The organism is Pseudomonas sp. M20 (assembly GCF_045037865.1).
GTDB lineage: Bacteria > Pseudomonadota > Gammaproteobacteria > Pseudomonadales > Pseudomonadaceae > Aquipseudomonas.
Genome location: NZ_CP173611.1, coordinates 5,429,732 through 5,487,402, shown reverse-complemented (window position 1 = coordinate 5,487,402; position 57,671 = coordinate 5,429,732). Strand labels below are relative to the sequence as shown.

The 57,671-nt window shown below is 59.4% G+C and carries 48 protein-coding genes (1 of these 48 cut by a window edge); 23 read left to right on the top strand and 25 right to left on the bottom strand.

Annotated elements, in window-relative coordinates:
* Window positions 1-37: 37 nt before the first annotated feature.
* Entirely contained in the window at window positions 38-958 is a 921-nt protein-coding gene (locus ACI514_RS24310) for a LysR family transcriptional regulator (protein WP_093440454.1), read from the bottom strand.
* 181 nt (window positions 959-1,139) lie between these two features.
* Here ACI514_RS24310 and ACI514_RS24305 point away from each other — a divergent pair, with 181 nt between their 5' ends.
* Complete coding sequence (locus ACI514_RS24305; RefSeq protein WP_095122264.1) at window positions 1,140-2,048, top strand: TauD/TfdA family dioxygenase; 909 nt, start codon at window positions 1,140-1,142, stop codon at window positions 2,046-2,048.
* 198 nt (window positions 2,049-2,246) lie between these two features.
* Here ACI514_RS24305 and ACI514_RS24300 read toward each other — a convergent pair whose 3' ends face one another.
* Together ACI514_RS24300 and ACI514_RS24295 are read right to left on the bottom strand one after the other, a co-directional pair.
* The gene (locus tag ACI514_RS24300) at window positions 2,247-3,863 is read right to left on the bottom strand and encodes an alkaline phosphatase family protein (protein WP_405122531.1); all 1,617 of its coding nucleotides are present in this window, start codon (window positions 3,861-3,863) and stop codon (window positions 2,247-2,249) included.
* Window positions 3,864-4,053: 190 nt separating this feature from the next.
* Window positions 4,054-4,998 (bottom strand): LysR family transcriptional regulator, encoded by a 945-nt coding sequence (locus ACI514_RS24295; RefSeq protein ID WP_405122530.1) that lies wholly within the window; start codon window positions 4,996-4,998, stop codon window positions 4,054-4,056.
* Between the two features lie 165 nt (window positions 4,999-5,163).
* On the opposite strand from ACI514_RS24295, the gene ACI514_RS24290 reads away from it, so the two are divergent.
* From ACI514_RS24290 to ACI514_RS24230, 13 genes are all read left to right on the top strand, one after another.
* Window positions 5,164-7,524: a TonB-dependent receptor gene (locus tag ACI514_RS24290; RefSeq protein ID WP_405122529.1), complete on the top strand. Its 2,361-nt coding sequence runs from the start codon at window positions 5,164-5,166 to the stop codon at window positions 7,522-7,524.
* A gap of 23 nt (window positions 7,525-7,547) precedes the next feature.
* Window positions 7,548-8,891 carry an aryl-sulfate sulfotransferase gene (locus tag ACI514_RS24285; RefSeq protein ID WP_405122528.1) on the top strand — a complete coding sequence of 448 codons (1,344 nt, stop codon included), beginning with the start codon at window positions 7,548-7,550 and terminating at the stop codon, window positions 8,889-8,891.
* A 189-nt stretch (window positions 8,892-9,080) separates the two neighbouring features.
* Window positions 9,081-9,407: a hypothetical protein gene (locus tag ACI514_RS24280; protein WP_160054700.1), complete on the top strand. Its 327-nt coding sequence runs from the start codon at window positions 9,081-9,083 to the stop codon at window positions 9,405-9,407.
* Window positions 9,408-9,786: 379 nt separating this feature from the next.
* On the top strand, window positions 9,787-10,596 hold the full coding sequence (locus tag ACI514_RS24275; RefSeq protein WP_160054702.1) for an energy transducer TonB: 810 nt from the start codon (window positions 9,787-9,789) through the stop codon (window positions 10,594-10,596).
* A gap of 45 nt (window positions 10,597-10,641) precedes the next feature.
* Window positions 10,642-11,367 carry a MotA/TolQ/ExbB proton channel family protein gene (locus tag ACI514_RS24270; RefSeq protein ID WP_371042322.1) on the top strand — a complete coding sequence of 242 codons (726 nt, stop codon included), beginning with the start codon at window positions 10,642-10,644 and terminating at the stop codon, window positions 11,365-11,367.
* Between the two features lies 1 nt (window position 11,368).
* Window positions 11,369-11,770: a biopolymer transporter ExbD gene (locus ACI514_RS24265; RefSeq protein WP_003220570.1), complete on the top strand. Its 402-nt coding sequence runs from the start codon at window positions 11,369-11,371 to the stop codon at window positions 11,768-11,770.
* A gap of 382 nt (window positions 11,771-12,152) precedes the next feature.
* Entirely contained in the window at window positions 12,153-12,734 is a 582-nt protein-coding gene (locus ACI514_RS24260; protein ID WP_077570156.1) for an alpha/beta hydrolase, read from the top strand.
* A gap of 54 nt (window positions 12,735-12,788) precedes the next feature.
* Entirely contained in the window at window positions 12,789-13,721 is a 933-nt protein-coding gene (locus ACI514_RS24255; RefSeq protein WP_405122527.1) for a sigma 54-interacting transcriptional regulator, read from the top strand.
* 166 nt (window positions 13,722-13,887) lie between these two features.
* Window positions 13,888-14,685 (top strand): MetQ/NlpA family ABC transporter substrate-binding protein, encoded by a 798-nt coding sequence (locus tag ACI514_RS24250; protein WP_007918708.1) that lies wholly within the window; start codon window positions 13,888-13,890, stop codon window positions 14,683-14,685.
* 931 nt (window positions 14,686-15,616) lie between these two features.
* Complete coding sequence (locus ACI514_RS24245; RefSeq protein WP_122597731.1) at window positions 15,617-16,282, top strand: amino acid ABC transporter permease; 666 nt, start codon at window positions 15,617-15,619, stop codon at window positions 16,280-16,282.
* Window positions 16,263-16,922: an amino acid ABC transporter permease gene (locus ACI514_RS24240; RefSeq protein WP_405122526.1), complete on the top strand. Its 660-nt coding sequence runs from the start codon at window positions 16,263-16,265 to the stop codon at window positions 16,920-16,922. The genes ACI514_RS24245 and ACI514_RS24240 overlap by 20 nt, the downstream gene beginning before the upstream one ends.
* Window positions 16,919-17,701 carry an amino acid ABC transporter ATP-binding protein gene (locus ACI514_RS24235; RefSeq protein WP_077570160.1) on the top strand — a complete coding sequence of 261 codons (783 nt, stop codon included), beginning with the start codon at window positions 16,919-16,921 and terminating at the stop codon, window positions 17,699-17,701. The genes ACI514_RS24240 and ACI514_RS24235 overlap by 4 nt, the downstream gene beginning before the upstream one ends.
* The gene (locus ACI514_RS24230) at window positions 17,698-18,570 is read left to right on the top strand and encodes a transporter substrate-binding domain-containing protein (protein WP_095122253.1); all 873 of its coding nucleotides are present in this window, start codon (window positions 17,698-17,700) and stop codon (window positions 18,568-18,570) included. The genes ACI514_RS24235 and ACI514_RS24230 overlap by 4 nt, the downstream gene beginning before the upstream one ends.
* Window positions 18,571-18,832: 262 nt before the next feature.
* Here the strand turns inward: ACI514_RS24230 and ACI514_RS24225 are convergent, their stop codons facing one another.
* The gene (locus ACI514_RS24225; RefSeq protein ID WP_160054712.1) at window positions 18,833-20,029 is read right to left on the bottom strand and encodes an AAA family ATPase; all 1,197 of its coding nucleotides are present in this window, start codon (window positions 20,027-20,029) and stop codon (window positions 18,833-18,835) included.
* Window positions 20,030-20,230: 201 nt separating this feature from the next.
* Here ACI514_RS24225 and ACI514_RS24220 point away from each other — a divergent pair, with 201 nt between their 5' ends.
* The 4 genes from ACI514_RS24220 to ACI514_RS24205 all read left to right on the top strand — a co-directional run bounded on the left by ACI514_RS24220 (window position 20,231) and on the right by ACI514_RS24205 (window position 27,800).
* Window positions 20,231-21,334 carry an efflux RND transporter periplasmic adaptor subunit gene (locus tag ACI514_RS24220; protein ID WP_405122525.1) on the top strand — a complete coding sequence of 368 codons (1,104 nt, stop codon included), beginning with the start codon at window positions 20,231-20,233 and terminating at the stop codon, window positions 21,332-21,334.
* Entirely contained in the window at window positions 21,331-22,395 is a 1,065-nt protein-coding gene (locus ACI514_RS24215) for an efflux RND transporter periplasmic adaptor subunit (protein ID WP_405122524.1), read from the top strand. Before ACI514_RS24220 ends, ACI514_RS24215 begins: the two co-directional genes overlap by 4 nt.
* Complete coding sequence (locus ACI514_RS24210; RefSeq protein WP_405122523.1) at window positions 22,392-25,457, top strand: efflux RND transporter permease subunit; 3,066 nt, start codon at window positions 22,392-22,394, stop codon at window positions 25,455-25,457. The genes ACI514_RS24215 and ACI514_RS24210 overlap by 4 nt, the downstream gene beginning before the upstream one ends.
* Before the next feature lie 90 nt (window positions 25,458-25,547).
* A complete protein-coding gene (locus tag ACI514_RS24205; RefSeq protein WP_405122522.1) occupies window positions 25,548-27,800 on the top strand; it encodes a glycoside hydrolase in 2,253 nt (750 codons plus the stop codon).
* Between the two features lies 1 nt (window position 27,801).
* Here ACI514_RS24205 and ACI514_RS24200 read toward each other — a convergent pair whose 3' ends face one another.
* The 12 genes from ACI514_RS24200 to ACI514_RS24145 form a co-directional block, all read right to left on the bottom strand.
* The gene (locus ACI514_RS24200) at window positions 27,802-28,428 is read right to left on the bottom strand and encodes a bifunctional 2-polyprenyl-6-hydroxyphenol methylase/3-demethylubiquinol 3-O-methyltransferase UbiG (protein WP_160054722.1); all 627 of its coding nucleotides are present in this window, start codon (window positions 28,426-28,428) and stop codon (window positions 27,802-27,804) included.
* A 168-nt stretch (window positions 28,429-28,596) separates the two neighbouring features.
* Window positions 28,597-29,241: a methionine ABC transporter permease gene (locus ACI514_RS24195; protein WP_034151854.1), complete on the bottom strand. Its 645-nt coding sequence runs from the start codon at window positions 29,239-29,241 to the stop codon at window positions 28,597-28,599.
* A complete protein-coding gene (locus ACI514_RS24190; protein ID WP_405122521.1) occupies window positions 29,231-30,352 on the bottom strand; it encodes a methionine ABC transporter ATP-binding protein in 1,122 nt (373 codons plus the stop codon). The genes ACI514_RS24195 and ACI514_RS24190 overlap by 11 nt, the downstream gene beginning before the upstream one ends.
* A 2-nt stretch (window positions 30,353-30,354) precedes the next feature.
* Window positions 30,355-31,164 (bottom strand): MetQ/NlpA family ABC transporter substrate-binding protein, encoded by an 810-nt coding sequence (locus ACI514_RS24185; protein ID WP_160054728.1) that lies wholly within the window; start codon window positions 31,162-31,164, stop codon window positions 30,355-30,357.
* Window positions 31,165-31,282: 118 nt separating this feature from the next.
* Entirely contained in the window at window positions 31,283-32,641 is a 1,359-nt protein-coding gene (locus ACI514_RS24180) for an LLM class flavin-dependent oxidoreductase (protein ID WP_405122520.1), read from the bottom strand.
* Entirely contained in the window at window positions 32,641-33,834 is a 1,194-nt protein-coding gene (locus ACI514_RS24175; protein ID WP_405122519.1) for an SfnB family sulfur acquisition oxidoreductase, read from the bottom strand. Before ACI514_RS24175 ends, ACI514_RS24180 begins: the two co-directional genes overlap by 1 nt.
* Before the next feature lie 25 nt (window positions 33,835-33,859).
* Window positions 33,860-35,101 (bottom strand): SfnB family sulfur acquisition oxidoreductase, encoded by a 1,242-nt coding sequence (locus ACI514_RS24170; protein ID WP_160054733.1) that lies wholly within the window; start codon window positions 35,099-35,101, stop codon window positions 33,860-33,862.
* Between the two features lie 268 nt (window positions 35,102-35,369).
* Window positions 35,370-36,134 carry a hypothetical protein gene (locus ACI514_RS24165; RefSeq protein ID WP_160054735.1) on the bottom strand — a complete coding sequence of 255 codons (765 nt, stop codon included), beginning with the start codon at window positions 36,132-36,134 and terminating at the stop codon, window positions 35,370-35,372.
* Window positions 36,135-36,607: 473 nt separating this feature from the next.
* On the bottom strand, window positions 36,608-37,357 hold the full coding sequence (gene tcyN, locus ACI514_RS24160; protein ID WP_077570187.1) for an L-cystine ABC transporter ATP-binding protein TcyN: 750 nt from the start codon (window positions 37,355-37,357) through the stop codon (window positions 36,608-36,610).
* 2 nt (window positions 37,358-37,359) lie between these two features.
* Window positions 37,360-38,076 carry a cystine ABC transporter permease gene (tcyL, locus tag ACI514_RS24155; RefSeq protein ID WP_008083614.1) on the bottom strand — a complete coding sequence of 239 codons (717 nt, stop codon included), beginning with the start codon at window positions 38,074-38,076 and terminating at the stop codon, window positions 37,360-37,362.
* Entirely contained in the window at window positions 38,076-38,876 is an 801-nt protein-coding gene (gene tcyJ, locus ACI514_RS24150) for a cystine ABC transporter substrate-binding protein (RefSeq protein WP_405122518.1), read from the bottom strand. The genes tcyL and tcyJ overlap by 1 nt, the downstream gene beginning before the upstream one ends.
* 282 nt (window positions 38,877-39,158) lie before the next feature.
* Window positions 39,159-40,151 carry a D-cysteine desulfhydrase gene (locus ACI514_RS24145; RefSeq protein WP_160054737.1) on the bottom strand — a complete coding sequence of 331 codons (993 nt, stop codon included), beginning with the start codon at window positions 40,149-40,151 and terminating at the stop codon, window positions 39,159-39,161.
* Between the two features lie 190 nt (window positions 40,152-40,341).
* Here ACI514_RS24145 and epsC point away from each other — a divergent pair, with 190 nt between their 5' ends.
* Entirely contained in the window at window positions 40,342-41,268 is a 927-nt protein-coding gene (epsC, locus tag ACI514_RS24140; RefSeq protein ID WP_160054739.1) for a serine O-acetyltransferase EpsC, read from the top strand.
* Window positions 41,269-41,635: 367 nt separating this feature from the next.
* Complete coding sequence (gene betT / locus ACI514_RS24135) at window positions 41,636-43,597, top strand: choline transporter BetT (RefSeq protein ID WP_171057266.1); 1,962 nt, start codon at window positions 41,636-41,638, stop codon at window positions 43,595-43,597.
* Between the two features lie 23 nt (window positions 43,598-43,620).
* Here the strand turns inward: betT and ACI514_RS24130 are convergent, their stop codons facing one another.
* Window positions 43,621-43,881: a hypothetical protein gene (locus tag ACI514_RS24130; protein WP_405122517.1), complete on the bottom strand. Its 261-nt coding sequence runs from the start codon at window positions 43,879-43,881 to the stop codon at window positions 43,621-43,623.
* 189 nt (window positions 43,882-44,070) lie between these two features.
* Window positions 44,071-45,108, bottom strand: coding sequence for a LacI family DNA-binding transcriptional regulator (locus ACI514_RS24125; RefSeq protein ID WP_405122516.1), 1,038 nt, complete (start codon window positions 45,106-45,108; stop codon window positions 44,071-44,073).
* 206 nt (window positions 45,109-45,314) lie between these two features.
* On the opposite strand from ACI514_RS24125, the gene ACI514_RS24120 reads away from it, so the two are divergent.
* From ACI514_RS24120 to mgrA, 3 genes are all read left to right on the top strand, one after another.
* Window positions 45,315-47,540, top strand: coding sequence for a TonB-dependent receptor (locus tag ACI514_RS24120; RefSeq protein ID WP_405122515.1), 2,226 nt, complete (start codon window positions 45,315-45,317; stop codon window positions 47,538-47,540).
* Between the two features lies 1 nt (window position 47,541).
* Complete coding sequence (locus ACI514_RS24115; RefSeq protein WP_160054745.1) at window positions 47,542-48,861, top strand: LLM class flavin-dependent oxidoreductase; 1,320 nt, start codon at window positions 47,542-47,544, stop codon at window positions 48,859-48,861.
* A 110-nt stretch (window positions 48,862-48,971) separates the two neighbouring features.
* A complete protein-coding gene (gene mgrA / locus ACI514_RS24110) occupies window positions 48,972-50,009 on the top strand; it encodes an L-glyceraldehyde 3-phosphate reductase (protein ID WP_034148469.1) in 1,038 nt (345 codons plus the stop codon).
* A gap of 224 nt (window positions 50,010-50,233) precedes the next feature.
* On the opposite strand, the gene tauD is transcribed toward mgrA, so the two are convergent.
* The 7 genes from tauD to ACI514_RS24075 all read right to left on the bottom strand — a co-directional run.
* The gene (gene tauD, locus ACI514_RS24105; RefSeq protein ID WP_160054746.1) at window positions 50,234-51,076 is read right to left on the bottom strand and encodes a taurine dioxygenase; all 843 of its coding nucleotides are present in this window, start codon (window positions 51,074-51,076) and stop codon (window positions 50,234-50,236) included.
* A gap of 142 nt (window positions 51,077-51,218) precedes the next feature.
* Window positions 51,219-52,058, bottom strand: a complete 840-nt coding sequence (gene tauC, locus ACI514_RS24100; RefSeq protein ID WP_102899603.1) for a taurine ABC transporter permease TauC — start codon at window positions 52,056-52,058, stop codon at window positions 51,219-51,221.
* Window positions 52,055-52,849: a taurine ABC transporter ATP-binding subunit gene (gene tauB, locus ACI514_RS24095; RefSeq protein ID WP_160054747.1), complete on the bottom strand. Its 795-nt coding sequence runs from the start codon at window positions 52,847-52,849 to the stop codon at window positions 52,055-52,057. The genes tauC and tauB overlap by 4 nt, the downstream gene beginning before the upstream one ends.
* A 16-nt stretch (window positions 52,850-52,865) precedes the next feature.
* Window positions 52,866-53,843, bottom strand: coding sequence for a taurine ABC transporter substrate-binding protein (gene tauA / locus ACI514_RS24090; protein ID WP_405122514.1), 978 nt, complete (start codon window positions 53,841-53,843; stop codon window positions 52,866-52,868).
* A gap of 327 nt (window positions 53,844-54,170) precedes the next feature.
* Window positions 54,171-55,754: a glutamate--cysteine ligase gene (gshA, locus tag ACI514_RS24085; protein ID WP_405122513.1), complete on the bottom strand. Its 1,584-nt coding sequence runs from the start codon at window positions 55,752-55,754 to the stop codon at window positions 54,171-54,173.
* Between the two features lie 269 nt (window positions 55,755-56,023).
* Window positions 56,024-56,407 carry a PaaI family thioesterase gene (locus tag ACI514_RS24080; protein WP_160054749.1) on the bottom strand — a complete coding sequence of 128 codons (384 nt, stop codon included), beginning with the start codon at window positions 56,405-56,407 and terminating at the stop codon, window positions 56,024-56,026.
* On the bottom strand, window positions 56,407-57,671 hold the 3' portion of the coding sequence (locus ACI514_RS24075; protein ID WP_160054750.1) for a Tex family protein. 1,060 nt of this gene lie beyond the right edge of the window; the window shows 1,265 of its 2,325 coding nt (coding positions 1,061-2,325); its start codon lies beyond the right edge, outside the window — the gene reads right to left on this strand; it ends in the stop codon at window positions 56,407-56,409. The genes ACI514_RS24080 and ACI514_RS24075 overlap by 1 nt, the downstream gene beginning before the upstream one ends.

Here is a 57,671-nt window from a genome sequence, read left to right as displayed (position 1 = left end):
GTTCCCCTGTAGGAGTGAGCCTGCTCGCGATAGCGTCCTAAACGGCGACGCTGATCTCCTGCCGATCCACCGCCACCAACGTCTCAATCATCGCCCGCGCCGCCGGCGACAAACGAAACCCAGTGCGACTGACAATCCCGCAACGCGCATTCATGCTCTCCAGGTTCTGCGGCAGATTGCGCCAGTGCAGCAACACCAGCGACCCCTTGGCAATGTCCTCGACAAACGCCTCTTCCGTGCCCACGCCAATCGCATTCGATTGCAGCACCACTTTCACCAGCGCCGGAAAGTGCTCGGTCTCGATGGTCGGGGAAAAATCGATGCGGCCGCTGAGGTTCGCCAACAATTTGCGAATGCCCGGCGGGATCAGCGTGGTCGCCAACGGGTAGTCGAACATGTCGTTGGTCGACAGGCTTTCCTTGGCCAGCAACGGATGCCCCGGCCGGCAGAAAAACACCCCGCGTTTGGGTGTCAGTGCCTGGGTCTGGAAGTTCGGATCGGACTCGAAATGACGGATGTCGGCGATGAAGAATTCGATCTCTTCACGGCTCAGCGCGCGGCTGAGCTTTTCCCAGTTATCCACCTGAAAACAGGTGCGCACTTTCGGGTGCGCATTGATGAATTGCGCCACCGCGTCCGGGACCAGTTTCACCGCCGGCGCCGGGCCGCAACCGAAGTGCACTTCGCCGGCATCGAGCTTGGTCATCTGCGTCACTTCGGCGCTGAGCAGCGCGGCGCCTTGCACCAGGCTCAGGGCGTGTTGCAGCACCACCTGGCCTTCGGGCGTGGGGCGCAAATCCTTGTTGCCGCGATCCACCAGCACGCAGCCGAACTCTTGCTCAAGCCCCTGAATGCTGCGGCTGAACGCCGGTTGAGTGATGCCCATCGCGTCCGCCGCACGGACAAAACTGCGGTGTTCGTTGAGGGCGATGAAGTAACGCAACTGGCGAAGATCCATATGCTTTTCCGGCATCCTAAAAATAGCTCGAAGGCATTTGCGACGAGGGTTATTAGAGGTTTTAAATGCAAGCTCTTATTCCGTCAACGAAGCATGTGAATATCTATTAGATGTAAATGGAATATAGATAGAGCGTTGTTTCGCTGCCGTTCAACCGTAAGCAGTCGATGAGGGTCTACCCATGAGCAATGCCGCACTCGCCGTAAAACCCGCTGTCCATGCGCTGGAAATTCATCCGGTGGCCGGTCGTATCGGCGCCGAGATTCGTGGTGTGCATTTGTCCGGTGAGCTGGACACCGCCACGATTGAAGCGATTCAACAGGCACTGGTTCAGTACAAAGTCGTATTCTTCCGTGAGCAGACTCAGCTCGACGATCAGCGTCAGGAAGCCTTTGCTCATTTGCTCGGCGAGCCTGTCGCTCACCCGACCGTGCCGTCGCGTGAAGGCACGCGTTATCTGCTCGAACTGGACGGCGCTGAAGGCCAGCGCGCCAACTCCTGGCACACCGACGTGACCTTCGTTGACGCCTACCCGAAAGCGTCGATCCTGCGTTCGGTGGTAGCTCCGGCATTCGGTGGCGATACCCTGTGGGCCAACACCGCCACCGCGTACAACGGCTTGCCGACCGAGCTGCGTGAGCTGGCCGATAAACTGGTCGCCGTGCACAGCAACGAATACGACTATGCCAGCGCCAAGCCGGACGTCTCCGCGGAGAAGCTGGAGCGCTATCGCAAGGTCTTCACCTCCACCGTTTACGAGACCGAGCACCCGGTGGTGCGCGTACACCCCATCAGCGGCGAGAAGAGCTTGCTGCTGGGGCATTTCGTCAAACGCATCAAGGGTTATTCGCAGGCGGATTCGGCGCATTTGTTCGGGCTGTTGCAGAGCCATGTGATTCGTCAGGAAAACACCGTGCGCTGGCGCTGGCAGGCCGGTGATGTGGCGATCTGGGATAACCGCTCGACGCAGCACTATGCGATTGATGATTACGGGACTCAGGATCGGGTGGTGCGTCGGGTGACGCTCAAGGGGGAAGTGCCTGTGGGCGCGAATGGGCAGCGTAGTCAGACCATCAAAGGTCGTGACTGAAGATCAACATCCCCTCACCCCAGCCCTCTCCCAGAGGGAGAGGGAGCCGACCGAGTTGTCTCCCGTTATGCATAGGCCTGAAAGATCTTTATCGATTATGGATTCGGTGAAGCACGATCAGGTTGGTGTACCTCTGAAATATCCCCCATTCAGTCCCCTCTCCCTCTGGGAGAGGGTTAGGGTGAGGGGCTCTTAAAGCTACCAAACCCCAATCTGAACAACCTTCTCGGCTTCCGGCTCACCATAACGAAACCGCTGCCCGCGCCAATCAATCTCCTGATGACTGATCGTCGTGCGCCGCTTCAAGCCCCGCATCCATTCAAACAAATACCCCGCATGCTCCTCGCGCACCGCCGCATACGCCGGGTCATCCCCCAGGTCGCGCAACTCCTGCGGATCATTGAGCAGATCAAACAACTGCGGTCGAAAACCGTCGTACGCCAGGTATTTCCAGCGCTCGCTACGCACCATGGTCATGCGGCAACGATCAATCGGCTGGCCCAAACGCTCCCGCGCCGGCGCCTGGAAGGCGTAGTCGTATTCACTGATCGCATAGCGGCGCCAGTCCGGGTTTTCACCGTGCAGTAGCGGGATCAACGAATGCCCTTCAAGCCGATGCTCTGCCCCCGGCAATCCCAGCGCTTGAAGAAACGTCGGTAGCGCGTCGATGGTTTCCGCCAGTCGATCATCCACCGTTCCGCGCGTGACATCCGCCGCCGCCCGAGGATCGCGCACGATCAACGGCACCCCCACCGCCTGCTCCAGCAAAAACTCCTTCTCACCGAGCCAGTGATCGCCCAGAAAGTCGCCGTGATCGCTGGTGAACACGATCAATGTGTCATCCCAGCGACCGTTGCTTTGTAAAAAATCGAACAGCCGTCCGAGTTGATCATCCACCTGCTTGATCAGACCCATGTACGTAGGGATTACAGTCAGTCGTACTGAATCGCGGGAGAAGTTGAGGCTTTCCTCATGCTGGCGAAAGGCAGTGTATACGGGGTGTTTGCTGGCTTCGGAGGGCGTCGCGCGGACCGCTTCGAGAATCGATTTCGTACTGTACAAGGCGTGGTACGGCGCTGGTACGATGTAGGGCCAGTGCGGTTTGATATAGGAAAGGTGTAAACACCACGATTTCTCGCCTTGCTCGGTGATGAAGTCGATGGCTCGATTTGTAGTGTAGACAGTCTCTGAGTGTTGCTCGGGAATTCGTGCTGGCAAATTCGCATGACGCATTTGCCAGCCGCTGAGGATTTCACCGTTCTCGCCTTCGGCGGCGTTGGCCCAGTCGTGCCAGGGGTTTTTGCCGTCGAAGCCGTGTTCACGCAGGTAATGGTTATAGGGTGCGGATTCGCGCTTGTCGTCGAACAGCGGATCGTCGGGATAGATGCCGTCGTGGCGCATGTAGGGTTCAAAGCCGACTTCGTTGAGGATTTCGGCTTGTTCGCTATCGGGATTGATCGCCAGGCGTTGCAAGGCATCGATATTCGCCGTCGCGTGGGTCTTGCCGACCAAGGCGGTACGGATGCCGTGGGGGCGCAGGTAGTCGCCGATAGTCAGTTCTTCCAGCGGCAACGGCACGGCGTTCCACGCCACTTGATGGCTGCTGACATAGCGTCCGGTGTAGGCCGACATCCGCGACGGCCCGCAGATCGTGCCTTGGGTGTAGGCGCGGCTGAAACGCACACCGGCCGCAGCGAGTCGATCGATGTTGGGTGTGTGCAGGTGCGGGTGGCCGTAGCAGGACAGGTAATCGCGGCGCAGTTGATCGCACATGATGTACAGCACGTTGCGCACGGGGTTTGGCGGGGTGGGCATGGGGTTCACCGGTCAATGGGACAGGCGAGGTATTTCGCTAGGCGTGAGGGTGTTCGGCAAGTGCATTTGGGGAATGGGTTTTATGCAGGCAGTGCATCGGTGCCTGCACTGACGCCATCGCGAGCAGGCTCACTCCTACAGGTGAGCGCATTTCAAATGTAGGAGTGAGCCTGCTCGCGATAACGGTAGATCAGACAGCGAGTCCGTCCAGCGAACAGACTTCCTCATCCACCGCATCAATCGCCTTGATCTGCTCAATCATCGCCTCGGCCAACGGCGATAACCGATACCCCGCCCGGCTGACAATCCCATAACGCGTATACAGCTCCTCAAGATCATCGGCCAACCCTTCAATCCGCAAACACACCAATTCACCCTTGGCCTGGTGCAGCGCATCCGAATACGCCCCGACAATCCCGATCGCATCCGAGCGCAGCACCACACTGAGCAGACTCGAGCTGTTTTCACATTCGACATTCGGGGTGAAATCCGGCCGCCCACTAAGATCAACGATGACCTTGCGCAAGTTTGGCGGCCGAATACTCACCGCCAGCGGATAGCTCATCAATTGCTCTGCGCTGACCTTATCGAAAGCCGCCAGCGGATGCCCTGCGCGGCAACAGAAATGCCATTTACGCGGCCGTAACCGGTGCGTCAGATAATCCGGATCCGCCTCGAAGTAGCGTGTGTCAGCGACAAAGAATTCGAATTCCTCGCTCATCAGTCGCTTGCTCAGGCGCTGCCAGTCATCGACCTGAAACTGCACCCGCGCTTTCGGGTAGCGTCCGATGAAGCTGCCAATCGCCCGAGGAATCAAACCCGCTGCCGGCGCTGGCCCACAACCGAAGCGCAATTCCCCCGCCTCCAGCCCGTTGAACTGGCTGATCTCGTTGGCCATCTGCTGCGCGCCACTGACCAGTCGCCGCGCATGTTCGAGCAGCACCTGGCCCTGTTTGGTCGGCGGTAATTCCTTGCGTCCGCGATCAACCAACTGACAGCCAACGCTGTGTTCCAGCGCCTGAATGCTGCGGCTGAACGCCGACTGCGACAGGTTCACCGCCTGCGCGCCGGCGACGAAGCTGCGTTGTTCAGCCAGGGCGATGAAGTGACGAAGTTGGCGCAAGTCGATATGCATTTTTCACATAAAAAATATCCGGGAAATGCATTGGATATGCATTAGGTCGACTCCTTATAAAGGCAATCTCTTATGCAGTAAATATCTGTAAATACATAAATAAATAACTTAAAAGAATATGCAGTGCTAAAGATGTCTGTGTGTTTTTTGACCAGGAGCCGTGCCATGAGTCCGTTGAACCTTGCGTCACCCCTAACGCCACGACGGCTCAAACGCCTGCCTCTGGCCCTGTTGCTGGCAGGGAGCGCGAGCTGGACTCACGGCTACGCCGCTGAAGCAGACACCCCGGCGCCAGTGCCGGCCGGCAAGCCTGCCGCCAACAGTTCGCAACTGGAAACCGTGACTGTCACCACCCGCCGCCGCGAAGAAAGTTCGCAAAATGTACCAACGCCGATGAGCGTGGTCAGCGGGCAGAATCTGGAGACGCAGCGGGTCTACCGGATTCAGGATTTGCAGCAATTGGTGCCCAGCGTCAACGTCGCCTACATGCACGCACGCCAGTCCAGCGTGTCGATCCGCGGCCTTGGCAACAACCCTGCGAGCGATGGTCTTGAAGGCAGCGTTGGTCTGTACATCGACAACGTCTACCTGGGTCGTCCGGGGATGGCGGTGTTTGATTTGATGGACATCGAACAGCTCGAAGTCTTGCGTGGGCCGCAGGGCACGCTGTTCGGCAAAAACACCACCGCCGGGGTGATCAACATCAGCACCCGCGCGCCAACCTTCACCCCTGAGCGCAGTATCGAAACCTCGGTCGGCGAGGACGGTTATTTCCAGACCAAGGGCACTATTTCCGGCCCGCTCAACGATCAACTGGCCGGACGATTTTCGGCGTACCGCACTCGCAGCGACGGTGACATCAAAAACGAATACGACGGCCATGATCTCAACGGCGGCTCGCGCGAGGGCTTCCGCGCGCAACTGCTGTTCAAGCCCAACGAAGATTTCAACCTGCGCTGGATCGGCGACTACAACGAAGAGGACTCCAGCGCCGGCACCCGTGTGCTGTACAACACCGGGCCGACCATCAACGGCGTCAACCTGTACCAATCGCGCGCCAACGCGGCCGGCGCAACCCTGGTTAACGGTTCGCACCGCAAGGTCAATCTGGACAACGACCAACATGTCACCGTGCATCAGGGCGGCACCTCGGTGGAGGCCAACTGGACGCTGCCGAGCGATTTCACGCTGACCTCGATCAGTTCCTATCGCTTCTGGAATTTCACCCCGCGCAACGACGACGGCCTCAACGTGCCGGCGAGTTACAACGCCGGGGTGTCGGTGGAAGACAAACAGTATTCGCAGGAATTTCGCCTGGCCTCGCCCAAGGGTGAGTTCTTCGATTACGTGGTCGGCGCCTACTACTTCGGTTCGGATCTGGACAATAAATCCTTCGCTTATTACGGCCCACAAGCCGATATCTGGAACGGCACCGCGCGCGGTGCGCTGGCCAACGTCACCAGTGTTGGTAACGGCCATATCAAGACCGACAGCTTTGCGCTGTTCGCCCAAGGCACCTGGCACCTCAGCGAGCGACTGGATTTCACCGCCGGGGTGCGTGGCACTTATGAAGAAAAATCCGCTTGGGTCACGAGGGATGCGCCGATTGGTGGCGCTGCTGTAACAGGCGCGGCGGCCACCGCACGGCGTGGTCGTACCGGCGCTTACGATTCCGGCGACTTGAATCAGTACAGCTCCAGTCCCTCCGGGCTGCTCAATCTCAGCTATCGCATCACCGATGATGTTCTGGGCTACGCCACGTTGTCCCACGGCGAGAAATCCGGCGGGGTTAACCTCGCGGTCGGTTCCGCTCCGGTGGCCGGCGCCGATTCGCTACTGATCGGCACCGAACGCGCGAACAACGCCGAACTCGGCTTTAAGAGCACGCTGTGGGATCACCGTCTGCAACTCAATGCCAACGTGTTCTGGACCCAGGTCAACGCTTACCAGACCAACGCCTACGACGCGGAAAATCGCGTGCAGTACCTGACCAACGCCGGTTCCGTGCGTTCGCGCGGCGTCGAGTTCGAAAGTACGGTGATCCCGTTGCGCGGTCTGACCCTGAACATCAACGGCTCCTACAACGACGTCAGCTATCTCTCGTACAAAGATGCCCCGTGCCCGCCGGAAGTCAGCCAGGCGCCGGGCGCTCCAGCGTCTTGCGACCTCAGCGGCCATCAAGTGGTCGGCGCCTCGAAATGGATCGGCAACGCCAACGGTGAATACAAATGGAATCTGGATAACGGCTTCGAACCTTACGTCACCGCGAGCTACGCATTCCGTTCGAAAGCCGTCGGTACGGTCGAGGATTCCGACTACGGCCAGATCCCGAGTTATGCGGTGGTCAACTTCTCCACCGGCCTGCGTGGCGACTTCAATCAGGGCCAGTGGGACGTGTCGCTGTGGCTGAAAAACGCTTTCGACAAAACCTACTACACGACCCTGTGGACGGGCGGCAACGGCGGCTATGAAGGCCTGCTCGGTACACCGCGCACGCTGGGCGTCACCGGTCGCTACGACTTCTGATTCGTCACTCAAGGAGCTGCATCATGTTGCGTATCAAAACGGCTTTGCCGGTGTTGCTGTCCGGCGCAGTGCTCAGCGCCGGTGCCTTCGCCGCACCGAGTGTTTACCCGACGGGCGTCACTCGTTACGACCCGAACAAGGCGTTCAACCAGTACGTGATTTTCAGCGGCGCCGACAAGCAGACGCACCTGATCGACATGAACGGCAACGAGGTGAAAACCTGGCCACAGGCAGGTTTCCCGTCAGCGATCATCGACCCGAAACTGGTCGGCGGAGAGCGTGGGCATGTGTTGCTGCAACTGAGTGACAAGGATCCCGGCAAGCTCGGTTCGGCCGGCAATGGTCTGGGCAATCAGAGCGTCGGTGAGCTGGATTGGCACGGCAAAGTCGTCTGGCAGTGGGGTGACAAGGCCCCCGGTGGAGCGGCGCAACAGCACCATGATCAGCGCCGTTTGAGCAATGGCAACACTGTGGTGCTGGCGAACAAGGTGCACAAGGTCAAAGGCTTCAAAGTGCCCGAGGTGATCGACGATGCGATCTATGAAGTCAGTCCCGAAGGCGCGGTGAAATGGCAGTGGCTGGCCTCGGAGCATCTCAATGAATTCGGCTTCACGGCCGAACAGTTGAAGCTGGTGCGCGCCAGTGAAAATCCGGACTACCTGCACATCAACAACCTCAGCCTGGTCGGGCCGAACAAGTGGTTTGATGCCGGTGACAAACGCTTCAATCCGGACAACCTGCTGATCGATTCACGCAACGCAAACTTCATCGCGATCATCGACAAGAACAGCGGCAAAGTGGTCTGGCGTCTGGGTCCGAATCTGCCGCTGATCAACCCGAAAACCGCGCAGAAACTGCCGCGCCCGGTGGATCAGTTTGTCGGTCAGCATGATGCGCACATCATTCCGGCCGGATTGCCCGGTGCCGGCAATCTGCTTGTGTTCGACAACCAGGGTTCGGCGGGTTATCCAAACGTCACCCTCGGCTTGATTTCCGGCTCGCGCGTGTTGGAAATCGATCCGCAGAAAAACGAGATCGTTTGGCAGTACAGCGCGGTAAATTCGAAGCAACCAGGGTGGGCGTTCTACAGCTCGTTTATCAGCAGTGCGCGGCGCTTGCCCAATGGCAACACGTTGATCGACGAGGGCATGAACGGACGGTTTTTCCAGGTGACGGCCAGCGGCGAAAACGTCTGGGAATACGTCAGCCCGTATCTCGGCAAGGCACCGGGCAGCGACGCGATCAGCAACTGGGTGTATCGGGCACTGCCTGTGAGTTATGACTGGGTGCCAACGGGGACGCCACGCTCCGAGACGGCGGTTATTGCACCCGTTATCGGCGTGGAGCAAACCAATGCCAGTCGTTAGTTGAAATGGAATTAGTGCTCGAACGAACGGCGATAAGTTATGACCGGGTTGAACAGTGCATATTGCAATTTAGTTAGTAGCTCGCGTGGACAATAATTGAATGTCCAACCATCCTGACTGTCGTGAGTTTCCAGGAGGAAACTTGCTCTCATCGGAAGACACTTATCCAACGATAAAGGAAATCTCGTTATGTCGAGCATTAATGGCAATTATGTAAACGATAACGCTGGCGCCAAACTGACGATTACCGATGGCAACGATTCCAACGGCACCTTCAGCGGAAAATTCAGCCAGAATGGCGTGAATTACGACATCGCTTACGGTCACTACCATTTTCAAAACAGCACCGGGCAGCCTACGATCATCACGTTCGCGGCGTTGAATGAAGGCACAGGCTATCAGTCCTGGACACTGTTCTCGCCGGATCACAATTACTCGAAAGTTCGTGCGGTTGGTTCGCGCACCAACTTTGACGGTGATGTTGTTGGCCTGGCAGGGGAGTTCCTCAAGCAATAACAGTTGATTAAACAAAAAGGCCGGTGCGCGAAAGTGCCCGGCCTTTTTGCTGTTTCTGGAAAATAATAATCAACTATCTACTTCGTATTAGTCGTCCTGCAAAACCGGGTCAGGCGAATTTGATGCGTTGCATGAATACTTTCAATGCCTGAAAAGCATGCGCTTTTTCACGCATCGCTGCAGCCCGCGTGGCGCGTGGTGTTGGCAGAATTGATCAATCTGTATATTCCATAATGACCTATGCATAACGTTAAAGATTACTTTCGGAGATAAGCGTCAAGCCCAATGATTCACCCATCGATTCGCCGTGGGGGATTCAACAAAACGGTTGATCGGCAGTTTTTGTAGAGAACGCAAAAAGACCGCAGGGAGTGAATCAATGGGCAATGTCCAGACCGCCGCCAGCGCAGAGGAATTGCTGTGGCGTCAGACGCCGGGTGGCGAATTGGTCGATCTCGGCCGGCCGCATCGTGTGCCGTTGGGGCAGTTGCGTTTGCAGCGTGCGCCCAAAGGCATTCTGAGTCGGCGCGAAACAATTCTGCTTGGCGTGCTCGCGCTGGTGGTGCATGGCGCGGTGATCTACTGGATCAGCCAGAAACCGACGCCAGTGCTGCCAATCGTGCCGCCGGAAATTCCGCCGATGACCATCGAGTTCTCGCGCCCGGCACCGCCAGCGCCACCGGTTGTCGAGCCGCCGCCACCTGCGCCTGTGGTTGAGCCACCGCCGCCGGTGGAGGACGAACTGGCGGTAAAACCGCCGCCGCCAAAACCCGTTCCGAAACCCAAACCGGTGGTTAAACAGGCACCCAAACCAGCACCGAAAGCGGTCGAGCAACCACCGACGCCGCCACAACCGGCAGCCCCGGTTGCAGCCCCTGCGCCACCTGCTCCACCCGCGCCGGCACCGGTAACCCCGGCCTCAGCGAATGCTGCATACCTGAAAAACCCGGCACCGGAATACCCGTCGCTGGCCCAGCGTCGCGGTTGGGAAGGCACGGTGTTGCTGCGCGTACATGTGCTTGCCAGCGGTAAACCGGGCGAGATCCAGATAGCCAAAAGCAGTGGCCGGCAACAGCTCGACGACGCGGCGCTGAACGCCGTGAAACGTTGGAGTTTCGTCCCGGCCAAGCAGGGTGATGTCGCCCAGGACGGCTGGGTCAGCGTGCCCATCGATTTCAAGATTCATTAAACCGAAACCAAATTCGCGCGAAACGTTTACACGAGGGAATACATCATGACGTTACTGGCATCTCCACTGGAATCCATCGAAAGCGCGGTGATCTGGCTGCTGGTGGTTTTTTCCGTCGCCACCTGGGGTCTGGCATTGCTCAAGGCTTGGCAGTTCGGGCGTCTGAAGGCGCAGGATCGGCGTTTTCATAAACGTTTCTGGGCGGCGTCGAGTCTGGATTCCGCCGCTGAATTGAGCGAGACCCAACCCGGCGCCGCAGCGCGGGTGGCACAAGCCGGTTACGCGGCGATTCAGGTGGGCGAGGCGCCTCAGGCCAATGATTTGAGCCAGGCGATCAACCATCAGGATCGACTGGAGCGCGCACTGCGTCAGCAAATTGTCCGCGAACGCCGTTCGCTGGAAACCGGTCTGGCAGTGGTCGCCAGTATCGGCAGTACGTCGCCATTCATTGGTTTGTTCGGCACGGTGTGGGGAATCATGGAAGCGTTGAAAGGCATCAGCGCGGCCGGTTCGGCGAGCCTGGAAACGGTGGCCGGTCCGATCGGTGCGGCACTGGTCGCCACGGGTGTGGGGATCGCCGTCGCGGTGCCAGCAGTGCTGGTTTACAACTACTTTTTGCGTCGGTTGAAACTGACGGCGGCGGATCTGGATGACTTCGCCCACGACTTCTACAGCCTGGCGCAGAAGAGTGCGTTCCGCGTGTTGATTCATCCGACCGCGCACAAGGTCGCGGCAACCGGCAACGCGGCAAAAGTGAAGGAGGCGTCCTGATATGGCCTTCTCCACGCAAGACAGTGACGAGGTACTCAGCGAGATCAACGTAACGCCGCTGGTGGATGTGATGCTGGTGCTGCTGGTGGTGTTTATCGTCACCGCACCGCTGCTGACCAACGCTATCCCGATCAACCTGCCGAAGACCGAAGCGGTGGCGCCGGTCGAGCAGAAGGATCCGCTGGTGGTGAGCATCGATGGTGCCGGCAAACTGTTTATCAACAAGGATGAGATTCAGCCGGACTTGCTGGAATTCAACCTCAAGTCGGCCAAGGCCAAGGACCCGGAAGTGCGCGTGCAATTGCAGGCCGATGACGGGGTGAATTACGGCGAAGTGGCGCGGGCGATGGCTTCGATTGAGCGGGCGGGGATTACCAAGTTGTCGGTGATTACTGCGCGGTAACAGATTCAACGTTTTTCCGGGGCCGTCTCCTTGGCAGGGTGCGGCCCTTTTTTTATTTCTGGCATTAGAAGCAAAGCCCTCACCCTAGCCCTCCCGAAACGTCGGACCGCCCAGAGGGAGAGGGGACTGACCGCGTTGTTTGGCCGCTATACGCCGATCTGAAATATCCAGTCGAACTCCAAATCTGAAAACCGCATAGATCGGCTCCCTTTCCCCCTCGCCCCCTTGGGGGAGAGGGCTGGGGTGAGGGGGAAAGGATCTAAAGTCATACACAATACTCATATTCAATTCAGATCTTAATAAATAGCTTCTTATTCCTTAACGAATATAAATCCCCTCCCTATACTCGTTCAGGAACAGACACGACGCAGGAGAGCTCCCCATGCGCAACGAATCAATCCGCTACCTGATTGTGCCGGGCTGGCAAGGATCGCCAGAAGATCATTGGCAAAGCCACTGGCAGAACAGCCTGCCGAACAGCGCGCGAGTCGAACAGGCCGATTGGCTGACGCCGCGTCGTGAAGATTGGGTCGCGGCACTGGCCGAGGCGATTGCTGCCGACAGTACGCCGGTGATCCTTATCGCCCACAGCCTTGGCTGCGTCACGGTTGCCCACTGGGCGGCCACGGCGCCGTTGCAATACCTGCGTCAGGTACGCGGCGCATTGCTGGTTGCGCCGGCCGATGTCGAGCGCCCGGCGTGCGCGCCGGCGCTGCGCAATTTCGCACCGATTCCGACCGATCTGCTGCCATTTCCAAGCCAGGTGGTCAGCTCCGATAACGATGCTGCCGTCAGTGCACCGCGAGCGCTGGAGCTGGCGCGCAACTGGGGCGCCGAGGCGGGGATTCTCGCCGGTGCCGGACACATCAACGTCAAATCCGGGCATCAGCGCTGGGAGCAGGGTTTTGCTTATCTCTATCGCCTGCAAAACCGCATGGAACACCACGCTCGCCGCCGCGCCTGATTTTTATTTCTTTCAACGCCCCCGTCTCCCGGCGGTTTTGGGCGGGAGTCTGCCATGAGTTTCGAAACCTTCGGTCAGCCATTGCTGACCTTTCCTGACGCGGAAAAAAGCCCCCTGAGCATTCGCGCCAAGGCATTGGTGTTTGTCGACCCACGCTCACGCCAGTTACGTGAAGAGCTGGAGCAATTGGCGCCGCGCTCGACCTCGGTATTGATCCGTGGCGAGACCGGTACGGGTAAAGAATTGCTCGCTCGGCACATCCATCGCGCCAGTGACCGCAGCGGTCTGTTCGTTTCGGTCAATTGCGGTGCGATCAGCCCGACCTACGCCGATGCCGAACTGTTCGGCTATGCCGCCGGCAGTTACAGCGGCTCGGCCAGCAGCCGTGCAGGCTGGTTCGGTTCAGCCAATGGCGGCACCTTGTATCTGGATGAAATCGGCGACTTGCCGTTGCCAATCCAGATCAAATTGCTTGCCGCGTTGGAGAACCACGAAGTCACCCGTGTCGGTGCGCATCAACCGAGTCCTGTGGATGTGCGCCTGGTCGCGGCGACCAGTATCGATCTGGCGCAAGCAGTGGACGCCGGGAAATTCCACGAGCGGCTTTATCACTACCTCAGCGAAGGGCAACTGGAACTGCCCGCCTTGCGCGCACGCATCGGCGACATTCTTTCGCTGGCCGAGTACTTCCTTGGCATCTATAGCCAGCGCCTCGACCTGCCCGTGCCGCTGATCAGCGAAGCCGCGCAGCACGTGCTCGAACAACACAGCTGGCCGGGTAACACTCGAGAGCTGGAAAACGTCATTCATTTTGCCTTGCTGGTGAGTGCTGGCGACGAGATTCTGCCGGAGCACCTGAATCTGCCCGAGGTGTCTGGCCCGCAGCTTCAGATCGAGCGGCTGGTTGCACAAATCAACATCGGCGGCAGCGTCGATGAGCGTAAGGCATTGAAAGATTTGCTGATTCGGTTAAGCGATGGTTTGTAAACGGTTTGTTCAACATGAACAAAATGGAATATGAAGCTGAATAAACGTTATTGTCCGGGAATAAAAAATCACGGTATTGTCCGACCCACGCCAGCGATATCACTTCACTGGCACACGTATTAATGCCGTCGTCGATGACGACCGTGATTTTCGATAAGGACACTGCATGAAAAAGGTTCTGTTGTTTACCGCATTGGCGGCTGCTCTGACTGCTTCCCTGGCCAATGCCGGCGAGAAACTGGTGGTTGCTGCGACCCCGGTGCCGCACGCTGAAATCCTTGAGCTGATCAAACCGACCCTGGCCAAAGAAGGCGTGGATCTGGAAATCAAGGTGTTCACCGACTACGTTCAGCCGAACGTACAAGTGGGCGAGAAGCGTCTGGACGCCAACTACTTCCAGACCCTGCCGTACCTGAATAGCTTCAACCAGGGCAAATACAAGGACGACAAGTCCAAGTACCTGGTGACTGTGCAGGGCGTTCACGTTGAACCGTTCGGTGGTTACTCGAGCAAGTACAAGACCCTGGCTGAACTGCCGGACGGCGCCACCATCGCCATCCCGAACGAAGGCAGCAACAGCGGCCGCGCCCTGATCCTGCTGCAGAAGGCTGGCCTGATCGAACTGAAAGACCCGAAAAACGCTCTGGCAACGCCAAAAGACATCGCCAAGAACCCGCACAACTTCAAGTTCAAGGAACTGGAATCGGCCCTGCTACCACGCGTTCTGAAAGAAGTTGATCTGGACATGATCAACACCAACTACGCGCTGGAAGCCAAACTGAATCCGCAGAAAGATGCGCTGGTGATTGAAGGCGCTGACTCGCCGTACGTGAACTTCCTGGTGGCCCGTGAGGACAACAAGAACAGCGACGCGATCCAGAAACTGGCCAAAGCCCTGACCAGCCCGGAAGTCAAAGCGTTCATCGAGAAGAAGTACAACGGCGCGGTACTGCCGGCGTTCTGATCTGACGCTTGAGTGAACCCCTTCAAGGTGTGAAAACGCCGATGGCCAGTGATGGTCATCGGCGTTTTTTGTGTGTGCGTTGAAAAGCCCCTCACCCTAGCCCTCTCCCAGAGGGAGAGGGGACTGATTGGGGGATGCTGTAGAAGTACGCCGACGTGAAAGATCTCTGCCGAATCCATAATCGACTCGATCTTTCAGGTCGATGTAAAACGCCAGACACCACGGTCGGCTCCCTCTCCCTCCGGGAGAGGGCTGGGGTGAGGGGACTGATTGGGGGATGCTGTAGAGGTACGCCGATGTGAAAGATCTCTGCCGAATCCTTAATCGACTCGATTTTTCAGGTCGATGTAAAACGCCAGATACCGCGGTCGGCCCCCTCGCCCTCCGGGAGAGGGCTGGGGTGAGGGGACTGATCGGGGGATGCTGTAGAAGTACGCCGACGTGAAAGATCTCTGCCGAATCCATAATCGACTCGGTCTTTCAGGTCGATGTATGACGCAAGACACCTCGGTTAGCTCCCTCTCCCTCCGGGAGAGGGCTGGGGTGAGGGTTTTTTGACTTACGCTGCAGCCTTCAACGCCCGCCTCAACGCCACCAACAATTTCACAATCTCTTGCGGATCCAGTCGCTGCGGCACTTTTACGTCCATGTTCTCTTCCTTGTTATGAGTTTGGCCGGGGGAGTCTGGCCAAAAGCTGTTCGTCCTTGGAGGGCTTTCGTGAAAAAAAGATCCGTCCTACAGCGCAAAGGAAAATAGCCTTCTTATTCCTTCCCGGCAAACCCACAAGATAGTTTTTTGGGTGATATCAATATGCTTTAACGGTATTTAAATTCTTGTTTTTATACCTATAAAGTCGGTGCTTGCCGGACAGCCATCCGCTGTCCTTGGACTGCACCACCGTCGCTTACCGAGCGGCGTCCAGGACGTTTCATGACCTTCGATTACGCATTTATCCTCAGCACCCTGCCGGCGTTTCTCAAAGCCGTGGGCGTGACGCTGCAGGTCGGATTTATCGCTATCGGTACTTCGTTGCTGGTGGCGCTGCTCAACGCGACCATTCTGGTGTTCCGCACGCCGTACCTGCAAAAACTGGTGGGCCTGTATGTGGAACTGGCGCGCAACACGCCGCTGCTGATCCAGCTGTTTTTCGTCTACTTCGCCTTGCCGGCCGTGGGGATCCAGGTGTCCGGTTTCACCGCCGCGATCATCACCATGACCTTCCTCGGCGGCGCCTACCTCACCGAAGTGCTGCGTGCCGGCGTCGATGCGGTGCCGCTGGCGCAACTGGAATCAGGGCGCTCTATCGGTCTGTCCCACGGCCAATTGCTGCGCTATGTGATCCTGCCGCAAGCGGGGATCCTCAGCCTGCCGTCGTTGTTCGCCAATTTCATTTTCCTGCTCAAGGAAACCACTGTGGTCTCGGCGGTGGCGGTGCCGGAAATTCTCTACACGACCAAGAGCTACATCGCGCTCTATTACAAAACCTACGAAATGCTCGCCGTGCTGACGCTGATCTGCGTGCTGCTGTTCTTGCCGCTGTCGCTGTTGCTCAGCCGTTTGGAAAGGAGGCTCCAGCATGGCCAGTTCGGGTCTTGAATTGCTCTGGGTGTCGTTGCCACAACTGGCCAAAGGCGCGGGACAAACCTTGTCGATCTCGTTTCTGAGCATCGCCATCAGCACTGTCGGCGGTGTGCTCTACGGTGTTTTGCGCACGTTGAACGTGACATGGCTGAACGCGATTTTGCGGGTGTATCTCGAGCTGTTCCGGGCGATTCCGGTGCTGGTCTGGCTGTACCTGTTGTTCTTCGGCTTGCCGATTTTCTTCGGCCTGAGCATTCCCAGCTTCTGGTGCGCGGTGCTGGTGCTATCGCTGTGGGGCGCCAGCGAGGTCGGCGAAGTGGCGCGCGGAGCCCTGCATTCGTTACCACGCGGCCAGCGTGAAGCGGGGCTGTCGATTGGTTTGAACGCCGCGCAACTCTACGGTTACGTGTTGCTGCCACAAGCGCTGAAACGCATGACGCCGCCGACCATCAACGTCTACACGCGGATCATCAAGACCAGCTCGCTGGCGGTGCTCATCGGTGTGGTCGATGTGATCAAGGTCGGCCAACAGATCATCGAGCGCACTTACGAATCGGTGCTGATCTACGGCGCACTGTTTCTGTTTTTCTTTTTGATCTGCTACCCGCTGTCGGCCGCCTCGCGCGTGCTGGAGCGGCGCTGGACGCAAGCATGAGCGCATTGATCGAGTTTCACGGTTTCAACAAATTCTACGGCGAGCAGCAGGTGCTCAACGGCATCGACCTGCAGGTGCAGAGCGGCGAAGTGATCGTCATCCTCGGCCCCAGCGGTTGCGGCAAAAGCACCTTGTTGCGTTGCCTCAATGGCCTGGAAGAGGCCCACAGCGGCAGCCTGAAGTTTCTCGGCCGTGAGCTGCTGGACAAGGCCACCGACTGGCGCGAGATCCGTCAGCAGATCGGTATGGTGTTCCAGAGTTATCACCTGTTCCCGCACATGAGTGTGCTCGACAACCTGCTGCTCGGCCCGCTCAAGGTGCAGAAGCGCCAGCGCCGTGAAGCCCAGCAACAAGCCGAAGCGCTGCTTGAGCGCGTGGGACTTTTGGACAAGCGCGATGCTTTCCCGCGTCAGCTCTCCGGCGGCCAGCAGCAACGCATCGCCATCGTCCGCTCGTTGTGCATGAACCCGCGCGTGATGCTCTTCGACGAGGTCACCGCCGCCCTCGACCCGGAGATGGTCAAAGAAGTTTTGCAGGTCATTCAGGGCCTCGCTCGCGAAGGCATGACCCTGTTGATCGTCACGCATGAAATGGCCTTCGCCCGCGCGGTGGCCGACCGCATCGTGTTCATGGATGCCGGGCGCATCCTTGAACAGAACCCGCCCGAGATTTTCTTTACGAACCCGCAAACCGCACGCGCGCAGCAGTTTCTGGAGAAGTTCTCCTTCGTGGCAACACTGCCGAAAACGAATCCGACAAAGGAACTGGAACTGTTATGAAAACTGCCGCTTTTTTACTGCCCCTGCTCAGCCTCGCCTTGCTTGCCGGTTGCAGCAAGACCGAAGAACCGCCGAAGCCGAAAGTCGCCAGCGAAAGCACCGCGCCGGCCGGTTATCTGGACAAGATCAAGGCCCGCGACAAGTTGATTGTCGGCGTGTTCACCGACAAGCCACCATTCGGTTTTGTCGATGAAGCTGGGCGCTACGTCGGCTTTGATACTGATATCGGCCGGCGTTTCGCCAAGGATCTGCTCGGTGATGAAAACAAGGTCGAGTTCGTTGCCGTTGAGCCGGCGAGCCGTATTCCGTTCCTGCAAAGCGACAAGGTCGACCTGATCCTCGCCAACATGACTGTGACGCCGGAGCGCAAGGAAGCGGTGGAATTCACCAACCCGAACCTCAAGGTTGCGGTGCAGGCGTTGGTGCCGCAAAGCAGCTCGGTGAAAAACCTTGATGACCTGGCGACCCGCACCACCATCGTTACTACCGGCACGACTGCTGATATCTGGCTGACCAAGAATCATCCGGACTGGAAACTGCTGAAGTTCGAGAAAAACTCCGAATCGCTGCAAGCTTTGGCCAACGGTCGTGGTGATGCTTATGCACAGGACAACCTGGTGCTGTTCAGCTGGGCCAAGCAGAACCCGGGCTATCGCGTGCTCGATGAAAAGCTCGGTGCTGAAGCGCCGATTGCGCCGGCGGTGAAGAAGGGCAATATCGAGTTGCGTGACTGGGTGAATACTGAGCTGGCCAAGCTGGGTGAGGAGAAGTATCTGCTCAAGCTGTATGACCAATATGTGCGTAAAGAGCTGAGTGATGACACCAAGCCTGAGAGTGTGATTGTTGAAGGCGGCAAGTGGCAGGGGTGATTGTCTGTCAGGTCGGTGGTGAGGCCTGCCCCTCACCCCAGCCCTCTCCCGAAGGAGAGGGAGCCGACCGAGGTGTCTTGCATCAGACATCGACCTGCGGAACCGAGTCGATTATGGATTCACAGATGCATTTCGCGTCGGCGTCACTTCGACTTTGGATTCACAGATGCATTTTCACGTCGGCGTCACTCTTGAGCATCCCCCAATCAGTCCCCTCTCCCTCTGGGAGAGGGTTAGGGTGAGGGGCTTTTGCCTGAATCACTCAATCCGGCCAGTTCCACGCCGGCTCATCCAGCACCCGCTGGCCGACAATCCCGGTCTGCCCCAGGGTTTTCTCCAGCACAATGCAATTGCACTCGGGATCTTCCTGCAACGCCGAAATCAACCGCCGTGCATGGGACACCACCCACACCTGACACTGCTCCGACGCACGAATGATCAACCGCGCCAACGCCGGCAGCAGATCCGGGTGCAGGCTGGTTTCCGGTTCGTTCAGCACCATCAGCGACGGCGGCCTCGGCGTCAGCAGCGCCGCGACCAACAATAGATAGCGCAACGTCCCGTCCGACAGCTCCGCCGCCGACAATGGCCGCAGCAAACCTTCCTGATAAAACTCGATGGCAAAACGTCCACCGGCCTGCGCTTCGATATGCACCCGCGCGCCAGGAAATGCATCGATAATCGCCGCCCGCATCGCGTCGCCATCACCAATCTCGATGATGGTCTGCAACGCCGCCGCCAGATCCCGCCCATCGTGATGCAGCACTGGCGTGCGCGTACCCAGTTGCGGTTGGCGCACCGGCGCATCGGCATCGCTGCGAAAGTGATCATAAAAGCGCCAGCGACGAATGAACTCGCGCATCTGAAACACTTCCGGCGAGCTGCGCAGGCTGCCAACCTGATCGAACAGGCTGTCAAAGTTCGGCGTGTGTTGTGCCAGCACATCCCATTTGCGCTCGGCGCGTGCGCGGATCATCGGGCCGTCACGATCCACCAGCAGGCTGGCGGGGCGGTAAAGCGCGCCGGCCCAGATGCATTCGCGCTTGATCTGCGGGTCGAGGCTGAAGCGCGAGGGAATTGGCCGGGAATGTTCGGGTAGCATGAAATGCCCGTTGGAATCGGGCAGCCCGAGGCTGATCGAATAACTGAAGTCTTCTCCGGCAAACCCCAGGCGCAGCCGCTTCACACCCTGACGCACCGTCGACTGAATGGGCACTTCGCCGTTGCGCATGCGCCGGCTGATGGTTTCCGGCCCGGCCCAGAAGGTCGACTCCAGCCCACCCTCACGGGCCAGCGCATTGACTACGCCACCCTGAGCGGTTTCCGCCAGCAGACGCAAGGCCCGGTAGAGGTTGGACTTGCCGCTACCGTTGGGGCCGGTGATCAGGTTGAGCCGGCCGAGCGGGATCACCAGTTTGTTGATCGAACGGTAATTGGCCACTGCCAGAGTGTTGAGCATGGAATTCCTTCTCTTGAGACGCTTATTGTAGGAGCTGCCGCAGGCTGCGATCTTTTGATGTTGTTTTTAAAAGATCAAAAGATCGCAGCCTGCGGCAGCTCCTACAGGAAAACATGGGGGACGAACGGGCGAACGTTGAACCCTGTTCTAAGCTCACAGTCGTATCGTCACTTGCACGTTCGTACACAGGAAGGAGTCTGCATGGCGAGTCCCGGTTTGAAAACAGCGGTCATGCTGAGTCTGTTCACTTTGCTGACCGCATGCGGCGAGAAAAAAGCTCCTGAGGAATACCTGCCCAGGGTCTTCGTACAGGAAGTGAACCCCACGGATTACGCGGCTGCGGTGACATTGACCGGTGACGTGCAGGCGCGCGTGCAGACTGAACTGTCGTTCCGCGTCGGCGGTAAGATCATTCAGCGCATGGTCGATGTCGGTGACCGGGTTACGGCCAAACAGGTGCTGGCCAAACTCGACCCCAAGGATTTGCAGACTAACGTCGATTCCGCCCAGGCCCAGGTCGTCGCCGAACAAGCGCGGGTCAAACAGAGCGCCGCGGCGTTCGTGCGCCAGCAAAAACTCCTGCCCAAGGGCTACACCAGCCAGAGCGAGTACGATTCCGCCCAAGCCGCGTTGCGCAGCAGCCAAAGCGCCTTGAGCGCGGCGCAGGCGCAATTGGCCAACGCCAAGGACCAGCTTAGCTACACCGCGCTGATTGCCGATGCCCCGGGCGTGATCACCGAGCGTCAGGCCGAAGTCGGCCAAGTGGTGCAGGCCACCGCGCCGATTTTCAGTCTGGCCCGCGACGGCGACCGTGACGCGGTGTTCAACGTCTACGAATCGCTGCTGGCCGAGCGTCCTGCGGATCCCTCGATCGTCGTCAGTCTGCTCGATAACCCTGCCATCAAAACCACCGGCACGGTGCGTGAAATCACCCCGGCGGTGTCGGCGCAGTCCGGCACGGTGCAAGTCAAAGTCAGCCTCGACAGCCTGCCCCAAGGGATGCAGTTGGGCTCGGTGGTCAGCGCTACCGCCAAGGGCAGCGGCAAGTCAGCAGTCGAATTGCCATGGTCGGCGCTGACGAAAAACATCAGTGATCCGGCGGTGTGGATGGTCGACGATAAAGGTGAAGCGCAGTTGCACAACGTGACCGTCGGCCGCTACCTGATCGGCAAGGTCATCATCAGCGAAGGCCTCAAGGGCGGGGAGAAAGTCATTGTCGCCGGTGGGCAGTTGCTGCATCCCGGCATGAAAGTCGAAATCGCTGAAAACACCTACAAGGATCTGCAACCGGGAGCACAGCCATGAAGCGTCTGGGGCTGTTGTCCGTGGGTGTGTTGCTGGCGGCCTGCTCAAAAAGCGAGCCACCTCCGGAGCCGGTACGTCCGGTGTTATCGGTCAAGGTTCAGGCATTGAGCGAGGAAAGCCTGGGGCGTTTCGCCGGCAGCATCCAGGCGCGTTATGAAAGCAACACCGGTTTCCGCGTCGGTGGCCGCATCGCCAGCCGCAACGTCGATGTCGGAACCGAAGTGCAAAAGGGCACGCTGCTCGCCACCGTCGATCCGTCTGATCAGCAGAACCAATTGCGTTCGGCCCAGGGCGACCTGGCCAGGGTTCAGGCGCAACTGATCAATGCCCAGGCCAATGCCCGCCGTCAGCAGGCGCTGTTCGATCGTGGCGTAGGGGCGCAGGCCCAACTGGACATCGCCACCACGGACTTGAAAACCACCCAGGCCTCGCTGGACCAGGCACGGGCGGCGGTCAATCAAAGCAAGGACCAGCTCGGCTATACCGAACTGCGTTCCGACCATAAAGCCGTGGTCACCGCGTGGAACGCCGAAGCTGGGCAAGTGGTGACGGCGGGCCAGCAGGTCGTGACTCTGGCGCAACCGGACATCAAGGAAGCGGTGATCGATCTGCCGGACACCCTGGTCGATCAGATTCCCTCCGACGTGGTGTTTCTGGTGGCCGGGCAACTCGATCCGAGCATCAACACCAGGGCAACCCTTCGCGAGATCGAACCGCAGGCGCAAAGCGCCACGCGTACTCGTCGGGCACGCCTGACGCTGGCCGAGACACCGGACGGGTTCCGCCTCGGCACGGCGATCAGCGTGACCCTCAGTTCGGCGATCAAACCGCGCATCGAATTGCCGGCTACCGCTTTGCAGGAGGTCGACGGCAAACCACGGATCTGGGTCATCGACACTCAGAGCAAAACCGTCAACCCTCGCGACGTCAGCGTGATCAGCCGCACCGACAGCAGCGTAGTGCTCGCGGGCGGCGTGAAGAACGGCGAGCGCGTGGTCAGCGCCGGCGTCAACAGCCTCAAACCCGGACAATCGGTAAAACTTGACGAGGACAGTCAATGAAAGGCTCTTTCAACCTCTCCGAATGGGCCCTCAAGCATCAGTCATTCGTCTGGTACCTGATGTTCGTCGCGTTGCTGATGGGCGTGTTCTCGTACTTCAATCTGGGCCGCGAAGAAGATCCGTCGTTCACCATCAAGACCATGGTGATCCAGACCAAATGGCCGGGCGCGACCCAGGAAGAAACCCTCGCGCAGGTCACCGACCGCATCGAGAAAAAACTCGAAGAGCTCGACTCCCTCGACTACGTGAAAAGTTACACGCGCCCTGGCGAATCGACGGTGTACGTGTACTTGCGCGACACCACCAGTGCCAAGGACATCCCGGAAATCTGGTACCAGGTGCGCAAGAAGATCGACGACATTCGCGGGCAGTTCCCCCAAGGTATTCAAGGGCCCGGGTTCAACGACGAGTTCGGTGATGTGTTCGGCTCGGTCTACGCCTTCACCGCCGACGGCCTGACCATGCGCCAGTTGCGCGATTACGTAGAACAGGCGCGGGCCGAGATCCGCAATGTGCCGGGGCTGGGCAAGATCGAAATGATCGGCCAGCAGGACGAAGTGATTTATCTGAACTTCTCTACCCGCAAACTGGCGGCGTTGGGTATCGATCAGCGTCAGGTTGTGCAGAGCCTGCAATCGCAGAACGCCGTGACCCCGGCCGGTGTGATCGAGGCCGGCCCCGAGCGGATTTCCGTGCGCACTTCCGGGCAGTTCGCCTCGGAGAAAGATCTGGCCGAGGTCAATCTCAAGCTCAACGACCGTTTCTATCGCTTGGCTGACATCGCCGACATCACTCGCGGTTACACCGATCCGGCTACTCCGGAGTTCCGCTTTGACGGCAAACCGGCCATCGGTCTGGCGATTGCCATGCAGAAGGGCGGCAACGTTCAGGCGTTCGGCAAGGCGTTGCACCAGCGCATCGATGAACTGACCGCAGACTTGCCGGTTGGCGTGGGTGTGCACACCGTGTCCGATCAGGCGGTGGTGGTGGAAGAAGCGGTCGGTGGCTTTACCAGTGCCCTGTTCGAGGCGGTGATCATCGTGCTGGTGGTCAGCTTCATCAGCCTCGGCGTGCGCGCCGGCCTGGTGGTGGCGTGCTCGATTCCGCTGGTGCTGGCGATGGTGTTTGTGTTCATGGAATACAGTGGCATCACCATGCAGCGGATTTCTCTCGGCGCACTGATCATCGCCCTCGGCCTGTTGGTGGACGACGCGATGATCACCGTGGAGATGATGGTCACGCGCCTGGAAATGGGCGAGACCCGCGAGCAGGCCGCGACGTTCGCCTACACCTCGACGGCGTTCCCGATGCTCACCGGTACGCTGGTGACCGTCGCGGGTTTTGTGCCCATCGGCCTCAATGCCAGCTCCGCCGGTGAGTACACCTTCACACTGTTCGCGGTGATTGCAGTGGCGATGCTGGTTTCGTGGGTGGTGGCGGTGTTCTTCGCTCCGGTGATCGGCGTGCACATTCTCAGCGCCAACGTGAAACCCCATGAGGCCGAGCCGGGCCGCGTCGGGCGTGCGTTCAATGGCGGTCTGTTGTGGGCGATGCGCAATCGCTGGTGGGCGATCGGTATCACCGTGCTGCTGTTTGCCCTGTCGATTTTTTGCATGCGCTTTGTGCAGAACCAGTTCTTCCCGGCATCGGACCGCCCGGAAATTCTCGTCGATCTCAACCTGCCACAAAACGCCTCCATCGACGAAACACGCAAGGCCGTCGACAAGCTGGAAGAAACCCTCAAAGGCGACCCGGACATCGTGCGCTGGAGTACCTACATCGGTCAGGGCGCGATCCGTTTCTACCTGCCGCTCGACCAGCAATTGCAAAACCCGTACTACGCACAACTGGTGATCGTCAGCAAAGACTTCGAGGCCCGTGAGGCATTGAGTCAGCGTCTGCGCGAGCGCTTGCACAAGGACTTCGTCGGCATCGGCAGTTACGTCCAGGCGCTGGAAATGGGCCCGCCGGTGGGGCGGCCGATCCAGTACCGGGTCAGTGGCAAGGACATCGATCAAGTGCGCAAGCACGCCATCGATCTGGCCACCGAACTGGACAAGAACCCGCACATCGGCGAGATCATTTACGACTGGAACGAGCCGGGCAAAGTCCTGCGCATCGACATCGCCCAGGACAAGGCACGCCAACTCGGGCTGTCGTCCGAAGACGTGGCGAACCTGATGAACAGCATCGTCAGCGGCGCGCCTCTGACCCAGGTCAACGACGACATCTACCTGATCAATGTGGTCGGCCGGGCGGTGAATTCGGAGCGTGGTACGCCGGAAACCCTGCAGAATCTGCAGATTGTGACGCCCAACGGCACATCGATTCCGTTACTGGCGTTCGCCACTGTGCGCTATGAGCTGGAACAGCCGCTGGTGTGGCGTCGCGACCGCTTGCCGACCATCACCATCAAGGCCTCGGTGCGCGACGAGATCCAGCCGACCGATCTGGTGAAACTGCTCAAGCCGTCGATTGATGCCTTCGCTGACAAACTGCCAGTGGGCTACAAGGTCGCCACCGGCGGTACGGTCGAGGAAAGCGGCAAGGCCCAGGGACCGATCGCCAAGGTCTTGCCGTTGATGCTGTTTTTGATGGCGACCTTCCTGATGATCCAGTTGCACAGCGTGCAGAAGATGTTCCTCGTCGCCAGTGTCGCGCCGCTGGGACTGATCGGCGTGGTGCTGGCGCTGGTGCCGACCGGCACACCGATGGGCTTCGTGGCGATTCTGGGGATTCTGGCGCTGATCGGCATCATCATTCGTAACTCGGTGATTCTGGTGACGCAGATCGATGAGTTCGAGAAGAAGGGCTATGCGCCGTGGGATGCGGTAGTCGAGGCGACTGAGCATCGGCGCCGACCGATCCTGCTGACCGCAGCGGCGGCAAGCATGGGCATGATCCCGATTGCCCGCGAAGTGTTCTGGGGGCCGATGGCGTACGCGATGATTGGCGGGATTGTGGTCGCGACGTTGCTGACGCTGCTGTTCCTGCCGGCGCTGTATGTGGCCTGGTACAAGATTCGCGAACCGAAGAAGGACGCTTCGTCATCGACCCACTGAGGGAGCTTGTTACACCTTTGGGAACGGTCTGACTTACAACCGTGATGCATTGCGTTACCGTCCTTCCTCCATGTGGAGGAGGGACGCCTGATGTCGACGGTCACTTGCTGGCTGCGCCAACTGCTGTTAGTGGCCGGCCTGTGCCTGTCGCCCTCATCGCTGGCCGACATCCTTTTGGTGAACCCGCTGTGGCGCGTACAGCTCGACCCCGCAACCCTCGCCGTGCGAGTCACCCCGGCCAACGGCGCGACTGTGCAGGCCTCGACGGGCGTCGCTGCGCACAGGATCAGCAACCTGGTGCAACGTGACAATCGTGTCGACTGGCAATGGGACGATGGCGCCTGGTCAATCAGCGTTGATCTCGATCAACGTGACCTGAACTTCTCGATCACCGCACGCGCCCCGGCTGAACTTGAGTTCTTGCGCCAGCCCGGCAATGCCATGGGCAAGGGCCTGATCTGGCCCTTGGCCGAGGGGCATTATGTGCCGCGCGGCGATCCGGTGTGGCAGACGTTTCTGGTGAGTCAAGGGGTGCTCAATGCCACTCAGGATATGAGTCTGCCGATCTGGGGTGTCGAGCATGAGGGATTCAGTCTCAACTGGTTGCTGACCAACCCCTACAACAAGCAACTGCTGTTCAGCGCTGAGGGCGATACGCTCGCGTTGTCGGTGCGGCATCAATTCACCTCACTCAAGCCGTCGACAGCGCTGACGTTCAGCCTGTTTCTGGGTGACGCCGAGCCGCTGGCCGGTGCCAAGCGCTATCGACAATGGTTGATCGACACCGGTCGTCACGAAAGCCTGAGCCGCAAGCTTGAGAAAACACCGGCGTCGCGAAAGCTGTTGGGCGCCAGTCATGTCTACCTGTGGGGTAACGATCTGCTGGGGCAAAAGGATGTGCGGAACTGGCCGGCGTTGCTTGGCAAGTTGCGCGGCCAGAGCCAGCTTGCCGGTGCTTTGCGAGGCGCGATGGAGCGTGAGGCCTTGCAGCTGCTCGCCCACCAAACGGTGCTCAATCGTTATCAGCAAGGTGTGCTGCTGCGCAGCCTCAATCGGGCGCTGAACACTCAGGCGCGCAAAACCTGGCAAGCCCGCGCGGTGCCGGACATGCAGGCACTGGTCAACGGCTACGCCGCTCTGCGCGGGCAATTGTCCCGCGAATTCGCCGGTGCCGTCACAGCCAATCCCGAGCAATGGGGCAACACCTTGTCGCTGGATACCATTGAGCAATTGCAAAACGCCGGGCTGTCGCGCTTGTGGCTGGGTCTTGGCGAGGGATGGGAGGGCGGGCTCTGGCATCCCGAGGCGGTTCGAGCAGGCGTGCAGGCCGGTTATCTGCTTGCGCCGTATGATTCTTACGAGACGGCGCTGAGTCGGGATGAGAATCCGGACTGGACCACCGCGCATCTGGGTGACACGGCTTACCGCGAGTGCGCCATCGTGCTGGAAAATCGCACGATGAAAAGCGGCTTTCAGCAATCGGGTCATTACACCGACCCGCGTTGCGTGCGCCCTCTACTGGAGAAACGAGTCAAAGCGGTCAGCGCCGCCGCCGGTTTCAACAGCTGGTTTCTCGATGCCTACGCCACAGGCATGTTGTTCGACAGCTACCGCGCGGACGCCCCCATGACGCAGGCGCAGAATGCCGAGGGCAACGTCGCGGCGTCGCGCTGGATCAACGAAACGCTGCAATTGCCCAGCGGCTCCGAGGATGGCAATGCGACAACGGCTCAAGGCGTGCTGTTCGCCCATGGCATGCAGACACCGGTGATCGGTTGGGGCGATGCCGACATGAGTAAAAAACCGGATTCCGAATACTTTGTCGGCAAGTGGTTTCCGCCGGAGCAACCGGCCCTGTTCTTCAAATCCGTGCCAATAAAGGAACCGTTGCGGCGCATTCACTTTGATCCGGCCAGCCGTGTGCCGCTTTATCAAGCGGTGTTCCACGGTTCGCTCATCACCACTCATCACTGGTTGTTCGACAGCCTTAAACCGAGCAACACAAGGGTGGAGAACGAACTGACGCAATTGCTCTACAACGTGCCGCCGCTGTACCACCTGAGTGCGGCAACGCTGGCGCAGCGACTGCCGCTGATGGCCCGTCAGGACGCATTCTTCCGTCCGCTGCATGAGCGCCTGGCGACGCAGGCGCTGACTGGTTTCCAATGGCTGAGCGAAGATCGGCAGGTGCAGCAGACTTCATTTGAAGACGGCACTCGGCTGCTGGCCAACTTCGATCCAGCCCAGCGTGAAGTGGACGGCCAGACCTTGCCCGGCGAGAGCATCACTGTGCTGCTGCCGGAAGGTACCGTCAGCCACTACCGGGGGCAGGCAACTCTCTGACTCAGCCTTTGCGCCAGACGCTGGCCAACCACGGCTGCTGCTCGCGCGGCAGGCCGGCGGGACGGAAGTAGTGTTCCAGTTCGACGAATCCGGCGCGGGCAAGCAGCCCGCGCCAAGCCTCAAGATCGTGATACGAACCATACCGCGGCCCGTTCCAGCCCTCACGATTATCCCCACGTGGATTGGAGCTGAACAACACGCCACCTGGTTTCAACGCACCGTGCAATTGCTTCAATACCCGTGGCAATTCCTGCAACGGCACATGAAACAGCACCGCATTGGCAAAGATCCCGTCGAAGCGTTCAGCCGGCAGATCGAGCTTCAGAAAGTCCTGTTGCAGCACCTCGCAACCACTGTCCTCACGGGCCATTCGCGCGAACTCTTGGGAACCGTCCAGCCCGACGGCGATGTGACCCATACGCGTAAACGTCTGCAAGTCCCGCCCCGGCCCGCAGCCGAAATCCAGAACCGTGAACGGCGCCACACCTTGAATATGCCGCAGCAACGCATCGATGTTCTGGCTGACATCGTGGTCGCGGGTGCCTTCACGAAAGTCTTCGGCCACCGAGTTGTAGTGGCCGAGGGTGGTGGCGGTGATCTGTTCGAGATCGGTGGGGGTCTGCTTCATGGTGGGGATACGCGGGCAATTGGGGTTTGCCGAATATACGCCATGAAGCGGGGCTGCTGCGCAACCCATCGCGAGCAGGCTCACTCCTACATTTGAAATGCGTTCCCCTGTAGGAGTGAGCCTGCTCGCGATAGCGGTTGTGAAGTTGCTACATGAGCCCGGCCCGGCTCAGCGCTTGTTCAATCCCCGCGCCAAGCGGTCCCCACCCAACTGAATCACCGCCACCAACGCCACCAGCAACACAATCACCGTCAGCATGATCTGGCTGTCAAAGCGTTGATACCCATAGCGGTAGGCGATATCCCCCAACCCGCCAGCGCCAATCGCCCCGGCCATCGCGGAAGAGTTGATCATCGTCACCAATGTGATAGTGAACCCGCCGACAATCCCCGGCAGCGCCTCCGGCAACAGCACATGCCAGACAATGTGCCAACGCCGGCAACCCATCGCCTGCGCGGCTTCGATCAAGCCATGATCAACCTCGCGCAGACTCACTTCGGCAATCCGCGCAAAGAACGGAGTTGCCGCAATCGTCAGTGGCACAACGGCGGCCCACACGCCGTAGGTGGTGCCGACAATCAACCGGGTAAACGGAATCAGCGCGACCATCAGAATCAGAAACGGGATCGAGCGGAACAGGTTAACGAACGCGCCCAGAGCACGGTTGAGTACCGGCGCTTCATAGATCCCGCCCTTGTCGCTGGTGACCAGAATCACCGCCATGGGAATCCCCACCAGCAACGCGATCAGCGAGGACACACCGACCATCAGGAACGTGTCGATAAAGCCCTGCAACAAGCGATCAAACCACATAACCCACTACCTCCACTCGCTGCGCCCACGGTGCGGCGCGCTCGCGCAATTGTTCGGCGCTGAGCGCTGAGCCGCTGACGGCCAATAACAGTTGCCCCAATGCATGACCCTGAATCCGTTCTACGCCGCCCTGCAGCAACTTAACCCGGCCACCTAGTGCCGCGAACAGTGCCGCCAGATCCGGCTCATCACTGGCGCTGCCGGTGAACTGCAAGCGCAGCACCACAGCGGCGTCGGAGGATGGCGGCTGCGCGTGCAAGCGGCTCTGCAATTCCTCCGGCAACGCGTGTTGCAGCGGTGCAAGCAAGGTTTGGCTGACCTCGTGCTGCGGATTGCCGAACACTTCCCAGACCGGGCCTTGTTCGACCACCCGACCGTGCTCAAGCACGACAACGCGGTCGCAGATTTCGCGGATTACCGCCATCTCGTGAGTGATCAGAACGATGGTCAGGCCCAGGCGTTTATTGATTTCGCGCAGCAGGCCGAGGATCGACTGGGTGGTCTCCGGGTCGAGCGCCGAGGTCGCTTCGTCGCAAAGCAAAATATCCGGGTCATGCACCAACGCGCGGGCGATGCCGACACGCTGTTTCTGCCCACCGGAGAGTTGCGCCGGATAGGCCTTGTGCTTTTCCTGCAGGCCAACCAGTTCGAGCAGTTCGCGCACCTTTTTCTCGCGCTGTTCTTTCGGAACACCCGCTACTTTCAGCGGCAGTTCGACGTTCTGCCAAACAGTCTTGGCCGACATCAGATTGAAGTGCTGGAAGATCATGCCGATGCGTCGGCGCAAAGCGACGAGACGGTCTTCATCGAACTCGCCGATGTCGACCTGATCGATCAGCACTCGCCCCGAGGTCGGTTGTTCCAGGCGATTGATCGTACGGATCAGCGACGACTTGCCGGCGCCGCTGCGGCCGATGATGCCGAACACTTCGCCGCGCTGAATCGCCAGATCGATGCCTTGCAGCGCCGCGACCGGGCCTTGACGGCCGTTGTAGGTTTTACCCAAGCCGATGAAACGTACGTGGGCGCGATTCAACTCGGGGTGCAGCTCGGTTTTTTCAGCATTGTGTGGCTCTGGAATCTCCAGTCGCCGTTGGATCGCGGCCGTCATGCTCAGCTTTCCCAACCGGCTTGATACAGCTTGCCGTGGGCTTTATCCAGCGCCGCACGAACGACCGGCGAATGCTGGTAAATGTCGACGAATTTGATCAGGCGCGGATCGGTTTTGCTCTTCGGCTGGATGACGAACTGAATCACGTATTCCTTGTGGTCGAGACCGTCGAACAGCAGTGCCGAACCGGCATCGAAGGTCTTCGCCAGACGAATGTAGGCCGGGTAACCCTGGACCAGATCAGCGTCGTCGTAGGCGCGCACCAGTTGCACTGCTTCGACCTGGAGGATTTTGATTTTCTTCGGATTTGCGACGATATCGTCTTCTGTAGCCTTGTAGCCGACGCCCGGTTTCAGCGTGATCAAACCGGCCTTGGCCAGCAGTTGCAGACCGCGACCGCTGTTGATCGGATCATTGGCGATGGCGACGCTGGCGCCTTCTGGCAGCTGATCGAAGCTTTTGTATTTTTTCGAGTAGAGGCCGACGTTGTTGATGATCCCCGGGGCGAATGGCACCAGATCAAAACCCGACGCGGCTTTGGCGTTCTCCAGGAACGGGATGTGCTGGAAGTAGTTCACGTCGATGTCGCCGGCGGCGAGGCTGACGTTCGGTGCGATCCAGTCAGTGAATTCCACCAGTTCGACTTTCAGACCCTGTTTGGAGGCCTCTTCGACGGCGGCTTCCAGCGGGATGGCGAAGGCGGCGGTGGTGCCGATTTTCAGGGGGGCGTCGGCGGCGAAAACGGCCGAGCTGAACAGGCCGAGGGCCAGGGCCAGTGCTTTGACTGGGTGGGACAGGCGTTTTTTGGTCATGTGAGTTTTCCAGTCAGTGCATAAATTTGTGGTGTATTGGATGGCCTCATCGCGAGCAGGCTCGCTCCCACAGGGGAAATGCATTCCAAATGTGGGAGCGAGCCTGCTCGCGAAGCTTTTAGCGGCGAAATGCGGAACCCGTATGTTGCTCAGGTAGCTGCGCTTCACCTTGAAACAGCTTCTCGCGCAAGCTGCCACTGTCGTACGCAGTCTTGTACGACCCGCGCCGCTGCAGCTCCGGAATCACCAGCTCAATAAAATCGACATAGCTCTCCGGCGTAACAATCCGCGTCAGGTTGAAGCCATCAAGGCCGGTCTCGGCGATCCATGACTCCAGCTCATCCGCTACTTGTTCAGGCGAACCGACCACGGTGATGTAACGTCCACCGAGGGCGTGCTGTTCAAGCAGCTTGCGCCGGGTCCAGTCGTTGTTCTGCAGGTTCTTGGTAGCCGACTGAATGGCGTTGCTCTTCACGTACTGGATCGGTTCGTCGATTTCGTACAGGGAAAAGTCGATGCCGGTGGAGGCGGAAAAATGCGCCACGCCGGCCTCGGCGCTGGCGTAGCTCAGGTATTCGGCGTGCTTGGCCCATGCGGCCTCTTCGGTCGCGCCGACTATGACGTTGAGGCCCATGAACACCTTGATGTCCTCGGGGTTGCGTCCCGCTTCGACGGCACTGGCGCGCACCTTGTCGACCTGAACTCTGGTCGACGGTTTATTCTGGCCGCTGATGAATACACACTCGGCGTGACGCCCGGCGAAGAGCAAGCCGCGATCGGAACTGCCGGCCTGAAACAGCACCGGCGTGCGTTGTGGCGAAGGTTCACAAAGGTGATAACCCTCGACCTGATAAAACTCGCCCTTGTGCTCGACCTTGTGCACTTTTTCCGGGTTAGCGTAGATCCGCTGCTCGCGGTCGTTGAGTACGGCGCCGTTTTCCCAACTGCCTTCCCAAAGTTTGTAGAGCACTTCCAGGTACTCGTCGGCCTGGTCATAGCGGCGGTCATGTTCCACCTGTTCGCTGAGGCCCATGGCTTTGGCGGCGCTATCGAGATAACCGGTGACGATGTTCCAGCCCACGCGACCACGGCTCAGATGATCGAGCGTGGACATGCGCCGGGCGAACAGATACGGCGGTTCGTAGGTGAGGTTGGCGGTCAGGCCGAACCCCAGATTTTTGGTCACGGCAGCCATGGCTGAAACCAGCAACAACGGGTCGTTGACCGGCAACTGGATCGACTCTTTCAGCGGGACGTCGACCGAGTTCTGATAGACGTCATACACACCGACGATGTCGGCAATGAACAAGCCGTCGAACAGCCCGCGCTCAAGCAATTGCGCCAGTTCGGTCCAGTATTCGAGGGTGTTGTAGCGCGTTGAGGTGTCGCGCGGATGCGTCCACAAGCCGTGGTTGATGTGGCCGATGCAGTTCATGTTGAACGCATTGAGCAGGATCTTCTTTTTCGCCGCGCTCATCAGATCGTCCCTCGCAACGGAGGGTTTTCGTCATTGAGGTAGTAGTTGCCCACCGCGTGATATTTCCAGCGCACCGGGTCGTGCAAGGTGTGCACGCGGGCGTTGCGCCAATGACGGTCGAGGCCGTGCTCGATCAGCGTGGCCTGGCTGCCGGCCAGTTCGAACAATGTGCTGCCAGCGGTGAGGGAAATTTCAGTGCTGATCGCGCGGGCTTCGGCGACGGCAATCGATGCGGCGGCGACAGTTTCTGCATTGGTCTCGGCTTGTGCGGCGTCGAGGAATTCGCCGGCACGTTCGAGCAAGGCTTCGGTGGCGTGCAAGCGAATGCTCAAGTGGCCGAAGCTCTTCAACGTCAGCGGGTCTTCGGTGGCTTTGTCGTTGCCGGAATCGATCCACGGGCGCGTCTTGCTGCGTACGAAGTGCAGGGCGTCTTCGTAAGCGGCGCGGGCGATGCCGGTGTCGATGGCGGCGTGAAGGATCTGCGCCAGCGGGCCGACGGTGGTTGGACGTTCAAAGGCGCTTTGAAACGGCAGCACGTCTTCAGCCGCGACGTACACGTCTTCGAACACCACCGAACCGCTGCCGGTGGTGCGTTGACCGAAGCCGCTCCAGTCGTCGATCACGGTCAGGCCTTTGCTGTCGCGGGGGACGAAGGCCAGTTGCTGCACGCCGTTTTCATCAACTACTGAGGCCGGAATGCGCTGCGCGTAAATCGCGCCGGTCGCATAGAACTTGCGACCGTTGATGCGATAGCCGTCACCGTCGCGTTTGAGACTGGTGACGCGGTCGTGAGCGGTTTTTGTGCCCAGTTCAGCCAGGGCATTACCGAAGCGCTGGCCGGCGAGCACTTCACCATACAGCCGTTGTTTTTGCGCATGGCTGCCGTTTACGCGCAGCACTTCCAATGCATAAAAATGGTTCTGCGGAATCTGTCCGAGCGAGCCGTCGGCCTGGGCGATCAGGGCAATGACTTTGGCCAACGTCACGTTGGAAACGCCAGCGCCGCCGTACTCCTTGGGCACGCTGATGCCCCACAGACCGGAGCGGGAAAATACCTCGAGCTCCGGCAGTGGCAAGCGTCGCTCACGGTCGCGCAGGGCGCTGTCGCGTTTGAAGTCTTCGGCCAGATCGCTGGCGACGATCAGGGCTTGCTCATCGCTGGTGATGACCGCGACGTGATGGGAAAGCGTCATGTTTTTCTCCAGATGTCTGGTCGTCTCAGATCCAGGAATGGCGAGCCGGTAAAGTGCCGTTGAGGCGATAGGCGCCGACCGCGTGATATTTCCAGCGCACCGGGTCATGCAACGTGTGCACGCGGGCGTTGCGCCAGTGCCGGTCGAGATTGAATTCGGCGAGGGTCGCGCGGCTACCGGCCAGTTCGAACAGCTTTTCGCTGGCGAGCAAAGAAATTTCGGTGGTCAGTACTTTCGCTTCGGCCACGGCGATCGAAGCGCGGGCGGCGGATTCGGCAGTGAGCGGTGCAGCGTGCACTTGATCGAGAACTTGCCCGGCCTTGCGCAGCAGCGCTTCGGCGGCGTGCAGTTCGATTTTCAGTTTGCCGATGTCGGCGATCACATAGAGGTCATCGCTGGCGCGATCAACCTTGGCGTCGATCCAAGGCCGCGCGCGGGTTTTGACGAACTCAATGGCGTCATCAATGGCGCCACGGGCGATGCCGGCGTCGATCGCGGCTTGAATCAGTTGCGATACCGCGCCTTGGGTGTTCGGGGTTTCGTTGATCTTCCAGTTGTCGACCACCAGGCTCGACTCTACGCGCACGTTGTTCAGCAGAATCGTACCGCTGGCGGTGGTGCGCTGACCGAACCCTGACCAGTCGTCAACGATGCGCAGCCCCGGCGTGCCGCGGCGGACGAAGGCCAGCACTTGCTTGCCGTCATCGTTGAGCGCTTTGACCGCAACCCAGTGCGCAAACAGCGCGCCGGTGGAGTAAAACTTCTGGCCATTGATCACGTAATCGTCGCCGTCGGCTGTGATCCGCGCTTTCAATTCCAGGGTGTTTTTTGTGCCGCGTTCCGGGCCGGCATTGCCGATCCGCCAGCCTTCCAGAACGCTCTGGAACAGCTGTTTTTTTTGCGCTTCGGTGGCGCTGCCGAGCACCAGATTGATGATGCCGAACTGGTTTTGTGGAATCTGTCCCAGCGCCGGATCAGCGGCGGAAATGATCGCGAACACCTCGGCCAGGGTGACGAATGAAACCTGCGGGCCACCGTATTCGCGCGGGATGGCGATGCTGCCTAAACCACTGCGGGTGAACTGTTCGATTTCCGACCATGGCAGCTTGCGCTGACGATCGCGTTTGGCGGCCTGCACGCGGGCGACTAGCGCCAGCTCATGGGCGGCCTTGATGGCTTGGGCGTCGTTGCGCAAAACCTGCGCGGGCAACAACAACGGGGCGATGTCCAGATCCGACTGGACGTTTGCGTCTGCCAGACTGGACATCAGTGCCGCTCCTTGGCTGCACGCAATGCCCTGGCGATCTGCACTGGGGTGATTGTGTTCCGGACCATACTACCTACCTCACATCTCATGAAAAACGCCGCAAAATTGCGGCGAACGAAAGAATGTCCGGTGGTCCGGTTCATATACCCTAAGCGTGTATAAATATTAAATAAACTAACTTTTAGGAATATGCATAGAAGGGGTGATGATCGGGTTGGTTAAGAATTTTCGGGTAAGGGTGTAGGGGCCCCTTACCCGCTGAAGAGGATCAATCTTTACGTGATTCGGCAGCCATGAGTTCTGGCTTGAAGGGGACTTTCAGATAAGGGTTTGCACAGCCGATCTTCAATGTACGCGGTGGTGCCCAGCGTGAGTTATTGCCCACCCGATCGAGAATGCAATACGTCACATCCAACCGCAGATCCTCACCCGCTTCGACAATCACCGATGGCGGTACCCAGACCTGAATCGGTAACCCGATATCCGCTGGCGTGATCGGCGCCAGATCCATGCGCACATCACCCCAGCGCAAGGTAATGGCGTCGTCCTCGGCCATGTTCAGATACGGTTCGATGGTCAGTGGCACGCCGCGTTTGATCTGGTTCGGGTTCACGCCCTGACGGCGAATGGCGTCGGGGATAGCCACGGGGGCCAACTGCTGGTTTTCGTCGCCGCTGAGCACTGAAGGTTGCCCGCCGGGACAGTCCAGTTTGACCTGCACACGCGTTGTCGCCGATAACGCCGGGCCCTGACCGACCTGCATCACCCGATAGTGAATGCGTGCGGTGCCGTTGGCGATGAAACTCTCGGGCACCCGCAGGCTGACGGCCATGCCGACGTCGTCCCCCGTCAGCACCCTGGAGGCGACATAGCATTTGTTCCAAAACAGCTCGATGAGGTCTCCGCTATCCATATCGGGATAGGGCGACACCTCGACCAACAGATGGGCGGCGGCGGTCAGATTAATGCCGGTTTTTTGCGCTGGCGCCAGGGTCGGCGCTGCCAGTTCGGGGGTGTGCGAAGTGCGGGTCATCGATTTCTCTCCTTGAAGCCTTGCAGCGAAGTCCGTTTCTGAAAGAACAAAAGGCGTGAATAAACCGGCAATAAAACTTTGAACTTTTATTCAAGTTGAATACGGAGTTATTAAACTAAGTGATACCGGTTGCTGACTAGATAAGAGTGTGCGGCGTGGGGTGTCAATAGAGGAGGTTAGTTAATCCGTGAATTACGAATTAATCAGAAGTTTCCTACGTTGATGCAGCCAAATGCCTAAGTGCTTAGGAGAAAAGGGCCACGGAACTCAGGGCTTTTTGGCATTTTTCACGTAGATTTATTTGAACGCTGTCGTGCCGGATGGCGCGGGTTTCGGGCGGGCATTATCTGTTGCAGAACTTATATATGCACTGCTTCGGATATATTTTGTCTAGGTCGGACGACGGGTTGGGGTGGAAGTTTTATAAAGGTAACTTCCATCCGTGGAAGTTGCCGGTGACGCCATGAAAGTTCTCAGGCGTGATTCAGAAACTTACTGAGGAACTGCTGCGTGCGTTGTTCTTTCGGATTGGCAAACAATGCTTTGGCTTCGCCTTGCTCGACGATCACGCCCTTGTCGAAGAACACCACACGGTTGGCCACGTCGCGGGCAAACCCCATTTCGTGGGTGACGATCACCATGGTGCGTTTCTCTTCGGCGAGGCCACGAATGGTCGCCAGCACCTCGCCGACCAGTTCCGGGTCGAGGGCCGAAGTCGGTTCGTCGAAGAGAATCACTTCCGGCTCCATCGCCAGCGCTCTGGCTATCGCCACGCGCTGTTGCTGACCACCGGAGAGACGACGCGGATAAGCGTCTTCCTTACCGGCGAGTCCGACCTTGGCCAGCAGCTTCTTGCCCAGAGCAACCGCCTCTTCGCGCGGTATCTTCTTGACCACGATCGGGCCTTCGATGACGTTCTCAAGCGCCGTGCGATGGGGGAACAGGTTGAAGTTCTGGAAGACGAAGCCAACGTGCTGGCGCAGGTTGCGCACCAGACTCTGCTGCTGATTCAGCGGGCGGCTGGTATCGATTTCGATATCGCCGACCTTGATCCGGCCGCTGGTGGGTTGTTCAAGGAAATTCAGGCAGCGCAGGAACGTCGTTTTCCCCGAACCGCTTGGGCCGATGATCGCGACGACTTCGCCTTCCTTGACCTCCAGGTCGATGCCGTTGAGCACGACCTGACCCTTGAATTGCTTGGTCAGTTTTTCCACGACAATCATCGTCAGGACTCCTGGTCGTGCCGATTGACCCGCTCTTCCAACTTGTTCTGGAAGTGCGAAAGCACCGTGGCCAGAATCCAGTAGATCAGCGCGGCGGCAAGATACATGGTGAAGACTTCGAAAGTCCGGGCGGTAATCAGTTGCGCCTGACGGAACAGCTCCGGCACCTGAATGGTGGCGGCCAGTGCCGTGTCCTTGACCAGCGAAATGAAGCTGTTGCCCAGCGGCGGCAACGCCGTGCGCATTGCTTGCGGCAGGATGGCCCGGCGCAGGGTTTGCGCGCGGGTCATGCCGATACTCGCAGCAGCTTCCCACTGACCACGCTCGATCGAACCGATCGCGGCGCGGAGGATTTCACAGGCGTAAGCGGCCATGTTCAGCGAGAAGCCGATCAGCGCCGCTGGCAGCGGATCCAGTTCGATTCCCAGTTGCGGGAAGCCGTAATAGATCACGAACAGTTGCACCAGCAACGGCGTCCCGCGAAAGAACGACACGTAGACGCGCGCCAGCCAGCTCACTGATTTGAAGCGCGACAAGCGCATCAACGCCAGGCCGAAGCCGAGCAGCAAGCCGAAGAACATCCCGCCGAGGCTGAGGACTACCGTGTAGTACGCGCCCTTGAGCAGAAAGGGCGCGGAGTCCAGCAACAGCGCCGATGTTTCGGCGAGTTGCTGGCTCAACTGCGGGAAGTGCGCTTCGAATTGAAATCCAACTTCCATTATTTAGTGACGTCTGCGTTGAAGTATTTCTCGGACAGCTTCTTCAGAGTGCCGTCTGCACGCAGTTCGTCGATGGCCTTGTTTACGGCAGTCAGCAGTTCCGGCTCACCTTTACGCAGGGCAACACCGGCTTCCTGACGGGAGAAAGCTTCGCCGGCGGCCACGGTTTTCGGGGCTTTCTTGGCGTATTCCAGTGCAGCCAGACGGTCGATCAGAATGGCGTCGGTGCGGCCGTTGTTCAGGTCAGCGAACTTGGTCGGATCATCGTCGTAGGTACGCACGTCGGCACCCGGCACGTTGGCGCGGACCCATTGTTCGTAGTTGGTGCCCAGGCCAACACCGACTTTTTTGCCGGACAGGTCATTGGCGGTCTTGATGTTCAGCGCCGCTTCTTTGCTCTTCAGCACCAGCGCCTGAATCCCGGAAACGGTGTACGGCTCGGAGAAGTCATACTTCTTCTTGCGCTCGTCGGAGATGGTGACCTGGTTGACTACAACGTCCAGACGCTTGGATTCCAGCGCAGCGAGAATGCCGTCCCACTTGGTCGGTTGAATCTTGGCTTTGACGCCGAGTTTTTGCGCCAGCGCTTCAGAGAGTTCAACTTCGAAACCGGACAGTTTGCCGTCGGCATCAACGAAGCTGAACGGTGGGTAAGTGCCTTCCAGGCCGACGTTGATAACGCCTTTGTCCTTGATCTGTTGCAGCTGCTCACCGGCCACTGCCTGGCCGATCAGACCGGCGCTCAGCGCCAGGCCCAGCGAACCCACCAGCAGATTGCGACGTAGTGCGGAAAAATTCATGACAAGCCCCTGTGTTTTCTTATGGAAGACGCTTAAGGAAAGTTGGCAAATTGGTGATTCGTGCGCCTGCGTTATCGTGCCCTAAAGCAGCTTATGCGTCTTGCGCGAAATTCGCCTGCGGCGAGACTATAAGATGTCTGCGTTAGACTTGAAAATACTTAATATTTGAAATGTTATTCTTTATTGGAATATGCATTATCTGTGGAAAAAGATCGCCTTCGGCAGCTCCTACATGTGATCACTTGTAGGAGCTGCCGAAGGCTGCGATCTTTTGATCTTCTGTTACAGGAAATCCTTGTAGGCGAACAACGCTGGCGCCCCACCGGTGTGCAGGAAGATGATCGGGCCTTCATCAAAACGCTGACGACCAATCCCATCAAGCAAACCCGCCATGGCCTTGCCGGTGTACACCGGATCGAGCAACACCGCTTCCTGACTCGCCAGCAACTTCACCGCCGCCAACGTCCCGGCATTCGGCTCGCCATAACGCGGGCCGAAATATTCATCCCACAACTCGACCTTGAAACTGGCCGGCAGCTCAATGTCGAGCAGCTCTGCCGTGCGTTCCGCCAGGCCTTGAACCTTCGGCCGTTGATCCTCTTCACTGCGCGAAACCGTCACGCCGATCACCGGCAATTGTGGCAACACTTCGCTCAACGCCAAGGCCAGACCGCTGTGCGTCCCGGCGCTGCCCGAGGCCAATACCACCGCAGCGAAATCGCGGCCGGTGTCCTTGATTTGCTCAGCCAGTTCCAGGCCGGCGCGTACGTAACCCAGAGCACCGAGCGCATTGGAGCCGCCAATCGGCACGAGATACGGTTTCTTGCCATTGCTGCGCAACCGAACGGCAAGGGCCGCGAGTTGTTCGTCGGCGTTGTCGAGGTTGTCGACCAGTTCGACCTTGGCATCGAACAGATCCAGCAGCAGGCGATTGCCGTTGCCGGTGTAGTTGCTATCGTCGGTGCCGAGCGGATTTTCCAGCAGCGCCACACAACCCAATCCCAGTTTGGCGGCCAGTGCGGCGGTCTGGCGAACGTGGTTCGATTGCAGCGCGCCGGCGGTGATCAGCGTGTCGGCGCCCTGCGCCAAGGCATCGGCGGCGAGGTATTCGAGCTTGCGCAATTTGTTGCCGCCCATGGCCAGCGGCGTCAGGTCATCGCGTTTGATGTACACCTCGCGGCCGAGCCAGGTGGACAGGCGTTCGAGTTTTTCCAGCGGCGTCGGGTGGCCGAGCAGGTCGAGACGGGTAAAGCGGTCCAGCTGTTGTTTGATCATGAGTCCGTACTGGCGGAGGAAGATGAAAGGACTATAGGCACGCGCTTTTACAGGGGCAACCGCCAATCGCTTATAGCCAAATCGAATGAGCCCAGCACTATCGGTTCTTAATTCGCTCTCCTGACCTTGCCGTAAAGTAGTCGCCGTTGACGCGGCCAGACAGTCCGGCCGCCCCTGAGGAGTCTTTACCGTGAGCGAGCGTTCCAGCCATTGGCAATTGCAGACCATCGTCACTCAACTGCGCAGCGCGCGGGATCAGTGGCGGGCACAGAACGGCCGGGCTTCCGGCGAGCAGGGTGGTCGCGAGCTACCGTCGCGGGCGGCGATGGCGGAGATTCTTGAAGCGTTGTGCGGCGCGTTGTTCCCGATGCGTCTGGGGCCGGTGGATCTGCGTGAAGAGAGTGAAGACTTCTACGTCGGCCACACCCTTGATGTTGCACTGAATGCCTTGCTGGCACAGACCCGTCTGGAACTGCGTTACGTCGCCCGTCATAGCGCGCAGGCCGACACAGAAGTCGAGGCCCGCGCGATCCAGATCGTGCAGGATTTCGCCCTCGCATTGCCGGGCCTGCGCACGCTGCTCGATACCGATGTGCTGGCGGCCTATCACGGTGATCCGGCGGCGCGCAGTGTTGATGAAGTGCTGCTGTGCTACCCGGGGATTCTGGCGGTGATTCACCATCGCCTGGCGCATCATTTGTATCGCGCCGGGTTGCCGTTGCTGGCGCGGATCAGTGCGGAAATCGCCCATTCGGCGACCGGTATCGATATCCATCCGGGTGCGCAGATCGGCCGCAGCTTCTTTATCGATCACGGCACGGGTGTGGTGATCGGCGAGACGGCGATCATTGGTGAGCGCGTGCGGATTTATCAGGCGGTGACGTTGGGCGCCAAACGTTTCCCGGCGGATGAGGACGGGCAGTTGCAGAAGGGCCATCCGCGTCATCCGATCGTTGAAGACGATGTGGTGATTTATGCCGGGGCGACGATTCTTGGGCGGATCACCATTGGCAAGGGTTCGACCATTGGCGGCAACGTGTGGCTGACGCGCAGCGTGCCGGCCGGATGCAATCTGACCCAGGCCAATTTGCAGCACGATGACGGCACGCAAAAGTAAGATCCCATGTAGGAGCTGCCGAAGGCTGCGATCTTTTGATCTACAAAAACCACAGCAAAAGATCGCAGCCTTCGGCAGCTACAGGTATGGGCATAAGGCCATGTTGCTGTTGAACGAATTCCTCCAAACCCGCGTCATACACCTCCTTGGGCTACTGTAGGAAAACTACCGTCGAGCCCTGCGATTAGTCCTTACCACCCTATCCATGTTTAACTTGAACGTTCATTCAAGTTAAACCGGTGGTTCGCTGCCCGCTCACAACAGGAGGCTTGCCTTTGCTGAGTCCGATCATTTCAGCCACGTTTCAACCCCGCGAGGTGCACGTTTCATGAGTGCATCGTCTACCCCCGCCAGCGGTCTGGTACGCATGAATCCGCCGGTGTTCTATTTCGCCGCGACGGTCATTCTGCTGTTTGGTCTCGTCGTCATTGCCATGCCTGAACAGGCCGGCGCCTGGCTGCTGGAAGCGCAAAACTGGGCGGCCAATACGGTCGGCTGGTACTACATGCTTGCGATGACCCTGTATCTGGTCTTCGTGGTGGTCACCGCCTTATCCGGCTACGGCAAGATAAAACTCGGTGCCGACCACGACGAGCCCGAATTCAGTTATCTGTCCTGGGCCGGCATGCTGTTCGCCGCCGGGATCAGCATCACGCTGTTCTTTTTCTGCGTCTCTGAACCGCTGACTCATATGCTCCAGCCGCCGCAAGGCGAGGCGGGCACCGCGGATGCGGCCCGTCAGGCAATGCAGATTCTGTTTCTGCACTGGGGCCTGCATGGCTGGGGCGTGTTCGCCTTTGTCGGTATGGCGCTGGCCTATTTCGCTTACCGCCACAACCTGCCGCTGGCCCTGCGCTCGGCGCTGTATCCGCTGATTGGCAAGCGCATCAACGGCCCGATCGGTTACGCGGTGGACGGCTTCGGCATCATTGCCACGGTGTTCGGTCTGGGTGCCGACATGGGCTTTGGGGTGCTGCACCTCAACTCCGGTCTCGACTACCTGTTCGGCATCGCTCACACCCAGTGGATTCAGGTCGGCCTGATCACGCTGATGATGGGCGCGGCAATCATTGTTGCGGTCTCCGGCGTCGATAAAGGCGTGCGGGTAATGTCCGACATCAACATGCTGCTGGCCTGTGCGCTGCTGCTGTTTGTGTTGTTCGCCGGGCCTACCCAGCACCTGCTCAACACCTTGATCCAGAACATCGGCGATTACCTCGGCGCCTTGCCGATGAAGAGTTTCGACCTCTACGCCTACGATAAACCGAGCGATTGGCTCGGCGGCTGGACGGTGTTCTATTGGGCCTGGTGGATCGCATGGTCGCCGTTCGTGGGCCTGTTCATCGCGCGGATTTCCCGTGGCCGCACCATCCGTGAATTCGTCTTCGGCGTGCTGTTGATTCCGCTCGGTTTTACTCTCGCGTGGATGTCGATCTTCGGCAACAGCGCCATCGATCAGGTCCTCAACCACGGCATGAGCGCGCTCGGCATGTCGGCCCTCGACAACCCGTCGATGAGCATTTACCTGCTGCTGGAAACTTATCCATGGAGCAAAACCGTCATCGCCGTGACGGTGTTTATCAGCTTCGTGTTCTTCGTCACCTCTGCCGACTCCGGTACCGTGGTGCTCTCGACCCTGTCGGCCAAGGGTGGTAGCCCGGACGAAGACGGGCCGAAATGGCTGCGGGTGTTCTGGGGGGCGATGACCGCGCTGATCACCAGTGCGCTGCTGTTCTCCGGCAGCATTGACGCGCTGAAATCGGCGGTAGTGCTGACCTCGTTGCCGTTCTCACTGATTCTGCTGCTGATGATGTGGGGCCTGCACAAGGCGTTCTATCTGGAGTCGCAGAAGCAGATCGCGCAGTTGCATTCGCTGGCACCGGTCTCCGGTTCGCGGCGCGGCACGGGCGGATGGCGACAGCGCTTGAGTCAGGCTGTGCATTTCCCGTCGCGGGACGAGGTGTACCGCTTCATGGACACCACGGTGCGCCCGGCGATTGAAGAAGTGACGGCGGTGTTCGTCGAGAAAGGCCTGAACGTGGTCACCCAGCCGGATCCGGCGAATGACAGCGTCAGCCTGGAAATCGGCCACGGTGATGCGCATCCGTTCATCTATCAGGTGCAGATGCGCGGCTACTTCACGCCGTCGTTCGCGCGTGGCGGGATGGGCTCGAAGCAACTCAACAATCGTCGCTACTACCGCGCCGAAGTGCACTTGAGCGAGGGCAGTCAGGACTACGATCTGGTCGGCTATACCAAAGAGCAGATCATCAACGACATCCTCGATCAGTACGAACGGCACATGCAGTTCCTGCATCTGGTGCGTTGATCGGCGGCTGGGCGCCGGGACGTTTACGACTCGGCGCTCAGCACCATGAACAACACCATCGCCGCCATCGGCACGCCGAATACCGCACTGCCAATCGCAATTTCCGAACCTAGCGGCTGGCCCGCATGCACCACTCCCACGGCGCCATTAATCACCGTCAATGCCAGCCACAGGGCGGCGAAGCCGTAGCCCATGGTCTGGCGGCTGAAGCCGATGCGCTCGCTGATGTACAGCATCAGAGCGAGCAGGACCAGGCCGAAGAAAATGATGATGGCAGTGTGCATGGCGGGTTCTGTCTGGTGAAGGTGCATTGCCTGAATAATCGCTTTCGCGAGCAGGCTCGCTCCCACAATGGATCTCGGCTGGACATAAATTTTACGTACACAGGAAATCCCTGTGGGAGCGAGCCTGCTCGCGATAGGGCCACCTCGGTGTTCTTTAGAGCATAGCCAATCCAGCCCCCACCATATTCATCAGGTGCTTTCGCGCTCGATGACCTGGCATTGCAGCAGGTTCAGCCGTTGCACCTCGTCGCTCGGCAACACGCCAAGACTTTCCAATACGCGGGTTGCGGCGAGCACGCCAATCTCGAGTGCCGGTGGTTTGATCGTGCTCAGGCTCGGCAAAAGCATCTCGGCGAACGGGTAATCGCCGAAGCCAAGAACGGCGCAGTCTTCGGGGATTTTGATACCTGCGCGTTGCCCGGCGAGCAGGCCGCCGGCGGCGAGGTTGTCGTTGGCGAAGATGATCGCGTCGGGGCGTGGTGAATCATTCATCAGGGCGTCCATCGCCTGTTTGCCGGCCTCGAATGGTGCGCGATCAGCGTCCGGGGCGTAGACCCAGGGTTCCAGGCTGGATTCTTTTAAAGTCGCTGCGTAACCGTCGCGGCGTTCCAATGCGCTGAAGTCGCCCGCAGCACTGTTCTGCACGAAGGCGATACGTTGATAGCCTTTTTTCAGCAGATATCTGGCGGCTGTCACGCCCACCTCGAAATGCGAAAAGCCAATCTGCATCGGCTCGCGATCCGGCTGGTAATCCCAGGTTTCAATCACCGGAATATCCGCCTCGGCGATCATCTTTTCCGTGCCGGCACTGTGAAAGTGACTGGTCAGCACCAGCGCCGCTGGCGACCAGCCGAGAAACGCCCGCACCGCATTTTCCTCCTGCTCGGTGCTGAAGTAACTCGACGCCAGCAACAGTTGATAACCGTGATGGCTGAGCGTGTCGCTGAAGCCTTGAATGGTATTGGCGAAGATCGGCCCGGAGATGTTCGGGATCACCATGCCGACGATTTTGCCCCGCGCCGAAGCCAGCCCGCCGGCCACCAGATTCGGTACATAGCCCAACTCAGCTACCACCGCCGCAATCCGCTCGCGGCGTTCGGGCGAAACCTGATCGGGCTGATTGAAATAGCGCGACACGGTAATCGCTGAAACCCCGGCCTCACGTGCCACCGCATTCAGGGTCACGCGTCCGGCGCCACGGCGTTTGCGGGGTTTTTCTTCGCTCAAGAGTCGATCCTTCTTAAAAACAAAATCGCATATAAAAGTAATTTTTCAGTATTGGACGCTCTATGTGTGGCTTGCCAATACTGTCGATGGTAGCGCTAACAAAGCGCGCTGTCTGCTACTCGCTCGAGCGAATGCCCAAGACACCGATTCAGGCGCTGTCGTCGCAGAACGGCAGCGGTTAAGGGCTAATTTCGAGTGGGCAGAGCATGCACAATATTCCTGGGGCGACACACAAACTGGCGCAGTCGATTCGCGCCGCTGGCTGGTTATTCACGGGATTGGCGGTGCTGCCATTGCCCAACGCATTCGCTGCCGAGAGTAGTGATCAGGAGCCGACGCTCAAATCGGTGACCGTCACTGCCACGCGCCGCGAAGAGTCACTGCAAAAAGTGCCGGTCGCGGTGTCGGTGATCGACGGCGAACAGCTTGAACGCGATAACCGCAACGGCGTAGCGAGCATCGTCCAGCAGGTACCGTCGCTGAACTTCCGCACCGGCGCGTCGAACAAGGACACCTCGCTGTTCGTGCGCGGCGTCGGCACGATTTCCACCTCGCCGGGCGTCGAGCCGACCGTGGCCACGGTGATCGATGGCGTGGTCTACGCGCGTCCCGGCCAATCCACTCTCGACTTGCTGGATCTGGAGCGCGTCGAAGTATTGCGCGGCCCGCAAGGCACGCTGTTCGGCAAGAATGCCTCGGCCGGCGTGCTCAACATCACCAGCAAAGCACCGACCGCCGAGACCCACGGTTACATCGACCAGTCGTACTACAGCGGCAACGAAAGCCGCACTCGTTTCGGCATTGGCGGCAGCCTGATTCCGGACACGTTGAAAGGCTCGATCAGCACGCTGTTCGGCACCTACGATGGTAACGTCGACAACCAACACAATGGCCAAGAGGTCAACGGTTACAACCATCGTGGCGTGCGCGGCAAACTCGAATTCACCCCGAATGACGACGTTACCTTCACCCTGATCGCCGACTACATGCAGTCCCATGACGACGGCCCCAACGGTGTGGTCAGCAAGTCGCTGACCCCGGCCTTCGCCAATGCGCTGAGCCCGGTCAATGCGACTAGCCACAATCGCGATATCAACACCGACACCCGCTCACACGTTGAAGACACCAACAAAGGCCTGTCCGGCCAGCTGGACTGGCAACTGGGCGATTACACGCTGACGTCGATTACCGCGTGGCGTGGCTGGGACAATACGCAGTATCAGGACGGTGACCGTCTCGGTACGGTGACGGCGGCGTTCCCCGGCACGGCGGACAAGGGCGATCTGGCCTTCGATCAATACTCGCAAGAGCTGCGCCTGGCTTCGCCGAAGGGCGAGTTCCTCGAATACGTTGGCGGCCTGTTTTACATGCACGGCAAGGACGACGAGACCTATCAACGCACGCTGACAACGACCACGCGCACTGACCGCGGCGTCGCTGATTACAGCACCACCAGCGACAGCTACGCAGCGTTCGGCGAGGCCACCCTGAACTTCACGTCCGACTTTCGCGGTATCGCCGGCTTGCGTTATACCCACGATGATCTCGAATACGATCACCGCCGCGTTTCGACTTCAGCGACCACCGTCAGCGGCATCCAACCGGCCACCAGCAGTTCCGGTTCTGTCGACGAAGATGGCTGGTCCGGCCGCCTCGGCGTGCAGTACGACTTGAGCGATACGGTCACCACTTATCTGACCTACTCGCGCGGCTACAAAGGCCCGGCCTACAACGTGTTCTTCAATATGCAGCCGCGCGACACCGAAGCGCTGAAACCGGAGACCTCCAACACTTGGGAAGCGGGGATCAAGGCGACGAGCTGGAACAATCGCCTGACCACCAACCTAGCGGTTTTCCACAGCGACTACGACAACTATCAGGCGAACTTCTTCGACACCGTCGCCGGCCAGGTTGTGACACGTTTGATCAACGCCGGCAGCGTCAGCACCGAAGGCGTCGAGCTCGACTACGCCTTGCAGGCCACCCAGCAATTGAAGCTGTCCGGCGCACTCGCCTACACCCGCGCACGGATCGACGAGTTCGCCTGCCCGGCGGGCGCGGCGGCGTCGTGCAACGTCAACGGCAAACCGCTGCCGTTCAGCCCGGACTGGAAAAGCTACGTGCGCGCCGACTACACGATCCCGCTGGATAACGGCCTGGATATCGAACTCGGCACCGACTACAGCTGGCAGAGCGAAGTGCAGTACGACATCAGCCAGAACGCCGACACCAAGCAGGGTGCCTACGGCCTGTGGAACGCCAGCGTCGCGCTGGCCGATTACAGCAATGGCTGGCGCGTGGCGCTGCTGGGCAAGAACCTCACCGATAAGTCCTATTCGCCATTGCTCGCCAGCGGCGGCAACTACATTTATCGCGCCGTGCCACGGGATGACGAGCGCTACTTCGGCGTGCAACTGCGCAAGGATTTCTGAGATGAGCAGACAGTTGAAGCTCGGCGCGTTCCTCATGGCCACCGGGCACCATGTAGCGGCGTGGCGTCATCCGGATGTGCCGGCCAACGCGGGTCTGGATTTCGCCCATTACAAACGGCTGGCGCAGATTGCCGAGGCGGCGAAGTTCGATACGTTGTTTGTCGCTGACAGCGTCGCCGCGCCGACCCAACAAATCGCCAGTCGCATGGCGCGTTCCGATCACTTTGAGCCGTTGACATTGCTCTCGGCGCTGAGTGCAGTGACCGAGCACATCGGCCTGATCGCAACGGCGACTACCAGTTACAACGAGCCGTATCACGTGGCGCGCAAATTCGCTTCGCTCGATCACCTGTCGGGTGGCCGCGCGGGGTGGAATCTGGTGACCTCGGACAATGCTTCCGAGGCGCTGAATTTCGGTCGTGATGAACACATTGGTCATGCCGAACGCTATAGCCGCGCTCGCGAATTTCATCAGGTAGTCACCGGGCTTTGGGATAGTTGGGAGGACGATGCCTTCATTCGCGACAAGGCCAGCGGAGCGTATTACGATCCTGCGAAGCTGCATGTGCTGGATCACGTCGGCGAACACTTCCGGGTCAAAGGCCCGCTGAACGTCGCGCGCTCGCCGCAGGGGCAACCGGTAATTGTCCAGGCCGGCTCTTCGGAAACAGGGCGCGAATTGGCGGCGCAGACGGCTGAAGTAGTGTTCACCGCGCAGACTTCGTTGGCCGGTGCTCAGGCGTTCTACGCCGACCTCAAAGGACGTTTGCCCAAGTACGGGCGCAGTGCCGACTCCGTGAAAATCATGCCCGGGGTTTTTGTCGTGGTCGGCCGCACCGAAGCCGAAGCGCAGGAAAAGTGTGAAACGTTTCAGCAATTAGTCGAACCTGAGGTTGGCGTCGCCTTGCTTGGGCGTATGCTGGGCAACTTCGATTTGTCGAAGTACCCGCTGGACGGGCCGTTACCGGAGTTGCCGCTAACCGAAAGCGGTCAGCAGAGCCGGCAGAAACTGCTGACTGAATTGGCAGGCCGGGAAAACCTGAGCCTTGCGCAATTGGGTCGCAAGATTGCGGGTGGACGTGGGCATTACAGCCTGGTAGGTACGCCGGAGCAGATCGCTGATCGCTTGCAGGAATGGTTCGAACAGGGCGCGGCGGACGGGTTCAACGTGCTGGTACCGCACCTGCCGGGTGGGCTCGAAGACTTCGCCACTGGCGTGGTCCCGGAACTGCAACGGCGTGGGTTGTTCAGAACGGAGTATGAGGGCCGGACGTTGCGCGAGAACCTTGGCCTGGCCCGACCCGGCAATCGATTTGTGTAACACCCTTCGCGAGTAAGCTCGCTCCCACAGGGAAATGCATTCCAAAGGTGGGAGCGAGCTTGCTCGCGAAGCAGTCGACACCCATTTCAAGACAGACAAGAGAGGATTCGATGACTTACACCGCTGCCGAAAACCGCTACGACTCCATTCCTTACCGCCGCGTCGGGCGCAGCGGTCTGGTGCTGCCGGCGCTGTCGCTGGGCTTGTGGCACAACTTTGGCGACAGCACACCGATCGACACCCAGCGCGCCTTGCTGCGCACCGCGTTCGATCTGGGCATCAACCACTTCGACCTGGCCAACAACTATGGCCCGCCGTACGGCAGCGCCGAGATCAATTTCGGCCGCCTGCTGCGTGAAGACTTCAAGCAGTATCGCGATGAACTGATCATCTCCAGCAAGGCCGGTTGGGACATGTGGCCAGGCCCTTACGGTCAGGGCGGCGGCTCGCGCAAATACGTGCTGGCCAGCCTCGACCAGAGCCTGCAACGCCTCGGTCTGGACTATGTGGATATTTTCTATTCGCACCGCTTCGACCCGGATACCCCGCTGGAAGAGACCGCCAGCGCCCTCGCCACTGCCGTGCAACAGGGCAAGGCGTTGTACATCGGGATCTCGTCGTATTCCGGGGTGAAAACCCGTGAGATCGCTGCGCTGTTGAAAGAGTGGAAAGTGCCGTTGTTGATTCATCAGCCGGCCTACAACCTGCTTAATCGTTGGGTGGAAAAAGACCTGCTTGATACCACCGATGAACTCGGCACGGGCGTGATCGCCTTCACGCCGCTGGCACAAGGTCTGCTCACCGACAAATACCTCAACGGCGTGCCGGCGGATGCGCGGGTCAATCGTCCGGGGGGTGGTTCGTTGCAGGCTTCGCACTTGTCCGACGCCAACATTGCTCACGTGCGCGCATTGAACGAGATCGCCAAGCGCCGTGGTCAGAGCCTGGCGCAACTGGCGCTGGCGTGGACGCTGCGTGATCCACGGGTGACCTCGGCGTTGATTGGTGCGAGTCGGCCGGAGCAGATTATCGAGAACGTCGGGGCGTTGAAGAATTTGAGTTTCAGTGCTGAAGAGCTGGCGGAGATTGACCGGTTTGCCCAAGAGGGCGGGATCAATCTTTGGGAGAAGCCTTCGACGGCGGAGTGATGACGATTGGGTTGGATCAGCAAGATCCAACCCCCTCACCCCAGCCCTCCCGAAACGTCGGACCGCCCCCAGGGGGGCGAGGGGGAAAGGGAGCCGATCTTCATGCTTTTCAAAACTTGAGTTCAACCCGACATTTCAGGTCGGTGTAGCTCGTACAAACACCTCGGTCAGTCCCCTCTCCCTTTGGGAGAGGGTTAGGGTGAGGGGCTTTTGCTGTTCAAGGCTCAACGAAAAAACGGCACATCCCCCAACACCGTCGCCCGCTGCATCACCCGTCGCGCCGGCCGATAGTCATCCACCGCGTAATGCTGCGTCACGCGGTTATCCCAGAACGCAATATCGTCCTGCTGCCAGCGCCAGCGAATGGTGAATTCCGGCCGCGTCGCATGGGCGAACAGAAACTTCAGAATCGCTTCGCTCTCGGTTTCCGACAGCTCATTGATCTTCGACGTGAAGCCTTCATTGACGAACAGCGAACGCCGCCCACTGACCGGGTGCGTACGAATCACCGGGTGCGACAGCGGCGGATTCTTGCGTCGTGCCTCTTCCCACTGCGCCAATGCTTCAGGCGTGTTGCCATAACGCTCCAGTGGAAACGAACGAGTGAAATCGTGGGTTGCAGTCAGCCCTTCCAGCAAGTCTTTCAGGGGTGCCGACAGCGCTTCATATGCGGCAATGCCGCTGGCCCACAACGTGTCGCCACCAAACTCCGGCAGCAACTTGGCGCTGAGCACCGCGCCCATCGCCGGCGTCGGCAGGAAGGTCACGTCGGTGTGCCAGATCGCGTTGTCACGCACGTCGGTGACGGCGGTGTCGAGGATCAGCACTTCCGGTTGTTCCGGTACGTTCGGGTAGATCGGGTGAATGTGCAGGTCGCCGAAATAGGCGGCGAAACGAGCCTGTTGCGGCGGCTCGATTGGCTGATTGCGGAAGAATAAAACCTGATATTTGAGCAGTGCCTGCTCGATCGCGTCGCGGTGTTCCAGGCTCAGCGGCTGGCTGATGTCGACGCCGCTGATCTGCGCGCCGAGGGCCGAGCTTAATGGGGTGATGTTCAGGCTGCTCATGGTCTTTCTCTTCGAATTCGGGGTTCAAGCTTTTGTAGGTGTGAGCCTGCTCGCGAATGCGGAGTGTCAGGCTAAAGTGCAGTGACTGATCCGACGCTTTCGCGAGCAGGCTCACTCCTACAGGGGATTCACATGAACGTAGTCAGTGGGCCTGGCCGTGCCACGGCACCAGTTTGCGCTGCAGGGCGCGCAGGCCCATTTCCATGGCGAAGGCGATCAGGGCGATGACCAGAATCCCCAGCACCACCACGTCGGTGACGAGGAACTGCGCGGCCGACTGCACCATGAAGCCCAAACCGCTGGTGGCAGCAATCAGTTCGGCCGCGACCAGCGTCGACCAGCCAACGCCCAGACCAATGCGCACACCGGTGAGAATGTCCGGCAGAGCGCTCGGCAAAATCACATGGCGAATCAATTGCACGCGAGTCGCGCCCAACGACTGCGCCGCACGCAATTTCGCTGGATCAACCGTGCGCACACCGGTGGCGGTAGCAATCGCAATCGGCGCGAAAATCGCCAGGTAGATCAGCAGCACTTTCGACAATTCGCCGATGCCGCACCAGATCACGATCAGTGGCAAATAGGCCAGCGGTGGGATAGGGCGGTAGAACTCGATCAGCGGATCGAGCACGCCACGGGCAATGCGGTTGGCACCGATGGCGATGCCCACCGGCACGGCGGTTAGAATCGCGAAACCCAGACCCAGACCGATACGACTCAGGCTGGCGCCAAGGTGCTGCCACAAGGTCGAATCCATGTAACCGGTGGTCGCCAGCAACCAGCCCTTCTGCAAAACAGCGGACGGTGGCGGCAGAAACAGTGGTTCGATCAAGCCAGTGGCGGTCACTGCCCACCAGATCGCCAACAAGGCAAACAGCGTCAGCAGGCTGATCCAGCGCGTACTGAGGCTACGGCGTACGGGTATCGCCGCCGATGCGCTGACGGGTTTTACCGCCGCCGAGGAAACGTCGTAACTGCTCATGCGCGCTCCTGCCGTTGCCCGGCGCTGCGTTGCGAGAACACTTTGCTCAGCACGTGTTCGCGGGTTTCGATAAAGCGCGGATCGGATTTGATCGCACGTGCTGACTCGCCAGCGGCGTAACGCTGACCGAAATCCAGGTGCAGACGCTCAACGATCTGCCCCGGATTCGGCGCGAGCAGAATCAGGTCAGTGGCGAGGAACACCGCTTCTTCAATGTCGTGGGTAATCAGGAAAACCGGTTTGGCCGTGCGCTGCCAGACTTGCAGCAACAACTCCTGCATCTGTTCGCGGGTGAACGCGTCGAGGGCGCCGAAAGGCTCGTCCATCAGCAATACACGCGGGTCAGCGGCGAGGGCGCGTGCGAGGCCGACGCGCTGTTTCTGGCCACCGGAGAGTTGCCAGATACGGCGGCTTTCGAAACCGGAAAGATCAACCAGTGCGAGCATTTCGCGGGCGATCTTTTCGCGTTTTTCTTTGGCGACACCGGCCAGTTCCAGACCGAATGCGACGTTGGCCAACACGTCCTGCCAAGGCAGCAACGCGTCGTCCTGGAACACCACGCCACGTTCGGCGCTCGGGCCTTTGACCGGCACGCCGTCGAGGGTGATGCGCCCAGCGCTTGGTTCGACGAAACCGGCAATCAGGTTCAACAGCGAAGTTTTGCCACTGCCGGACGGGCCGAGGGCGACCAGCAATTGCTGAGGCCCCAGGGTCAGAGAAATATCCGCCAGCACCGGTGTCGGGCTGCCCGGGTACTGTGCGCTGATGCGCTCCAGCTGTAGCAAGGCCATCGCAGTTAACTCCCGATCAGTTGGTGATGAATTTGGCGCTGACGTACGGCGCGTAGTCCGGCAGAACGGCTTCGACCTTGCCTTGCTCCTTGAGGAACGCGGCGGTGTCGGTGATGGCTTTGGTTGTCGGTGCGCCGAGGGTGACAACCTGGTCAGCTGCCAGCGGGTAGACGTTGCCTTGCAGCAGTAGTGGGATGTCGCTGGCCTTGGCGCCGGAGAGTTTCACCAGCTTGTCGACGTTGGACTGATCGGCGAGCCAGGCTTTCGGGTCTTTGCGGTAATCGGCGTAGGCGTCGAGGGTGACCTTGGCGAACGCGGTGACGATTTCCGGGTGCTTCTCGGCGAAGTCTTTGCGCACGATCCACGCATCGAAGGTCGGTGCACCGAACTTGGCCAGTTCGCCGGAGGTGATCAGCACTTTGCCGTTTTCCTTGGCCACGCCGAGTGCCGGATCCCACACGTAAGTGGCGTCGATGTCACCGCGTTTCCATGCGGCAATGATCGCTGGTGGGGCGAGGTTGAGCACGGTGACTTTCGATGGATCGATGTTCCAGTGCTTCAGCGCCGCCAGCAGGCTGTAGTGACCGGTCGATACGAACGGCACGGCGATTTTCTTGCCGATCAGATCTTGCGGGGTCTTGATGCCGGAACCGTCTCGAGCGACCAATGCTTCGGCGGCGCCGATCTGGGTCGCGATAAGGAATGTTTCGACCGGGACTTTGCGGGTGATCGCCGCGGTCAGCGGGCTCGAACCGAGGTAGCCAATCTGCACATCACCGGAGGCGATGGCGGCAATGATGTCGGCGCCGTTATCGAACTTGCGCCAGGCGATATCGGCTTTGGTGGCTTTTTCGTAAGCGCTGTCAGCCTGGGCGACTTTCGCCGGGTCAACGGTGGTTTGGTAGGCGACGGTGAGGTCGGCGGCCTGAGCCAGAAAACTCGCGGCAGCCAGGGAGGCCACGGCGAGCAGGCGAAGCGGGAAATTCAGTTTCATTGAAGAGCTCCATATCAGGCGACCGAGCGTCGGCGTGAAAGGAGACTAAATGATCTAAGAATCAGTAAATAAATAACTTTTTAGAATGAGCTTATGAGCGGAAAAATCTAAGAGCGGGGGAATTGTGGGGTATTTCGGATTTTTCGTTCGGCGTTAGATTTTTCCCCCTCACCCCAGCCCTCTCCCCAAAGGGGCGAGGGGGAAAGGGGGCCGATCTGTGTGCTTTTCAAGGCCTGAGTTCGGCTGGATATTTCAGGTCGGCGTAAATCTCAAGAGCACCTAAATCAGTCCCCTCTCCCTCTGGGAGAGGGCTAGGGTGAGGGGCTTTTAGTTGCTGATCGCCAAAATACTCGCCTGATACGACCCGACGAATACGTCGAAATCACCGACTTCGTTCTGCTCCAGCTCAGCCTGCGCTGCCAGCGACGTACGCGCCAGTTCCTCAAACTTCGCCTGTTCATCCGCCGCCAACGGCTCGCTACGGAAAAACTCGGCATGTGCCTGGCTCTGACGCAGGGAGAACTGCGCAAAGCTTTCCTTGTGCTCGGCCATCGCCGCCAACACCTGCGCGGATGGCGTCAGGGACGGATCGCTGACCTTGGCCAGTTGCGTATCCAGCGCCTTGCTGTGCGCATCGCCGCCATGGCTCTGATCCAGCAACGCCGCCAATGGAGCAATTTGTTCCAGCAGTTCGGCTGCCCAAGCCTTCATCTCGACCGACTCACCGTCACGCTGCAATTGCAGGCCCGGACGGCGACCTTCCTTGACCACGCTGAGGAAGTTCGACGTCGCGTTGCCACACGAAGTGTTGGTCAGCAACGGGCTGTCGTTCAGCGCGCAATACAGCAGGAACGCGTCGAGGAAGCGCGATTCAGTGAGATCGATGCCCATCGGCAGGAACGGGTTGATGTCCAGGCAACGCACTTCAACGTACTGAATGCCACGGGCCACCAACGCCTGAATCGGCCGCTCGCCGGTGTAGGTCACGCGTTTCGGGCGGATGTTGGAGTAGTACTCGTTTTCGATCTGCAGGATGTTGGTGTTGAGCTGCACCCACTCGCCATCCTGGTGCGTGCCGACTTCAACGTACGGCGCGTACGGCGTGGCCACGGCTTTGCGCAGGCTGTCGGTGTAGCTCGCCAGATCGTTGTAGCAAGGCGTCAGACCGGCTTGGGCGTTGCTCTGATAACCGAGGTCGCTCATGCGCAGGCTGGTGGCGTACGGCAGATACAGGGTGTCCGGATCGAGTTGTTCCAGCTGATGCGAACGCCCGCGCAGGAAACCGGCGTCGAGCGCTGGCGAGGCACCGAACAGGTACATCAGCAGCCAGCTGTAGCGACGGAAATTACGGATCAGTGCGATGTAGGAGAACGATTGATAATCGCGGTCAGTGCCGACAAATCCTTCGGTTTCGCGCAGCAGCGGCCAGAGCTTTTCCGGCAGGGAGAAGTTGTAGTGAATCCCGGCGATGCACTGCATGGTCTTGCCATACCGCAGGGCGAGGCCCTTGCGATAGACGTACTTGAGCTGACCGATATTGGAGGTGCCGTAATAGGCAATCGGGATATCTTCCTCGGCCGGCAACGGGCACGGCATCGATGGACTCCACAGGTACTCGTTGCCGAGCTTGCTGTAGGCAAAACGGTGAATCTTGTCCAGGCTCGCCAGGGTATCAGCCGGATCCGGCAGGGCGGGCGTGATGAATTCCAGCAGCGACTCGGAGTAGTCGGTGGTGATTTGTTCGTTGGTCAGCGCGGAACCCAAGGCTTCGGGGTGCGGCGTTTGCGCCAGGCGACCTTCGCTGGTCACACGCAGGCATTCACGTTCGATACCGTGCAGGCACTGCTCGAGCAGAGAGAGGTTAGCGCGCTCGCCGAGCAGAGCCAGGCGGCGGTTGAGAAGTTCGCTCAATTTGGATTCCTTCACGCGTCAGTCGCCCCAATATGGGGGTGGGCAGGACGGTCTACAAGGGTGAAGTTGAAACTGGCGTTTTCGCCTGGTTTTGTAGCGGCAGGCCATTTGCCGGTCAGTCAGGAACTGCACAATCCCTGTGGGAGCGAGCCTGCTCGCGAAGGCGGTGTGTCAGCCAACATCTGCATTGCTGATACACCCTCTTCGCGAGCAGGCTCGCTCCCACAGGATTCGTTGCGCCGAAATTAACTCAAATTGATGACCACAAGCTACAGGACAGCGAACGTGCCTTGCGCTTTTGCGACCAGTTTGTCGCCCTGCATCACGTCGGCTTCGACCACCAGCGTGCGCCGGCCCGGGTGGATAACCCGCGCCGTGCACATCACCTCGCCATCGGAAACGGCGCGGATATAGTTGATCTTGCACTCGATGGTTGCGCTCTGCTGATCGAAACCGTGGGTGCTGGAACAGGCCAGCCCCATGGCAATGTCGACCAGACTGAACAGCGCACCACCGTGCAATTTGCCGCCGCGATTGCGCAGTTCCGGTTCCAGCACCAGGGCGACTTGCGCCGCCCCGGTTTCCAGGCTGTGCAGGCGGCAGCCCAACAGCTTGAAAAACGCGCTCTCGACGAGCCCGGCTGGAATTTCCATCAGCGTTTCTTCAATTGCTTGGCGTTGGCGAACAGCGAGGCCATCGCGTTGTTCACTGGTGCGGCGGTTGCGGTTTCCTTGCGTGGCGCGTTGTTCGAAGGCTGGCGCTGCGCCGAACCCGGACGCGAGCCACGGGCGCCGTCGATCTTCTCGCCCGGGGTATCGCCCATGCGCATCGACAGGCCAACGCGTTTGCGCGGGATGTCGACTTCCATGACCTTCACTTTCACCACGTCACCGGCCTTCACCGCTTCGCGTGGATCCTTGATGAACTTCTCCGACAACGCCGAGATGTGCACCAGACCGTCCTGATGCACGCCGATGTCGACGAATGCGCCGAACGCGGTCACGTTGGTGACGACGCCTTCGAGGATCATCCCCAGTTGCAGGTCTTTCAGATCTTCGACGCCTTCCTGGAACTCAGCGGTCTTGAACTCGGGACGCGGGTCGCGGCCCGGTTTTTCCAGTTCCTGGATGATGTCGGTTACGGTCGGCAGACCGAAGGTTTCGTCGGTGAATTTCTTCGGATCCAGACGCTTGAGGAAGCTTGCATCGCCGATCAGCGAGCGGATATCACGGTCGGTTTCAGCGGCAATGCGCTGCACCAGCGGATAGGCTTCCGGGTGCACCGCCGAGGAATCCAGCGGGTTGTCGCCGTTCATCACGCGCAAGAAACCGGCCGCCTGTTCGAAGGTTTTTTCGCCCAGACGCGCGACTTTCTTCAGCGCTGCGCGGGTTTTGAACGCACCGTGTTCGTCGCGGTGCGTGACGATGTTTTGCGCCAGCGTTGCGTTGAGGCCAGAGATTCGGGCCAGCAGTGCCACCGAAGCGGTGTTTACATCAACGCCGACGGCGTTCACGCAGTCCTCGACAACAGCGTCCAGACCACGCGCCAGTTTCAGCTGCGAGACGTCATGCTGGTACTGGCCGACACCGATGGATTTCGGATCGATTTTCACCAACTCGGCGAGTGGATCCTGCAAGCGGCGGGCGATAGATACCGCGCCCCGAATCGATACGTCGAGGTCCGGGAATTCCTTGGCCGCCAGTTCCGACGCCGAGTACACCGATGCACCGGCCTCGGAGACCATGACTTTGGTCATTTTCATCGCTGGGTATTTTTTGATCAGCTCGATCGCCAGTTTATCGGTCTCGCGGCTGGCGGTGCCGTTGCCGATGGCGATCAGGTCAACCGAGTGCTTGGCGCACAGGGCAGCCAGAATGGCGATGGTCTGATCCCACTTGTTGTGCGGCACGTGCGGGT

Excerpts from the sequence above, each read along its gene's own strand:
- ACI514_RS24310 (WP_093440454.1), bottom strand. The coding sequence starts at position 958 with ATGGATCTTCGCCAGTTGCGTTACTTCATCGCCCTCAACGAACACCGC.
- ACI514_RS24305 (WP_095122264.1), top strand. The coding sequence starts at position 1,140 with ATGAGCAATGCCGCACTCGCCGTAAAACCCGCTGTCCATGCGCTGGAA.
- ACI514_RS24300 (WP_405122531.1), bottom strand. The coding sequence starts at position 3,863 with ATGCCCACCCCGCCAAACCCCGTGCGCAACGTGCTGTACATCATGTGC.
- ACI514_RS24295 (WP_405122530.1), bottom strand. The coding sequence starts at position 4,998 with ATGCATATCGACTTGCGCCAACTTCGTCACTTCATCGCCCTGGCTGAA.
- ACI514_RS24290 (WP_405122529.1), top strand. The coding sequence starts at position 5,164 with ATGAGTCCGTTGAACCTTGCGTCACCCCTAACGCCACGACGGCTCAAA.
- ACI514_RS24285 (WP_405122528.1), top strand. The coding sequence starts at position 7,548 with ATGTTGCGTATCAAAACGGCTTTGCCGGTGTTGCTGTCCGGCGCAGTG.
- ACI514_RS24280 (WP_160054700.1), top strand. The coding sequence starts at position 9,081 with ATGTCGAGCATTAATGGCAATTATGTAAACGATAACGCTGGCGCCAAA.
- ACI514_RS24275 (WP_160054702.1), top strand. The coding sequence starts at position 9,787 with ATGGGCAATGTCCAGACCGCCGCCAGCGCAGAGGAATTGCTGTGGCGT.
- ACI514_RS24270 (WP_371042322.1), top strand. The coding sequence starts at position 10,642 with ATGACGTTACTGGCATCTCCACTGGAATCCATCGAAAGCGCGGTGATC.
- ACI514_RS24265 (WP_003220570.1), top strand. The coding sequence starts at position 11,369 with ATGGCCTTCTCCACGCAAGACAGTGACGAGGTACTCAGCGAGATCAAC.
- ACI514_RS24260 (WP_077570156.1), top strand. The coding sequence starts at position 12,153 with ATGCGCAACGAATCAATCCGCTACCTGATTGTGCCGGGCTGGCAAGGA.
- ACI514_RS24255 (WP_405122527.1), top strand. The coding sequence starts at position 12,789 with ATGAGTTTCGAAACCTTCGGTCAGCCATTGCTGACCTTTCCTGACGCG.
- ACI514_RS24250 (WP_007918708.1), top strand. The coding sequence starts at position 13,888 with ATGAAAAAGGTTCTGTTGTTTACCGCATTGGCGGCTGCTCTGACTGCT.
- ACI514_RS24245 (WP_122597731.1), top strand. The coding sequence starts at position 15,617 with ATGACCTTCGATTACGCATTTATCCTCAGCACCCTGCCGGCGTTTCTC.
- ACI514_RS24240 (WP_405122526.1), top strand. The coding sequence starts at position 16,263 with ATGGCCAGTTCGGGTCTTGAATTGCTCTGGGTGTCGTTGCCACAACTG.
- ACI514_RS24235 (WP_077570160.1), top strand. The coding sequence starts at position 16,919 with ATGAGCGCATTGATCGAGTTTCACGGTTTCAACAAATTCTACGGCGAG.
- ACI514_RS24230 (WP_095122253.1), top strand. The coding sequence starts at position 17,698 with ATGAAAACTGCCGCTTTTTTACTGCCCCTGCTCAGCCTCGCCTTGCTT.
- ACI514_RS24225 (WP_160054712.1), bottom strand. The coding sequence starts at position 20,029 with ATGCTCAACACTCTGGCAGTGGCCAATTACCGTTCGATCAACAAACTG.
- ACI514_RS24220 (WP_405122525.1), top strand. The coding sequence starts at position 20,231 with ATGGCGAGTCCCGGTTTGAAAACAGCGGTCATGCTGAGTCTGTTCACT.
- ACI514_RS24215 (WP_405122524.1), top strand. The coding sequence starts at position 21,331 with ATGAAGCGTCTGGGGCTGTTGTCCGTGGGTGTGTTGCTGGCGGCCTGC.
- ACI514_RS24210 (WP_405122523.1), top strand. The coding sequence starts at position 22,392 with ATGAAAGGCTCTTTCAACCTCTCCGAATGGGCCCTCAAGCATCAGTCA.
- ACI514_RS24205 (WP_405122522.1), top strand. The coding sequence starts at position 25,548 with ATGTCGACGGTCACTTGCTGGCTGCGCCAACTGCTGTTAGTGGCCGGC.
- ACI514_RS24200 (WP_160054722.1), bottom strand. The coding sequence starts at position 28,428 with ATGAAGCAGACCCCCACCGATCTCGAACAGATCACCGCCACCACCCTC.
- ACI514_RS24195 (WP_034151854.1), bottom strand. The coding sequence starts at position 29,241 with ATGTGGTTTGATCGCTTGTTGCAGGGCTTTATCGACACGTTCCTGATG.
- ACI514_RS24190 (WP_405122521.1), bottom strand. The coding sequence starts at position 30,352 with ATGACGGCCGCGATCCAACGGCGACTGGAGATTCCAGAGCCACACAAT.
- ACI514_RS24185 (WP_160054728.1), bottom strand. The coding sequence starts at position 31,164 with ATGACCAAAAAACGCCTGTCCCACCCAGTCAAAGCACTGGCCCTGGCC.
- ACI514_RS24180 (WP_405122520.1), bottom strand. The coding sequence starts at position 32,641 with ATGAGCGCGGCGAAAAAGAAGATCCTGCTCAATGCGTTCAACATGAAC.
- ACI514_RS24175 (WP_405122519.1), bottom strand. The coding sequence starts at position 33,834 with ATGACGCTTTCCCATCACGTCGCGGTCATCACCAGCGATGAGCAAGCC.
- ACI514_RS24170 (WP_160054733.1), bottom strand. The coding sequence starts at position 35,101 with ATGTCCAGTCTGGCAGACGCAAACGTCCAGTCGGATCTGGACATCGCC.
- ACI514_RS24165 (WP_160054735.1), bottom strand. The coding sequence starts at position 36,134 with ATGACCCGCACTTCGCACACCCCCGAACTGGCAGCGCCGACCCTGGCG.
- tcyN (WP_077570187.1), bottom strand. The coding sequence starts at position 37,357 with ATGATTGTCGTGGAAAAACTGACCAAGCAATTCAAGGGTCAGGTCGTG.
- tcyL (WP_008083614.1), bottom strand. The coding sequence starts at position 38,076 with ATGGAAGTTGGATTTCAATTCGAAGCGCACTTCCCGCAGTTGAGCCAG.
- tcyJ (WP_405122518.1), bottom strand. The coding sequence starts at position 38,876 with ATGAATTTTTCCGCACTACGTCGCAATCTGCTGGTGGGTTCGCTGGGC.
- ACI514_RS24145 (WP_160054737.1), bottom strand. The coding sequence starts at position 40,151 with ATGATCAAACAACAGCTGGACCGCTTTACCCGTCTCGACCTGCTCGGC.
- betT (WP_171057266.1), top strand. The coding sequence starts at position 41,636 with ATGAATCCGCCGGTGTTCTATTTCGCCGCGACGGTCATTCTGCTGTTT.
- ACI514_RS24130 (WP_405122517.1), bottom strand. The coding sequence starts at position 43,881 with ATGCACACTGCCATCATCATTTTCTTCGGCCTGGTCCTGCTCGCTCTG.
- ACI514_RS24120 (WP_405122515.1), top strand. The coding sequence starts at position 45,315 with ATGCACAATATTCCTGGGGCGACACACAAACTGGCGCAGTCGATTCGC.
- ACI514_RS24115 (WP_160054745.1), top strand. The coding sequence starts at position 47,542 with ATGAGCAGACAGTTGAAGCTCGGCGCGTTCCTCATGGCCACCGGGCAC.
- mgrA (WP_034148469.1), top strand. The coding sequence starts at position 48,972 with ATGACTTACACCGCTGCCGAAAACCGCTACGACTCCATTCCTTACCGC.
- tauD (WP_160054746.1), bottom strand. The coding sequence starts at position 51,076 with ATGAGCAGCCTGAACATCACCCCATTAAGCTCGGCCCTCGGCGCGCAG.
- tauC (WP_102899603.1), bottom strand. The coding sequence starts at position 52,058 with ATGAGCAGTTACGACGTTTCCTCGGCGGCGGTAAAACCCGTCAGCGCA.
- tauB (WP_160054747.1), bottom strand. The coding sequence starts at position 52,849 with ATGGCCTTGCTACAGCTGGAGCGCATCAGCGCACAGTACCCGGGCAGC.
- tauA (WP_405122514.1), bottom strand. The coding sequence starts at position 53,843 with ATGAAACTGAATTTCCCGCTTCGCCTGCTCGCCGTGGCCTCCCTGGCT.
- ACI514_RS24080 (WP_160054749.1), bottom strand. The coding sequence starts at position 56,407 with ATGGAAATTCCAGCCGGGCTCGTCGAGAGCGCGTTTTTCAAGCTGTTG.